Origin of the sequence: Mycobacterium sp. E796, from assembly GCF_001672815.1 — a bacterium.
Classification (GTDB): domain Bacteria; phylum Actinomycetota; class Actinomycetes; order Mycobacteriales; family Mycobacteriaceae; genus Mycobacterium.
Window position 1 is genome coordinate 1 of the sequence record NZ_LZKK01000298.1, and the last position, 56,783, is coordinate 56,783.

Consider the following 56,783-nt stretch of genomic DNA (forward strand, 5'->3'; position numbering starts at 1 on the left):
GCCGAGAGGTTGTGCGAAATCTGTTCCAGTGAGCGGCTTTGGCTTCGAAGTTGCACCAGCAGGGCATTGGTGTTGGCGACGAGGTTGACGATCTCGTCGCTGCGTTCGGCCAACACCTTTGTCGCTTTATCGGCGTTGGCCAACAAGTTTCGCAGCTCGGTGTCGCGTTCGTCGATCGTCTTGGAAAAGCGAGCCACTCCCTGCACCGCGGCCTTCAGGTCCGGTGGCGTGTCGGAGAATGTGTTGGCCAGCACGGCCAACGAGTTGGACAGCTGCTTGGTGTCCAACCCGCTGATGGTGGTGGTGAGATCGCCCAACGCGTCCGGTAGCTGATAGGGCGAAGTGGTTCTGCCCAGCGGGATTGGGCCGGCCAGTTGCCCGTCCCCGCGGGGGGTGACTTCCAGCACTTTGGTACCGAGCACCGTCCGCAATTTGATGGCCGCCTCGGTGCGGTCACCGAGGCGGACACCGTTGGCGACACTGAATTTGACGAGTACGCGCGGTCCGTCCAGATCCACACTGGACACCTGACCGACCCGCAAGCCCGACACTTGGACGTGGTCGCCGGGCAGCAAGCCGCCCGCTTCGGCGAAGTAGGCCGAATACGTCTTGCCGGCGTTGAAGAATGGCAGCTTCTGATAGTTCACCGACAGCAGCATGAGCACGAGGACCGCCGCGAGGCCGGCCGCGCCGATGAGCAGTGGGTTGCGTTCGGAGAAGGGCTTCATTTCGGCGTGCACCGCCCAGTAGCCTGGCCGGCCAGCTTGATGTAAACCGGTTGCCCCCCTTTGCCGTTCACCTTGAGCACGAGGTCGCACAGATAGAAGCTGAAGAAGTCTCCGTACATGCCTTGCCGATTGAGGATTTGGAACGCCTCGGGCCAGGTCTCGAGGTAATGATCGACGTAGTCGTGATCGGCCAGGACAAGCGAGGTTGTCCGATCCGCTTCGTGCACTACCTTCGTCAGCGGCGGGCGCGCCTGGGCCAGCAGATCGGCCACCGACGCCGCAGCCGCATTGCCGTATGCCACCCCGTTGCTGATGTCCTGCTTGCGGGCCTTGAGGCCGTCGACCAGTTCAGCCAGCGAGTCGACCGCTTTGCCGAATTGCTTGTTTTGGCCGCCGAGCGATCCGAGGACGGTATTGAGGTTGGTGATGACTTGCCCGATAAGTTGATCGCGGTCGGCCAGGGTGTTCGTCAAGGCGGCGGCCTGGGTCAGAAACGAGCCGATCGTGGCGCCCTGGCCATCGAAGGCGGCGATCAATTGACCGGTCAACCGGTTGACCTGGTCGGGGTCCAGCGCGCGGAACAAAGGCCGGAAGCCGCCGATGAGCGCGTCGAGGTCTAACGCCGGCTCGGTGCGACTCAGCGGGATCGTGTCGCCGGGATGCAGGAGCGTGACTCCCCCGGCCCCCTCCTCGAGGGCTACATATCGACCGCCGATGAGGTCAGCGAAGCGAATAGCCGCCCTGCTGCCCTGGGTGAGCACTACCGAGTCGGCCGCTGTGAACTCGACGAGGACCGTCGAGTCGGGCTGGATGGTGATGTTCTTTACCTTGCCGACGTCGACGCCGGCGATGCGAACGAAGTTCCCGTTCTCCAGTCCGGACACGCTGGCGAACTGAGCTTTGTAGGTCTTCTCCGGCTGGAAGCGCAACTGGGCGAAGACGGCGATCAGTGCGAATGCGCCGATCAGGCACACGACCAAGTAAATGGTCAGGCGCCACAGGGCGCCTACCAAGTTCTCTCGCATGTCTGGTTTCCTCGGATCACGTTGGAGCGGGGCGCCTTAGGGCGCTGGGGCATAGGGCGGTGGGGGCAGCGGCGCGCACTCTTGGGTGACGACTCCGCATGTCGGCAGCGACCCGCCCGGTACCGCCGGAACAAACGGCTCGGTCCCTGCCGGCGGCGGACCGGCCTCGCGCGGCCTGCCCGGCGGTGGCGCCGGCGGCAACCCTGGGTACAGCGGGGTACCGTTGGGCGCGTACTGCGGCGCCCCGTAGGGGGGCGCCCCCGGATAGGGGATGGGGCCGGGCGCCGCGCCACCGGGGTGCCGGATGCTCGGCGGTCGAGGTATCCCACGGGTGACGGGGAAGTAGTCGACGTATCCGGGGAACCCGATGCCAGGGTTGGGCCGCATATCGAGCCCGCCGCCCCATCCGGTGTTGGTGACCAGGTAGCGCTGCGGCCAGTTCTTATAGACGTCGGGTAGCGATCCACAGCCCGGCTGACCGCCGGGCCCACCTTTAGCGCCGTTGATCGGCAGGTTGTCAGGGAACCGGTAGGCATCGTCGCCGAGCAGCAACGCGACGTCGAGCACGACCGAATATCCGTTGTTGCCACCGGCAACGGGCAGGAAATCGTCGAGCACATTCTTCCCGCCGACGATCGTGCAGGTGAGTTCGGGGTTGTACTTCATCAACAGGCGCGTGGTGGATTCCAGCAGGTTGACACCGTGTACGAGGTTGTCCTTATTGGGGCCGATCATGTTGATGCCGGCCCGGGAAAGCCCGCTGACGTTGAGCAGCAGTGCGTCTAGTTGCTTGGCGTCATCGGTGATAGTGGTGCTTGAAGTGCTGGCCGAATCCAGAATGGCCACAATGTTTTGCGCTGCCGCGCTGTAGGTGTCGCTGAATCCCTTCAGGGCACCGAAGTCGGCTCGGATCGTCTCGCTGCGAGGATTGACCGCCGACAGCACCTGGTTGAGGTCGGTGGTGGCCTCCCCGATGACTTGCCCTTTGCCGCGAAATCCATCGGCCACGGCGGTGAGGACCGCGTTGAGCTTGGGCACGTCGACTTGGTTCAGCACCGCGACGAGGTTCTGGAATACCGTGTTGGTCTCGACGCTGACGCTGCTCGATGCCACAACGGCCCCCGCCGCCAACCGTTTGGGGCTCGGGCTGCCCGGTGTGAGCAGGTCGACGTACTTGGCACCGAACGCGGTGGTGGCGGTGATCTTTGCCCCGACGTTCGCCGGGATGTATTGCAGCTGTTCGGGATACAGCTCCAGCTGGAGCTTCACGGGATCGCCGGGCTGAATCGCCGAGACCCGGCCGACCTGCACGCCGCGCAACTTCACCTTCGCGCCAGGTTCCATGACCAAGCCCGCTCGATCGGACGTCACTGTCACACGGGCGTAGGGCCTGAGGTCTCTGTTGAACGCGGCCGTGGTTAGTAAAACCAATCCAATGATGAACGCGAACAGGATGAGGGTCCACAGCGCCGGCGGCAGCCCGGCCTCTCGTCGCTTTCGTCGCATGGTCGTCATCGCCGCTTACCCAGACAGGTGGAAGTTGCCGGACACTCCATAAGCGGCCAATGCAACCGCCAATGTCACCGCGACCGCGACGATCAGTGAGGTACGCACGGCGCGGCCGACCGCCTCACCGACGCCCGCCGGCCCGCCCGAGGCGTGGAAGCCGTAATACGTGTGCACCAACATGATTACGCTGCCCGCGGCAATCACTTGTAGCAGCGACCAGATCAAGTCGGTGGGCTGCAGGTAAGTATGGAAGTAGTGATCGAACACGCCCGGTGACTGCCCGTAGACGAAAATGATCAGGCTGCGGGTGGCCAGATATCCGGATAGCGTCGCCATGCACCAGAGCGGGATCACCACCAGCACACCGGCTACCACCCGGGTGGAGACCAAATAAGAGATCGAGTGGATGCCCATCACCTCGAGCGCGTCGACTTCCTCATTGATTCGCATGGCGCCCAGCTGCGCGGTGGCGCCGGCGCCGATGGTGGCTGCCAGGCCGACGTCGGCGATCAGCGGCGAGGCTAGCCGCGTGTTGATGTAGGCGGACGCGAATCCGCTCAACGCCTGCACACCAACGTCGGACAACGATCGGAAGAGTTGGATCCCTACGAGTCCGCCGGTGGACATCGTCAAGGTCGTGACGATCACCACGGTTCCGCCGATCATGGCGAGGGCGCCGACGCCCAGACTCATGTTGGCGATGAGCCGTAGCGTCTCTATCCTGTAGCGGCTCACGGCTTCCCACAGAAAACCGAGGGCTCGGACGTAGAACGCGGTCTGGCTTCCGAGGCGGTTCCAACCATCGATGACGCGGCGCAGTGTGCGCGTCAGATGCGGCAGCCGGGGCGCCGCTGGGACGGCGCTCACATCGTCGCCTGGTTCGTGATCGCGGTCAGCACCACATTGATGACGAACAACGCGAGAAATGTGTACACGACCGTCTCGTTGACGGCGTTGCCGACACCTTGGGGTCCCCCACCGACGGTGATCCCCTTGTAGCAGGCGATCAAACCTGCGATGAAGCCGAACAACATCGCCTTGGCGAACGCTATGACTAGGTCGGTCAGCCCGACGAGCAACGTCAGGCTCGCGGCATACGAGCCGGGGTTGACGTGTTGGAGGTAGACCGAGAACAAGTAGCCGGCGATCAAACCGACGACGGTGATGATGGAGTTGACGAGTAACCCGTTCAGTCCGATCGCCACGACTCGGGGCACCAGCAGCCGCTGGATCGGGTTGATGCCCATGACCCGCATGGCGTCGACTTCTTCGCGGATGGTCCGGGCGCCTAGGTCGGCGCACATTGCGGTCGCACTCGTGCCGGCAACTACCAGGACTGCCGCGATCGGGCCGATATACACGACAGCGGCCAGGGCGGAGCCAGCTCCGGAGGCGTCGGCAGCTCCGATCTCGACGAGCAGGATGTTGATGATGAAAATCGCGAGGGCGTTGAACGGGATCGACAGGAAGACGGCCGGCAGCATCGAGACCCGGGCGACGAACCACGCCTGCTGGATGAACTCTCGCCACGCAAAAGGCGGACGGAACATCTGGATCAGCGTGTCGAGCGAGAGTGCGAAGAAGCTGCCGACCTCGCGCAGCGGCTTGGCGGCGCTTGCGGCCCGTCCAGTGTCAAGAGACGCCAAGATACGCGCCGCACTGGACGCGGCGGGAATTGGCTCGGTATCTACCGCTATCACTACGGCGTTCCCCGATGTCTAGTCGCATCCGACATTAGACTGTATGGATCCTCCCCGCGGCGGAAAGGTAACCCGCCGTCGTAATGATGTGGCCTACAGCACAGCGGGACGCTACACCATCTTAGTAAGAGAGGGCAACACTGGCGCGTTCGTTTTCAGTAACTACCTTGAGGACGATTTACGCAGTAAGTAGATTTGCTAACGGTTTCGAAAATTATTGCACCGACTGTCGCGGTTCGGGCCAACCGAGCGGGGTCCACTAGCTTGCACACACCCGGCACTACACGCGGGTCCAATGCGTTCACCTGCGTGTCCTCGGTGACATCCCCGACTGACAGGGCGATCCTCTTGAGTCTCGCCCCGCGTCGGGTCCGCTGCCTTGCAACGAGTACCACGGACGCAGTCAGTTTGCTCCACGGACACAGTTTTCGTCCCACAATTCGGCTATAGAAATGCGGTTATTGCGGCTCTAAAGTCGTTTTAAATGCGGCTCTGACGGCTCCGTCTGACCATCAGCCAGCAATACGAACCGCGGAAGGAATCACCGCATTCGTGGGAGACCTTTTATCGCGCACGTCCTGCGGATGAAACGCAATTCAATTTCGCCGATATTCGTGCGGATGTGAGCCCGGGAGAGCGTCGCGGACAAGTTCGGCCACAGCGGTCTCGTTGTGCGCTAGGACCCTCGCCGGGCCACCCGCCCAGGGGTCACCAAGAACTGTCTGGCCAAGGCCGACCGCACAGACAGAGCCGTGACCAGTGCTTATGAGGGTCGACATCACCACAAACTTCTCATCAGCCGATGCTTTCCCATTGCCCTTGGCTCCAGACCGGACTCGCGGAGTGTGTGACAGCAATTTTTCAACATTGCCTCGAAGCAGGCGGGCAAGTAGTGCGACTCACGTCCGACCCGGCGGCCGACCGCCGGTTTAGTGCGCTGAGGCGCAACGCAGTCGGCTAAAGAGAGAAACCTGACAGGCAAGGTGCTTCAGCAAAATATATATCTATATATCGATTTAAACGTTTCCCCGGCTTTATTCGATGCGTTCGCGGTCGATTCCCAACAGATCTGCCAGGCGCTGAACCCGTGTCCTACCAGCGGCTCGACGGTTGCCAGCCGTTAGCTACACATCAGAAACATCGCTGGTACCAGTACCCGATGCCCATTGCCGCGTGCCAGGTGAGTGCCCGCGTGATGAAGTCCGGCTCGCAGCGGTGCGCTTTCGCCCTGAACCACGTGGTTCAACTAGTTGCCCCTGTGTCGCCAGGACTCCGACCATCACAAGCCGAGCGGTGCCCGGAGGCCGACCATGATCTGCATCAACGCTTTGCCGCGAGGCCTTTCGGGTGCAGTTGTGACCGATCAACCGAACTCGCCAGCGGGCAAGGATGCCCGTGAACTGCTGCTGAGGACAACGGGCCGATGCGCCCCGGGTGGGCGACGTCGCCCCTCGCGGGGTGCGAGCATCGATCGACGGTGTACTACTACTCCCCGAGCAAAGACGCGCTCTGGTAGCGTCCTTCCTGCGCGTGCTGACGTCCACACTAAATGCGGTTGAAAAGTGCTGGGAGAATGAAGCATCCAGCAGCCAGTCATAAATTGCCGGCGGGTGGGCCGTCGCCTGTTTGCCTAGGCTCCCGTACGACATAGGGCGACACATAAGAACCGAACTGAACGAGGTGAGCTGGTGCGAAGGCGTTCTGGCATCGTGGCCGCGGCCCTTCTGATCGCGGCGAGTGTCGGCGCATGCTCGCCGTCATACAACGGAACCGCACCCGGAACATTGCCCGGCGGAACAGCACAGCTGACGATCAACGATGGAGCTTCCCGCCAGAGCGGCACCGTGAACTGCCTGCCGATGGGTTGGTTAACCAGGATCAGCACCGGTGACACTGCGGAAGGCGTTACGGCGTTCGTTTCCAACGAGAATGCGCTTGGCGCCAAGTCAGTCAACATCAACGATGTCGACGGCTTCACCGGCAGCTACGTGGAAGGCCTTCAAGGTGACGCCTACGTGAGCATGAGTGGCCACACGTACACCATCCGTGGCACCGCCGAGGGTTTCGACCGAGACAAGCCAAGCGTCCGGGCAACCGGAAGATTCACGGTCAAAGTCGCGTGTTAGCGTCATCCGACCGATCTGCGGGCGGATACGAGCTGACCTACGTGTCGCCGTCGGCGGATTTCACGCCGAGGTTGCCGCCGACGTGCTGTGCAGCTGAGTTGGCATTCAGGGCGGCGGCGGGGTGTAGTTTGCCGCAGACCTGCGCAACTGCCAAATCAGGTTGGGGCATAGCTCTTGCGCGGCCTGGCTGATCAGATATGTCGCCTGGTATTCGTCAGATGTGTTGAAGTCCGCTTTGACGTCTCGGGCGATACTGGCATAAGTGTCGCCTCGGGCGATCTTGTCGCAGACCCCGCGACCGTAGGCGACTGCCTGCTCGGCGTTGGCGAAGTTGTACCCGGGTCGCACCATCAGATTGAACAAATACGCCACCGAGTCACCTCGCGCGGGGGCGACAGCCGCAACACCAGTCCAACACGTGGCGAGGACTGCTGTGATGACCGCTCCGGCCGAGCACTTCCGCCGATTCATCAGAGTAAAGCGTAATACATCTATCTATTTTTGTCGAAGCACGCTAAGTGCTCTGGCCCGCTTGGGGTTACCGGCCAAAATGCTTCGACGCACTCCATGGTTCGGCACCGACGATGAGGCTCGGTCGAGCTCTATTCGGGTGGCTGCCCTGGCGGCGGGTAAACACCCCTCAAAATCCACGGCAGCCATCTGATCCCGAACTCAAGTTCGTCGCTGGCGTCATAGTCGGGGCTGGGATCGAGTGGAATGTTCTGCCCTTCGGTGCTGGGCGGCGGTTTTCCCCCGCTCCCTTGAGGCTGGCCATACACCGCCACGACCACAGTGCGATCCGGGCTATTCAATGACCAGACCCCCATTTGGCTATTGGCGCAATTCGACATGATATTGAGGTCGGCGGGGTCGTGATACCACCGGTTGATCAAGTCGTTGCCGCTGATGGCGATGGACTGGTTGATCGCCACCGTCTCCGCCACCGGACCATTGAACCCGGCCCCATCAGCCCGGCCTTGCGGGGTGGAACCGTCTGAGCCAATGTCGCCGTCGAGGGCCCGGTTGTTCAGCACGTCCTCGGCGTGCCGCTGCGCGGCGAGCTGCAGTTGCGGGCTGATCTTGACGTCGTTTTTGCAACCGGCCTGATGCTGAACGGTGTAGACGTTGGCGACAACACCGTCATTGAGCCGCTTGTTGTTCGGTATCAGCGTGTTGTTGTCACCATCCGCATTGACGACGGGAGCTGCCACGAGCGCCGCGGTGGCTAAAACCATTGCGGTCGACAGGGATAGGGCTCGACGCTGCATGTCCAACTCCTCATGAACCAAGAGGTGGCAGGGGACGGTACGCGGCGGCGCAGTTGGTGTGAGAAGGGAGCGCCATCGTCGCAGTTGCGCCTTCAAATACAGTGGTGTCGACGAAGCGCTCGGATGCTCCCCCAACTCCTAAACAGGCTGCGGCAACCCTGATTTGAACTCGCCGACCGCCGTGGCCTACGTGTTTTGTGACCATCTGAGACCTAGCCAACGAACGACTCGACCCAGCCTGGCATGAAAGTAGGCTACCCAGAACGCTGCCGCGGCGTCTAGATGCTAATAAGCAAAATATATAGCTGTTATCCGTAAGCGTCACACCCGGCCTGCCCAGCGCAACCTCGTTCCGTCGTCGTCGGTCACCCCAGATGAGGCCATGGCCGGTTTCACCGCGGCGGTGCGCCCCGCGGACCGGTGCTCGGCCGCCAGGGCGGCGAGCAGCTCGCGCAGCCCCATCAGCGAGTGCGCCGGCAAGAACAGGTCGCAATAGGGCAGGGCCGCGGCCATCGATCCGGCCAGCGGCTGGAATCCGCCTTGCGCCGCACGGGGATTGAGCCACACCAGCGTCGCGGCCCGACGGCGCAGCCTGGCCATCGCGTGGGCGAGCACGTCGGGCGGATCGGCGTCCCAGCCGTCGGAGGCGATGATCACCACTGCGCCGCGCAGCGCGTTGCCGTGGGGCGGCGCCAGCATGGCGCCCAGGCTGCGGCCGATGAACGTGCCGCCGTAGCGGTCGGTGACCTTCGCGTTGGCCTTCTGCAGCGCCACCTCGGCCGAGCGGTGCGACAGCACCGACGTGAGCCGGGTCAGCGACGTCGAGAACGCGAACACCTCGGGGTGGATGCGCGCCTGGCGCAACGCGGCCGCCCGCATCAAATGAAGGTAGACCGCGGCGTACGGCTGCATCGAGCGGCTTACGTCGCAGACGAGGACGACCCGCCGGGGCCGCCGGCGGGGCCGCGTGCGCGCCAGGATCACGGATTCCCAGCCGGTCGCGCGCGACGCGTTCATGGTCGCCCGCAGGTCGATCCGCTTGCCGCCCGCGCTGGGCTCGAAGCGCATGCTGCGGCGCCGCGGCCAGCGCGCCACCGTCGCCTCCAGCCAGGAGCCGAGCAGGCGAAGGTCCTGGGCGTCGAAACGGTCGAACGGTTCGTCGGCGCGCGCGGCGATGCGGCTGGGCAGGAGATCCGGCAGGAGGACGCTCGCCGCTCCGCCGTCGTCGCCGGCCACCGTCCTTGCGGCCCAGGGCAATCCGTGGGGGCCGCCACCCGATCCGCTTGCCGCCGGATGCAGCGTGCCGGCCCCGGGTGCCTTCGGCCCCGGGAGGGGCAGGACCGATTCGGGGCCCGCCGCGGCTTCGGCGCGGGCGGCGCCGAACACCGCCCCGAACACGGCGTCGAAGCCGACCAGGTCTTCCATCCGGTTGACCAGCGTCAGCCTGGCCGCCCAATACAGCGCCGACGTGGTGTCCGGAACCAACCGACGCAGCGCCTGCACGAAGTCGGCCTGCCCGTTGGCCGACACCAGCACCCCCGCGCCGCGCAGGCGCGCCACCAGGGCGGCGGCGAACGCCGCCAGGTCGACGCCCCGCAACAGCAGTGGGGTGCTCACGGGCCTGCTAGCCCCGGCGACGCAGCACCCAGATCAGCACCAGCACGGCCAGCACGACGGCCGCCGCGGCGCCGTACTTCTTGAGCTGGTCGCCGCCGGCGAGGTCGAGCAAGTCGATGGGCTCTGGCTCGGCGGCCGCGTGGCGCGGCCCGGGAGCGGGTTCGGTCGCGGCGTGCCCGTTGACGCTCGCCGGGGCCGGCGCGTTCTTCGCGGCCAGTTCGGCCTCCAGCGATTCCACGAACTGGCCGAGCAGCTTCTCCGAAACCTGCTGCAGCATGCCGCTGCCGAACTGGGCCAGCTTGCCGACGATCTTGAGATCGGTGTCGACGGTGACGCTGGTGCGGTCCCCGTCCTCACGCAGCTGGGCGGTGACGGTCGCGGCGGCATTGCCGGTGCCGCGCGCTTCCTTGCCCTTGCCGTCGATGACCGCGCGGTGCGCGTCGCGGTCCAGCTCGACGAAGCGCACCTTGCCGCTGAACTCACTGGTGACCGGGCCGACCTTGACCTTGACCCTGCCCAGGTAGTCCTCGCCCTCGTGGCCGGTCAGCTGCGCGCCCGGCATCAGCGGAATCACCTGTTCCAGGTCGCACAACACGTCCCAGGCCTGCTCGATGGGCGCGCTGACGGTGAACTGGTTGGCGATCTTCATGCGGGGGTCCTCTCAGGTGCGGCTGTATTCGGCGAACGCGTCGCGAATCAGAGTACGGTCGTCCGGTGTCTTGGCCAGCGCCCCCAGGCTGACCGCGGCCGCCTCGTCGACCAAGTCGGCCACGCCCAGGGACACCAGGGCGGCGACCCAGTCGATCGTCTCGGCCACGCCGGGCGGCTTGTCCAGGTCGAGTTCGCGGGTGCGCCCGACGAATTGGGTGGCGTGCTCGATCAGCGGCGCGGTCGCCCCGGGCACCGTCCGCCGGACGATCGCGGCGGCCCGGGCCGGCTCCGGGTAGTCGATCCAGTGGTACAGGCAGCGCCGGCGCAGCGCGTCGTGCAGGTCGCGGCTGCGGTTGGAGGTCAGCACCGCGATCGGCGGACGCTCGGCAACGAAGGTTCCCAGCTCCGGGACGGTGACCGCGGATTCCCCCAGGAACTCCAGCAGCAACGCCTCGAATTCGTCGTCGGCGCGGTCGATTTCGTCGATCAGCAGCACCGGCGGCGCCGGGCCGCGGTGCCGCACGCACCGCAGGATGGGCCGATCGACGAGGTACGTCTCGGTATAGAGGTCGGCCTCGTCGATCGCGGCGCCACGGGCCTCGGCCAGCCGGATGGACAGCAGCTGACGTTGGTAGTTCCAGTCGTACAGCGCCTCGCTGGCGGTCAACCCCTCGTAGCACTGCAGCCGGACCAGCGGGGTATCAAGCACCGCCGCAAGGGTTTTCGCCGCGGTGGTCTTGCCGACGCCCGGTTCGCCCTCCAGCAGCAGCGGGCGGCCGAGCGTGGTAGCCAGGTAGATCGCCGAGGCCGTTCCCGTGTCGAGCAGGTAGTCGTGCGCGTCGAATCGGGCGACGACGTCGTCGACATCGGTGAACGTCATGACCGCACCAGCCGGCGGTAGTCGTCCCACGTGTCGACATCGAGCGGGATCGGACCATCGACCGCGAGTTCGCGCACCTGGTACCGGCCCGACTCGATGAGCTTCCACACTCCCTTGTCGCCGTGCAGTTCGCGGAGTTCGCCGAACAGCGCACGGCCGAGCCAGAACGGGTGCCCGATCCCGTTGTCGTAGCGGCACACGGTGATGTCGGCTGTCGCGCCTTCGGCGGTTAGCCGCCGCAGCGTTGCCGGATCTATTCCGGGCTGATCGCCGAGCATCAGCACGATGCCGGCCGCGCGGGGGTCCACCCGCTCAAGCGCGGCGCGCAGCGAGGCAGCGCACCCGGTCCCGAAGTCGTCGACCTCCACCACGTCGGCCCCCTCGAGGGAGACGGCGTCGCGCACCTGTTGGGCGGCGCCGCCGAGCGTGACGATGAGCTGGTCGAACCCGGCGCCGCGGGCCGTCTGCAGGGTGGCGCCGAGCAGGGTGGTATCCCGGTAGGGCAGAAGCTGTTTGGGCGAGCCCAGCCTGCGCGAACCGCCGGCCGCCAGCACGACGCCGGTGACGGACGGCGGGGTCATGCGCCGGCGGGCCGGTTGGCGAACGCGGCGCGGCATCCCGCGCCGCAGAACCAATAGTCCGCGCCGGCCACGTGCAGGTGCTCGGCGGCGGGACCGATCGTCACCGTCATGCCGCACACCGGATCGACAGCCTCGGCCGGGCGGTCCGGCACGGGTGCGCGGCGCAGGCCGCCGCGGATGCCGGCGATGAGTTCGGCCGCGATCGCGACCGCGATCTCGGCGGGGGTCTTGGCGCCGATGGCCAGCCCGACCGGGGTGTGCACCCGGGCCCGCTCCTCCGGGGAGAGGTCGAGCGAGTCCAGCACCGCGGCGCCGCGAACCTTGCTGGCCACCAGGCCGATGTATGCGACGCCGTGATCCAGTGCGGCCCGGATGGTTTCGGCTTCGGGCCCGCCGTGGCTGGCGATCACGACGGCCGTGGCGTCGGCGAGGTCGCCGTCGCGGCGGGCGTCGTAACCGAGCACGGCGCACAGCTGGGTCAGCGCGTCGGCGATCGGCGTCGCGCCGTAGACCCGGATCAGCGGGGCCGGCAGCTGCGGCGTCAGGAAGATCTCCAGCGACCCGCCGGACAGGCACGGGTTGACGACGACGCAGGCGCCGGGGGCCTCGGGGAAGTGCACGTCGCCGTCGGGAAGCACCCGCAACAGCACGCTTTCGCCGGCCTGCAGCGCGCCCAGCGCCGCCTTGCGGACGGAGTTCTGGGCGCACTGACCGCCGACGAAGCCCTCGATGGTGCCGTCCGCCAACAGGATTGCCTCGTCCCCCGGATATGAGGACGTGGGCGGCTGGGCGCGCACCACGGTCGCGTGCACGAACGGTGTCCGTGCCGCCAACAACTGCCGAGCCCGCTCGCTGATGGTCATCAAATCGGGGGCCTCGCTCTGCCCTGCATCGCCTCCCACACCCGCGACGGCGTCAGCGGCATGTCGGCGTGCCGAACCCCGAACGGCGCCAACGCATCCACCACCGCGTTCACCACGGCCGGGGGCGAACCCACGGTCGCCGACTCGCCGATGCCCTTGGCACCGATCGGGTGATGCGGCGACGGCGTCACCGTGAAGCCGGTCTCCAGGTGCGGCACCTCGACCGCGGTCGGGATCAGGTAGTCCATCAGCGACCCGCCCAGGCAGTTGCCCTCGTCGTCGAACGCGATCATCTCCATCAACGCCATGCCGATGCCGTCGACGATGCCGCCGTGCACCTGGCCCTCGATGATCATCGGGTTGATGCGGGTGCCGCAGTCGTCCACCGCGAGGAAGCGGCGCACCTTTACCACCGCGGTGCCCGGATCCACGTCCACCACACAGAAATACGCGCCGTAGGGGTAGGTGAGGTTCGACGGGTTGTAGCAGACCTCGGCGTCCAGGCCGCCCTCGATGCCGTCGGGCAGGTCACCGGCCCCATGCGCGCGCATCGCGATGTCCTGGATCGTCACCGCCGCCGACGGGTCGCCCTTGACGTGGAACGAGCCCTTCTCCCACTCCAAGTCGGCGACGGAAACCTCGAGCATGCCCGACGCGATGATCTTCGCCTTGTCGCGCACCTTGCGCGCCACCAGCGCCGCCGCCCCACCGGACACCGGCGTCGAACGGCTGCCGTAGGTGCCGAGCCCGAACGGCGTCTGGTCGGTGTCGCCGTGCACCACCTCGATATCGTCGGGCGGGATGCCGAGCTCCTCCGCGACGATCTGCGCGAACGTCGTCTCGTGCCCCTGCCCCTGGCTCTGAACCGACAGCCGCACAACGGCTTTGCCGGTCGGGTGCACGCGCAGCTCACACCCGTCGGCCATGCCGAGGCCGAGGATGTCCATGTCCTTGCGCGGGCCGGCGCCGACGGCCTCGGTGAAGAACGACATCCCGATGCCCATCAGCTCGCCGCGCGCCCGCCGCTCCTTCTGCTCGGCCCGCAGCGCGTCGTAGCCGATCATGTCCATGGCCTTGCGCATGGTGGCCTCGTAGTCGCCCGAGTCGTACGTCCAGCCGGTCTTGCTCTGGTACGGAAACTGGTCCGGCCGCAGCAAGTTTCGCAGCCGCAGCTCGGCCGGGTCCATCTTCAGCTCGAACGCCAGGCAGTCCACCAGCCGTTCGACGAAGTACACCGCCTCGGTGATGCGGAACGAGCAGGCGTAGGCCACCCCGCCGGGGGCCTTGTTGGTGTACACGGCGGTCATGTGGCAGTAGGCGGCCTCGAGGTCGTAGCTGCCGGTGAACACCCCGAAGAAGCCGGCCGGGTATTTCGTCGGCGCGGCCTGGCCGTTGAACGCGCCGTGATCGGCCAGCACGTTGGACCGGATCGCGAGGATCTTGCCGTCGTTCGTCGCGGCGATCTCGCCGACCATGATGTAGTCGCGGGCGAAGCTGGTGGACGTCAGATTCTCGCTGCGGTCCTCCATCCACTTCACCGGCTTGCCCAGCAGCAGCGAGCCGACGATCGCGCACACGTAGCCGGGGTAGATCGGCACCTTGTTGCCGAAGCCGCCGCCGATGTCGGGCGAGATCACCCGGATCTTGTGTTCGGGCAGGCCGGCGACCAACGCGTACAGCGTGCGGTGGGCGTGCGGCGCCTGCGAGGTGGTCCACAGCGTCAGCTTCCCGGTCACCGGGTCCAAATCGGCCACCGCGCCGCAGGTTTCCATCGGCGCGGGGTGCACCCGCGGGTACACGATCTCCTGCTTGACGACGACGTCGGCCTTGGCGAACGCCGCGTCGGTGGCGGCGGCGTCGCCGGTCTCCCAGTCGAAGATGTGGTTGTCGTTCTTGCCGTCGAGATCGGTGCGGATCACCGGGGCGGACGAGTCGAGCGCCTTGCGCACGTCGACGACCGGGTCAAGCGGGTCGTAGTCGACGTCGATCAGCTCCAGCGCGTCGCGGGCCGAATACCGGTCCTCGGCGACGACGAACGCCACCTCCTGGCCCTGGAAGCGGACCTTGTCGGTGGCCAGGACGGCCTGGGTGTCGTTGGACAGCGTCGGCATCCACGCCAGGCCCTTCTCGGCCAGGTCCGCGCCCGTCACCACCGCCTTGACCTTCGGATGTGCTTGCGCCGCAGTGGTATCGATGCCGACGATGCGGGCGTGCGCGTACGGCGAGCGCAGGATGGCCAGGTGCAGCATGCCCGGCAGCGCGACGTCGTCGACGTAGGTGCCGCGTCCGCGGATGAAGCGCGGGTCCTCCTTGCGCAGCATCCGGCCGTGGCCGCAAGGCTTTTGGTCGTTGTCTGCGGTGTCTTCGGGGGACGGTGGGCGGGATTCGATGGTGGTCATGACTGTGCCTCCGCCGCAGCATGGTTCGCGGCCCACTGGATGGAGCGCACGATCGTCGTGTATCCGGTGCAGCGGCAGATCTGCCCGGAGATGGCCTCCCGGATGGTCTCCTCGTCGGGGTTGGGGTCGCGGTCCAGCAGGGCGCGGGCGGTGATCATCATTCCCGGTGTGCAGAAGCCGCATTGCAGCCCGTGGCAGCGCATGAACCCTTCCTGGATGGGGTCGAGCCGGCCGTCCACCGCCAGCCCCTCCACGGTCCGCACGCTGTGGCCGGAGGCCATCACGGCCAGCATCGTGCAGGACTTCACCGGCACGCCGTCCACGTCGACCACGCACGTCCCGCAGTTGCTGGTGTCGCACCCCCAGTGCGTTCCGGTGAGCCGCAACTGATCCCGCAGGAAGTGCACCAGCAGCATCCGGGGCTCGACCTCGGCGGTCACCTGCTCGCCGTTGACGGTCATGTTGACTTGCATCGCTATTGGCTCCTTTGTTCGCCGACCCGCTGGGCCGCGCTGCGCAACGTTCGGATAGTGAGTTCCGAGGCCAGGTGGCGCTTGTAGTCGGCGGTGCCGCGGACGTCGGTCACCGGCTCGCAGGCCGCGGCGGCCAGGCGACCCGCCTCGGCGAAGGTCTCGTCGGTGGCCGGCCGACCGACCAGCGCCGCCGAGAGCTCGGCGAGCGCGGCCGGGTCGGGGTTGACGGCGGTCAGGCCCACCCGGGCGGCGGCGATCGAGCCGTCGTCGAGAGTGACGGCCGCGCCCGCTGCGGTGACGGCCCAGTCACCCACCCGCCGTTCCACCTTCGCGTAGGCGCTGGACGTGTTGAGCCGCACGGGGATTCGCACCTCGATCAGGATCTCGTTCGGGGCGACCGCCGTCTCGTACGGGCCGACGATGAAGTCGTCCATCGCGATCTCGCGTTCCCCCGACGGTCCACGCACCAGGCACACCGCGCCCAGCACTGTGCACACCGTCGAGAGATCCTCGGCCGGATCCGCCTGGCACAGCGAGCCGCCGAGGGTGCCGCGGTTGCGGACCACCGGGTCGGCGATCACCCGTTCGGCGTCGCGGAAGATCGGGCACACGGCGGCCAGGGTGTCGGACTCCAGGATCTCGCGGTGGCGGGTCATGGCACCGACGCGCACCAGGGTGGGATCGGTGATCACGTACCCCAGCTCGGGCGCCAGGTCGTTGATGTCGACGAGGTATTCGGGGTTGGCGATGCGCAGCTTCATCATCGGCAGCAGGCTGTGCCCGCCGGCGATCACGCGCGCCCCCTCCCCCAGCCGGTCCAGCAGGCCGACGGCGTGGTCGACGCTGGTCGCACGTTCGTATTCGAAGGGCCCAGGTACTTGCATGGGAGCAGTGTGGGCCGCGTCATACTGGGCGTCAATGGCGAGTTAAGTGATCGCTGAACTCGCCCGCTACCTGCGGCTCCGGCGCGTCGTGGTGGATGCGTCCGACGGTCTCGCTCAGCGGGCGGCCGCCGCCGCCCCAGCGCTTGGCGATGATGTCGGCGGCGATCGACACCGCCGTCTCCTCCGGCGTTCGCGCGCCGAGGTCCAGGCCGATCGGGCTGGAGAGCCGGCTTAGCTCGGCGTCGCTCAGCCCCGCCGCCCGCAGCCGGTTCATCCGGTCGTCGTGGGTGCGCCGCGACCCCATCGCGCCCACGTAGCCCACTTGGGGCAGCCGCAGCGCCACCTCGAGCACCGGGACGTCGAACTTCGGGTCGTGGGTGAGCACGCAGATCACCGTGCTCGCGTCGATGGCGCCCGCCTCCGCCTGGGCGGCGAGGTAGCGGTGCGGCCAATCGACGACGACATGGTCGGCGGTGGGAAAGCGCACCGGCGTGGCGAACAGCTCCCGGGCGTCGCACACGGTGACCCGGTAGCCGAGGAACGATCCCTGCTGCGCCAGGGCCGCGGCGAAGTCGATCGCGCCGAACACCAGCATCCGGGGGCGCGGCGCGAAGCAGGAGACGAACACCTCCATGCCCTCGCCGAGGCGCTGCCCGTCGGGGCCGTACTTGAGGACGTCGCTGCGGCCCACCGCCAGCAGGCCGCGGGCGTCGTCGGCGACGGCGGCGTCGGCGCGCGCCGAACCCAGCGACCCGGCCAGCGCGTCCGGCCGGACGACGACACGGCGCCCGACCCAGCCCGCGTCGGGGTGCGCGATGACGGTCGCGACGGCCACCGGGCGGTGCTCGCCGATGTCGTCGGCCACCGCGCCGAGTTCGGGGAACGTCGATCGCGACATCGACTCGACGAAGACGTCGATGACGCCGCCGCACGTCAGCCCGACCGCGAACGCGTCGTCGTCGCTGACCCCGTAGCGCTCCAGCCGCGGCGCGCCGGTCTTGGCGACCTCGCTGGCGAGCTCGTAGACCGCGCCCTCCACGCAGCCGCCGGACACCGACCCCGTCACCGAACCGTCCGGCGCCACCACCATCGAGGCCCCCGGCGGGCGCGGCGCGGACCGGAAGGTGCGCACCACCGTGCCCAGCCCCGCGGTTTCACCGGCGCGCCAGATCGCCATCAGCTCGGCAAGGACGTCACGCACGCTTTAAACGTAAGCTCATGGCGTGACTCCGGCTCAACTTCGGGCCTATTCGGCGGTGGTGCGGTTGGGTTCGGTGCGCGCGGCCGCGGCCGAGTTGGGCGTTTCCGACGCGGGCGTGTCGATGCTCGTGGCGGCGCTGCGCAAGGAGCTCGACGACCCGTTGTTCACCCGGACGGGCGCGGGCCTGGCGTTCACGCCCGGCGGGCTGCGGCTGGCCAGCCGCGCGGTCGAAATCCTGGGGCTGCAGCAACAAACCGCGATCGAGGTGACCGAGGCCGCCCACGGGCGCCGGCTGCTGCGGATCGCCGCCTCGACCGCGTTCGCCGAGCACGCGGCCCCCGGGCTGATCGAGCTGTTCTCGTCGCGGGCCGACGACCTGTCGGTGGAGCTGAGCGTGCACCCGACGGGCCGGTTCCGCGACTTGATCTGCTCGCGCGCCGTCGACATCGCGATCGGGCCCTCCGGCGAGGGTTCGCTTGGTCCGGACGACGGGATCTTCGTGCGGCCGTTCCTGAAATACCAGATCATCACCGTCGTGCCGCCGAACAGCCCACTGGCCGTTGGTGTTCCGACGCCGGCGCTGCTGCGCCAGCAGCAATGGATGCTCGGCCCGGCCGCCGGCGGCGTGGACGGCGAGATCGCAAAGATGTTGCGGGACTTGGCGATTCCGGAGTCGAACCAGCGGATCTTTCAGAGCGATGCCGCCGCGCTCGAGGAGGTGCAGCGGGTCGGCGGTGTCTCGCTGACGATCGGTTTCGCCGTCGCCAAGGACCTCGCGGCCGGGCGGTTGACCCGCCTGAGCGGGCCCGGCCTGGAAAGGTCGGGCGAGTGGTGCGCGGCCACGCTGGGGCCGTCGGTGCGGCAACCGGCCGTGTCCGAGCTCGTCCGCTTCATCACCACGCCGCGGTGTACCCAGGCGATGATCCGCGGCAGCGGCGTCGGCGTGACCCGCTTCCGCCCGAAAGTGCATGTGACGCTGTGGAGTTAGCCGTGTGAATCCTGGGCGACGACACGCCGATGAGCTTCGCCGCCGGTTCACACTGAAAGGCCAGGGATTCACACTGAAGGCGCCTACCAGGCGCGCGACAAATCCGCGTGCTGCCGAACCCACGCGTGCATCGCGATCCCGGCGGCGACGCCGGCGTTGATGCTGCGCGTCGAGCCGAACTGGGCGATCGACACGGTGAGCGCCGCGCCGGCCCGGATGTCGTCGGTGATGCCCGGACCTTCCTCGCCGAACACCATCAGGCACGCCCGCGGCAGCGCCGTCTCCTCCAGGCGCGCCGCGCCCGGCACGTTGTCGACGGCCACCACCGTCAGCCCGGCGCCCGCCGCGAACTCGAGCAGCGCGGCGGTGCTGTCGTGGTGGCACAGCCGCTGATAGCGGTCGGTCACCATGGCGCCGCGGCGATTCCAGCGCCGCCGCCCGACGATGTGCACGGTGTCGACCGCGAAAGCGTTGGCGGTGCGCACCACCGAGCCGATGTTGGCGTCGTAGCCGAAGTTCTCGATCGCCACGTGCAGCGGGTGACGTCGCAGGTCGATGTCGGCGATGATCGCCTCGCGTGTCCAGTACCGGTAGGCGTCGACGACGTTGCGAGTATCGCCGTCGCGCAACAGGTTTGGGTCGTATCGCGGGTCGTCGGGCGGGTCGCCCGGCCACGGCCCGACGCCGCCGCCCGTCGTTCCCCATTCGGTGGGCCCGGGATCGCTCATCGCTGCGTCCACACCCCGGCGTGGGTGCCGTCGACCGCCACCGTCGCGTACAGCAGCGCCTCGTTGATCTCGCCCTGGGTGCACAGCGACGCGTTGACCCGCACGGAGTCCAGCGACGCGTCGGGCAGGATCAGCACCGACGATCCGTACGCCGCGCACGCCGGGTTCAGGCCCCGGCCGGGCAGGGTCGGCGACGCCAGCAGCATCAGCGGCCCGCCGCGCTGGGCGGAGTCGTCGCGGTACCGCTCCGCGAGGGCGGTGGCTTCCAGACCCAGCAGCATGTAGCCGTTGCCGACGAACGCGGCCGGATCGCCGAGCTGGGCCTTGGTCATCGGGGCGCCGTCGGCGCGCCAGGCCGACAGGCTGACGGTCTTGACGCTCAAGCCGGTGTCGTTGGCGTTGGTCGGCGGCAGCCCCACCGGAAACGCCGCCGGGTAGGCGGCCGAGGTGTTCGGGATCCGGTCGCGCGGCGAGTAGGCGTACACCCCGCGCACCTGGCTCCGATCCTTAAGCGGCCCAAGGCAAATGCTGCCGGTGAGCCGGCCGGGGGGCGCCGACAGCGGGTGTTGGATGTCGTGCACGGTCGTCGCCGCGTCATCGCAGCTGCCCAGCGCGGCCGACTCCATCGGGTGGGCCAGGGCGCCGTACAGCCCGAAGCGAAGCTCCTCGGGTTTGGCGTGCGGGGCCTTCGGGTCGGTGGGCGATGCGTCGAGGTCGACCAGCACGTAGTCGCCGTCCCAGCGCAGGTTCGACACCGACATGTTCCAGCCCAGCAGCGCAAGCGATTCGCCGAGCCGGGCGCCCTGCGCGCCATACGGCCGCACGGGGCCGCTGGAGCCCGAACAGCCAAGGGCACACGCCGCCGTGAAGACGACAATGCACGCGACGCGGACAAGGCGCTCGAATCTAGTTGACATCATTCACATTTGCCACAGGAGCCGCTCGGGGAACGGATCGACGACTTGCCCGCCTCAGAGCGACAACTGGGCGGCGGCTGGGCGACCTGTTCTGTCGCTGTGAGGCGGGCACAACGAGAGTCGCCCGGACGAGAGGCTGCTGCGGCACATGTGACAGCGCATGCATGAAACGCGGCCTAGCCCAGCCCCAGATCGGCCAGGCCCAGCACGCTGCGGTAGGGAATTCCTTCTGCTTCGATGGCCTCGGCGGCGCCGGTGGCGCGGTCCACCACGGTCGCCACCCCGATCACCTGGCCGCCCGCGTCCTGCACGGCATGCACCGCCGTGAGCGCCGAGTTGCCGGTGGTGCTGGTGTCCTCCACCACCAAGGCCCGCCGGCCGGAGACCTCGGAACCCTCGATAAGGCGTTGCAGCCCATGGGTTTTCGCCGACTTGCGCACCACGAACGCGTCGATGGGCCGCCCGGGCGCGTGCATGATGGCGGTCGCGACGGGGTCGGCGCCCAGCGTCAGGCCACCGACGACGGCGTAGTCCCAGTCGGCGGTGAGCTCGCGCATCAGCGTGCCGATCAGCGCGGAGGCGCGGTGGTGCAGGGTGGCCCGGCGCAGGTCGACGTAGTAGTCGGCCTCCTTGCCCGACGACAGCGTCACCCGCCCGTGCACCACCGACAGCCGGCGCACCAAATCGGAAAGCTCCTCGCGGGCGTCAGCTGCGGTCACGACCGCCCACTCGTTTCGCGGCGCTGCGCACCAGGCCGCGGGGCAGCAGCCGCCCGGCGGTGACGATCGCCTTGTACTGCAGGCCCGGCACGCTGACCACCTTGCCGGCGGCGACGTCGGCCAGGCTCGCGGCGACCACGTCGTCGACCTCGAGCCACAGGAACCGCGGCAGCTTGGCCATGTCCATCCCGGCCCGAGCGTGAAATTCGGTGTGCACGAAGCCCGGGCACACGGCGTGCACGCCGACCCCCGTCCCTTCCAGCGCGCCGGCCAGGCCCTCGCTGAACGAGATCACCCAGGCCTTGGACGCCGAATAGGTCGACGACCGGCCGTTCACCATTCCGGCGACGCTGGCGACGTTGATGACGGTCCCGGCACCGGCCGCGATCATCGCGGGCACCGCGGCCCGGGTGAGCTGCAGCACCGCGGTCACGTTGACGTCGAGCTGCGCCTGCAGCAGCGCGGGATCCGTCGTCCAGAATTCGCCGGACGTGCCGAAGCCGGCGTTGTTGACCAGGACCCGCACCCCGGCGGCAAGCCGCTCGGCCACCCTGTCGCGGCCGGCCGCATCGGCCAGATCCGCGGGCAGGATCTCGACGTTGCCGCCCTGGCCCTCGAGCTCGGCCGCCAGCTTGGTCAGCCGGTCGACGTCGCGGGCGACCAGAACCAGGTCGTAGCCGTCGCGCGCGTAGCGCCGTGCGTAGCCCCCGCCGATGCCGGACGTCGGCCCGGTGATCAGGGCTACGGGGCGAGGCATGAGCGACAGTGTAATGACGCGGGCCTGGCCGGCCTCAGCGCTGGTAGTTAGTGGCCCCGTGGCCGTTGCGCCCGGTCGGCGGCTGGCGGCCCTGGTCCCGGCGCAGCGGCTCGGTGGCGCGTCGACCCGCCTGAACGTCCGAACCCAGCAACCCCGACACGTCCTGTTGCGGCCGCCGCGACGGCAACTCGAGGCGACCGGCGGGCGCCAGGGGGCGGCTCGGTGCGGCGTTGCGCGGCAACGCGGGCGCCCCGGCCTCCTGCGGGGTCTCCTGCGGCACCGGCGGCAACACGCGCAGCAGGTCGTTGAACTGGCGCACGGTGCGCAGGCCCTCGTCCCATTGCGCGCGCGTGCTGGAGATCGGCATGGCGACCAACGTCCAGTTCTGCTCGTTCCACATGATCTCGGCGCAGTCGGGGGCGGTGTGCGCGAAGGTGACCATGCGCCGGTCGCAGGCCCGCCGGGCCGCGTCCAGATTGGTCGAGTAGACCATCCGCGGCCCGATCGCGCCCAGCAGCCAAATGTCGCTCTCCCGAGGCTCTTTCAGACCCTTGAGGCGCAGGTCGACGACGACGTTGGTGCCCACCTTGCGGTGCAGCGCGATCACCGTGGCGACTTCCTCGACGTCGAAGATGTAGACGGCCTCACCGCGGATCTGACCGAGCACGACGTTGTGGGCGGGGACGTCGCCCACCGTCGAGATCACCCCGCGCTTCCAGCGCTTGAGGATGTCGGTCGATTCGCGCTCGTAGTCGAAGCCGTGCGACCGCGCCCACGATTTGCGGCGCCTGCTACGCCCCCGCTGTCGATCGATGTCGACGTACACCAGCACGCCCGCGCCGACAAAGCACAGCGCGGACAGCGTGAACCAAAGGGGGACCATCCCACACAGGGTATCCGCTGTCGGCCCGGAATAGACAATGCGACCTGGTCACAAGCAAATTAAGGTTTGCCGGGGAGCGCTGAGCGGGTCGGCATCGCGGCGTTGGGTGTGCGCTGACGGCTTTGGGTGTGAGCTGGCGGCGGGAGTCCGGCAATTTTCCCGCCGCCCATGCCCACGCAAAGCCAACGATTCACACTCGAGCCGACTAGCCCAGGACCAGCGAGTCGCCGTCCGGGCTGACGTTGACGGGCACTACGTCGCCGTCGTGCACCTCGCCGGCCAGCAGCATCTTCGCCAGCTGGTCGCCGATCGCCTGCTGCACCAACCTGCGCAACGGCCGGGCCCCGTAGACCGGGTCGAACCCGCGCTGAGCCAGCCACTTCTTGGCCGGCAGCGACACCTCCAGCTGCAGCCGCCGTTGCGCCAACCGCTTGCCCAGCTGCTGAAGCTGGATGTCGACGATCTGCACCAGTTCTTCGGGGTTGAGCCCGTCGAAGATCAGCACGTCGTCGAGGCGGTTGATGAACTCCGGCTTGAACGCCGAGCGCACCGCCGCCATCACCTGCTCCTCGCTGCCGCCCGACCCGAGGTTGGACGTCAGGATGAGGATGGTGTTGCGGAAGTCGACCGTGCGGCCCTGCCCGTCGGTGAGCCGGCCCTCGTCGAGCACCTGCAGCAGCACGTCGAACACGTCCGGGTGCGCCTTCTCGATCTCGTCGAACAGCACCACGGTGTAGGGGCGCCGGCGCACCGCCTCGGTCAGCTGACCGCCCTGGTCGTAGCCGATGTAGCCGGGGGGCGCACCGACCAGCCGGGCGACGGAATGCTTCTCGCCGTACTCGCTCATGTCGATGCGGACCATGGCCCGGTCGTCGTCGAACAGGAAGTCGGCCAGCGCCTTGGCCAGCTCGGTCTTGCCGACACCGGTGGGGCCCAGGAACATGAACGAACCCGTCGGCCGGTTGGGGTCGGCGACCCCGGCGCGGCTGCGCCGCACCGCGTCGGACACGGCCTGCACGGCCTTGCGCTGCCCAACGACCCGCTTGCCCAGCTCGTCTTCCATCCGCAGCAGCTTGGCGGTCTCGCCCTCGAGCATCCGCCCGGCGGGAATGCCGGTCCACGCCGACACCACGTCGGCGATGTCGTCGGGCCCGACCTCCTCCTTGAGCATCACGTTCTCGCGGGCCTCGGCCTGCGGCAGCGCGGCGTCGAGCTTCTTCTCCACCTCGGGGATGCGCCCGTAGCGCAGCTCGGCGGCCTTGGCCAGGTCGCCGTCGCGCTCGGCGCGCTCGGACTCCCCGCGCAGCGCCTCCAGCTGTTCCTTGAGCTCGCGGACGACGTCGATCGCGTTCTTCTCGTTCTGCCACCGGGTGGTCAGCTCGGCCAGCTTCTCCTTCTGGTCGGCCAGCTCGGCGCGCAGCTTCTCCAGCCGCTCCTTGGAGGCCTCGTCTTCCTCTTTCTCCAGCGCCATCTCCTCGATCTCGAGGCGGCGCACCAGGCGCTCGACCTCGTCGATCTCGACGGGCCGCGAGTCGATCTCCATCTTCAGCCGGCTGGCAGCCTCGTCGACAAGGTCGATGGCCTTGTCCGGCAGGAACCGCGCGGTGATGTAGCGGTCGCTCAAAGTGGCCGCGGCCACCAGCGCCGAATCGGTGATGCGCACCCCGTGGTGCACCTCGTAGCGGTCCTTCAGGCCGCGCAGGATGCCGACGGTGTCCTCGACCGACGGCTCGCCGACGAACACCTGCTGGAAGCGGCGCTCCAGGGCGGCGTCCTTCTCGATGTACTTGCGGTACTCGTCGAGCGTCGTGGCGCCGACCAGCCGCAGCTCGCCACGGGCCAGCATCGGCTTGATCATGTTGCCGGCGTCCATCGCGCCCTCGCCGGTCGCGCCGGCGCCCACGATGGTGTGCAGCTCGTCGATGAACGTGATGATCTGCCCGGCGGAGTTCTTGATGTCGTCGAGCACGGCCTTGAGCCGCTCCTCGAACTCGCCGCGGTACTTGGCGCCGGCCACCATCGACCCGAGGTCCAGGGCGATGACGGTCTTGTCGCGCAGGCTCTCCGGCACGTCGCCCGCGACGATGCGCTGGGCCAGGCCCTCGACGATCGCGGTCTTGCCGACGCCGGGCTCGCCGATGAGCACCGGGTTGTTCTTGGTGCGACGGCTCAAAACCTGCACGACGCGGCGGATCTCGTTGTCGCGCCCGATGACGGGGTCGAGCTTGCCCTCACGGGCCCGGGCGGTCAGGTCGGTGGAGTACTTCTCCAGCGCCTGGTAGGTGGCCTCGGGGTCGGCGCTGGTGACCCGCGCGCTGCCGCGGACCTTGACGAACGCGTCCCGCAACGCCTGCGGGGACGCGCCGTGGCCGGTCAGCAGCTTGGCGACGTCCGAGTCGCCGGTGGCCAGCCCGACCATCAGGTGCTCGGTCGAGACGAACTCGTCGTCCATCTCGGTGGCGAGGTGCTGGGCGGTGGTGATGGCGGCCAGCGATTCGCGGGATAGCTGCGGCTGCGAGCTGGCGCCGCTGGCTTGCGGCAGCTGGTCCAGGATCCGCTGCGCCTCGGCGCGGATGGTGGCCGGCTCGACGCCGACGGCCTCCAGCAGCGGCGCGGCGATCCCGTCGTTCTGGGTCAGCAGCGCCAACAGCAGATGGGCGGGCCGGATCTCCGGGTTGCCGGCGGCCGAGGCCGCCTGCAGGGCCGAGGTCAGGGCCGCCTGCGTCTTGGTGGTCGGGTTAAAAGAATCCACGACTATCTCCGTTAGGGGTCAGAAAGGGCTGCATGAAAATGCTTGTCGTAATGTTCAACGCCGTCAAGGTTGAGTGTGTTCCGCTCAAGTCTACAAGATTTCCGTGACGCCTAGAATCGAGGCCCGTGAGCCTGGAGGACCGCGACGCGTTGCAGGTGCTGCGCGACGCCTTCGCGCCGGCCGATCCGCGCTCCGACGAACTCGTCCGCAGGTTCTATACCCGCTGGTTCGGCCTCGACGTCTCGGTGCGCGACCTCTTCCCGCCCGAGATGGACGTCCAGCGGGCCGCGTTCGCGCGCGCCCTGCACTGGGTGTACGGGGAGCTGGTGGAGCAGCGCGCGGCCGAGCCGGTGGCCTTCCTCGCCCAGCTCGGACGGGATCACCGCAAATTCGGCGTGCTGCCGGCGCATTACGGCACGCTGCGTCGCGCGCTGCATGCGACGCTTCGCGACCACCTCGGCGACGCGTGGACCGATTCCGTCGCGGCGACCGCCGATCAGTCGCTCAACCTGATCACCGGCGTGATGAGCGGTGCCGCCGACGCCGACGACGCACCAGCCTGGATGGACGGCACGGTCATCGAGCACATCCGGGTCTCGCGCGATCTGGCCGTCGTGCGGCTGCAACTCGACCACCCGCTGGACTACTTCCCGGGGCAATACGTCGACGTCCAGGTCCCGCAGTGCCCGCGCCGGTGGCGCTACCTGAGCCCCGCGATCCCATCCGACCCGGGTGGCGGCATCGAGTTCCACGTCCGACAGGTCCCCGGCGGCCTGGTCAGCACCGCGGTGGTCAACGAAACGCGGCCCGGCGACCGGTGGCGGCTGTCCAGTCCGCACGGCGGCTTGCGGGTCGACCGGGACGGCGAAGACGTCCTGATGGTGGCCGGCAGCACCGGGCTGGCCCCGCTGCGCGCGCTGATCATGGACCTGTCCCGCTACGCGGTGAACCCGCGGGTGCACCTCTTCTTCGGCGCCCGCTACCGCTGCGAGCTCTACGACCTGCCCACGCTGTGGCAGGTCGCCCAGCACAATCCGTGGCTGTCCGTCTCGCCGGTCTCGGAGTACAGTCGCGACCCGTCGTGGGCGGCCGACTACCCCGACGTCACGCCGCCGCGCGGGCTGCACGTGCACCAGACCGGCCGCCTGCCCGACGTGGTGACCAAATACGGCGGCTGGGGCGACCGGCAGATCCTGATCTGCGGCGGACCGGATATGGTTCGTGCGACCAAGGCCGCCCTGATCGCCAAAGGCGCGCCACCCGAACGCATTCAGCACGACCCACTGTCCAGGTGAACCGAGGTAAGCCATGCGCATCGTCACCCTGACCGACCCGTCATCGCCGGTGGCGGCGCAGTTCGTGCCGGAGGCCGGCATGATCGGCACGTCGCTGACCGACGCGGGCACCGAGCTGCTCGGCCAACGGCGCGGCCTGCAGGCGTACCTCGACGCCGGCAAGACGATGGGCATCCCGATCCTGTACCCGTGGGCAAATCGCTTGGGCGCCAACACCTACACGGCCGAGGGTGTGACGGTGGCGCTGACGCCAGGGGAGAACGGGGTTCGCGCCGATCCCAACGGGTTGCCCATCCACGGCACGCTGGCCGCCTTCCCGGGCTGGCGGGTGACGGCGGAGTCGGACAACGAGCTGGCCGCCGAGGTCGATTTCGGCGCCGACCCGCGGTTGCTGGCCAGCTTCCCGTATCCGCACGTGCTCTCGGTGGCGGTGCGGCTGGCCGACCGGGCGCTGACGGTGCGCACCACCGTCACCCCGAGCGGCGACACGGCGGTTCCGCTGTGCTTCGGCTTCCATCCCTACCTGCGCCTGCCGGACGTTCCGCGCGGCGAGTGGATGATCGAGACGCCGCCCCTGCGGCACCTGGGGCTCGACGAGCGGGGGCTGCCCACCGGCGAGTCCGAACCCGAGCCGGCCCGCGAAGAACCCCTGGGCGACAGGGCTTTTGACGACGCCTACGACCAGGTCGGCCAGGGCGCGGTGTTCGCGGTGTCCGGCGGCGGCCGCCGCCTGGAGGTGCACTTCGAGCGGGGATATCCGGCGACGCAGATCTTCGCCCCCGTCGCCGAAGAGGTCGTGTGCTTCGAGCCGATGACCGCGCCAACGGACGCGCTGCGCCACGGCGGCTACTCGAGCGCGCGCCCGGGCGCCCCGGCCGTTACGCAGTTCTCGATTCGCGTGTGAGCGGGCGTCTTTCACCACCGCAGCATGGGGAAGGGCCGAAGCGGGTGCCCGGCGGCGTAGCGGATCAGACCCTTCGCGAGGAACGCGTGGAAGCCGCAGTAAGGCAACTCGGCGACGACGGATCGAACCTCGGAGCGCCCGACCCCGTCACGCAGCAGACCGCGGCTCACGTCGATACGGTCGGCTATCCGAAAGGTCTCGGCCATGCGATCGTGCGACGGTCGCAGCCGGTGGTGTTCGACGATCAGCGCGCGCACCTCGTCGACGTTGTCGACGCCGAATTCTTCGGCGTGCGCGGAGGCCAGGTCGGCCGAGGGCCCGAGGTAGTCGAACGTGCCCGCGGTCCAGATGCCGAGATCGTGTGCGGCCCAGGCCAGAACGGCGAAGTCCGGGACCGGACCGGCGAGCAGCTGTTGGTGATAATTCATCCCGCGGTAGACGTGATTGCGGTAGGTCGGCAGCTGCGCGCCCAGCTCGCGTTGGTATCGCTGTAGCAGGGTTTCGACGATCGGGTGAACGGTGATCACTTCCATGCCGCGACCAGTCATGTGAACGCTAGCGCGGCTTTCGCGGCTGCCACACCACCAGCGCGGTGCTCTTCGGCACCACCGCAATGTCGCGGCGCTGGCCGGCCCGCACCTGTGCCAGCTCCTCGGTCAGCTCCTTCACGCGTGACTGCAGCGCCTCCACCTGGTTGGTCAGCTCGATGATGCGCTTGATGCCGGCCAGGTTGACGCCCTCGTCCTGCGACAGCCGCTGCACCTCGCGCAGCAGGTGCACGTCGTGCTCCGAATAACGGCGTCCCCCACCTGAAGTGCGCCTCGGGCTGACCAGCCCGAGGCGGTCGTAGGTGCGCAGGGTCTGGGCGTGCATGCCGGCCAGTTCGGCGGCCACCGAGATCAGGAAGGTCCTGGCCTCCTCCTTGGGATTCCGTGAGCCTCTGGCCATCAGCGGTTACCTGCCCATCCCGCGCGCGGGTTGAAACCGCTGGACTGCTCGGCGGCCGCGTAGGCCTCCAGCGCCTCCTGGGCGGCGCCCTCCAAGTTCGGCGGCACGGACACCTTCACGGTGACCAGCAGGTCGCCGTTGCCGCCGCCCCGCTTGGGCACACCGCGGCCGCGCACCCGCAGGATCCGGCCGTCGGCGGTGCCCTTGGGCACCCGCACACCGACCTTGCCGTCCAGCGTGGGAACCGAAAGCGTTGAGCCCAAAGCCAACTCGCTGAAGCTGACCGGCACGGTCACGGTGAGGTCGTCGCCGTCACGGCCGAACACCTTGTCGGGCCGCACATGCACGGTCACGTACAGGTCGCCCGACGGTGCACCGCGCAGCCCCGCCTCGCCCTGCCCGGGCAGCCGGATCCGTTGTCCGTCCTCGACACCGGGCGGGATCCGCACGTTGATCGTGCGCGTGCGGGTCGTCACGCCGGTGCCTTTGCACTCGTCGCACGGGTGCTCGATGATCGAGCCGCTGCCCCGGCAATCGGTGCACGGTTCGGAGAAGCCGAACGCGCCCTGATTCCGGTTGATCACGCCCGAGCCGTTGCAGCTGGGGCACACCTTCGGGCTGGTGCCCGGGCGCGCTCCGCTGCCATGGCAATTCGTGCACGGCGCCGGGCTGGTCAGCCGCAGCGGCATCGCGACGCCCTTGGCCGCCTCGACGAAATCGAGCTCGGTCTCGGTCTCCAGGTCGTTGCCGCGCCGCGGCCGGCTGGGCCGGGGACTGGCGCCGCCGCGTCCGAACAGGCCGCCGAACAGGTCGCCGATGTTGGCGCCGCCGCTTCGGCCGGCGGCGTCGAACAGGTCGCTGAGATTGAACTCCGCGCCGTCGCCGCCGACGTTGAAGCTGAAGCCGCTGCCACCGTCGAACCTGCGGCCGCCGAAACCGCCGCCCGCGAACAGGCGGCGGGTCTCGTCGTACTCCTTGCGCTTGGCCGGATCCGACAACACGTTGTGCGCCTCCGACACCGCCTTGAACCGTTCGCCGGCGGCCGGGTTGTCGGGGTTCGCATCCGGGTGCAGGTCGCGCGCCAGCTTGCGGTAGGCGCGCTTGATCTCCTCCGGGCTGGCGTCAGAGGAGACGCCCAGCTCCTTGTAGAAGTCCTTTTCGACCCATTCACGCTGGGCCATGCCGCGTCACCCCCTCACCTTTCTCTATCTATTTGTCGTTTGTAATTCTCGTGCTTAGTCACCGGAGCCGTCGGCGTTATCGACCGTGTCGGACGGTTGCGTTTCGGCCGGGACCGTTTCTTCGCCCACGACGGTGTCGACCACGCCGACGAGGGCGTGCCGCAGCACCTGGTCGCCCAGCTTGTAGCCCTGCCGCATGACCGTGCCGATCACCGGCTTGGAGCCCTCGGCGCCGTCGCCCTCGTGCTGCACGGCCTCGTGCAGCACCGGGTCGAAGTCCTCGCCCTCCTCGCCGAACGCGGTGAGGCCGAGGCCGGTCAGCGCGCTGTCCAGCTTGTCGGCGACCGACTTCAACGGGCCGGTTTCCAGGTCGCCGTGCTTGCGGGCCCGATCGAGATCGTCCAGCACGGGCAGCAATTGGCTGACGACGGCGGCCTTGGCCCGGTCCGCGGCGGCCTGCTGATCGCGCAACGCCCGCTTGCGGTAGTTGGCGAAGTCGGCCTGTACCCGCTGCAGATCGCCGAGCAATTCGGCCGCCTTACCGGCCTCCTCCGGACTTTCGCCGGCGAACGCCTCCGGCGCCGGCCCGCTGGGGGCCGGGCCGGAAGCGCCGTGCCGTACTTGGCCGGTCTCGGGATCGATCCGCCGCTTGTCGGTGACCGTCACCTGTTCCTGGGGGTTGCCGTCGGTCACTTGGCCTCCCGGTCGTCGTCGACCACCTCCGCGTCCACGACGTCATCGGCCGAGCCGGACGTGCCGCCGGCCTCGCCACCCGGGGTGCCGGCCTGGCCGGCCTCCGCCTGCGTGGCCTCGTAGATGGCCTGACCGAGCGCCTGGGACTCCTGGCCCAGCTTCTCCATCGCCGACTTGATCGCGGAGATGTCGGTGCCGGCCAGCGCCGACTTGGCCTCGGCCACCGCGGCGTCCACCTTGTTCAGCGTGTCCTCGGGGACCTTCGAGCCGCCCTCGGCCTCGCGTTGTTCCTTGACGAACTTCTCCGTCTGGTAGACGAGCGTCTCGGCCTGGTTGCGGATGTCGGCCTCCTCGCGGCGCTGACGGTCCTCCTCGGCGTGCGCCTCGGCGTCCTTGATCATCCGGTCGATCTCCTCCTTGGACAGGCCGGAGCCCTCCTGGATCTTGATCGTGTTCTCCTTGCCGGTGCCCTTGTCCTTGGCCGTGACGTGCACGATGCCGTTGGCGTCGATGTCGAAGGTGACCTCGATCTGCGGGACGCCGCGCGGGGCCGGCGGGATGCCGGTCAGCTCGAAGGAGCCGAGCAGCTTGTTGTGCGAGGCGATTTCGCGCTCACCCTGATAGACCTGGATCTGCACGGACGGCTGGTTGTCGTCGGCCGTGGTGAAGGTCTCCGAGCGCTTCGTCGGGATCGTGGTGTTGCGCTCGATGAGCTTGGTCATCACGCCACCCTTGGTCTCGATACCCAGGCTCAGCGGCGTAACATCAAGCAGCAGAACGTCTTTCACCTCACCCTTGAGCACACCGGCCTGCAGCGCGGCGCCCACGGCAACCACCTCGTCGGGGTTGACGCCCTTGTTGGGCTCCTTGCCACCGGTAAGCTCCTTGACCAACTCGGTCACCGCGGGCATACGGGTGGAACCGCCAACCAGCACGACGTGGTCGATGTCGGACACCGAGATGCCGGCGTCGGAGATCACCGACTTGAACGGCTGACGGGTGCGGTCCAGCAGGTCCTGCGTGATGCGCTGGAACTCGGCGCGGGTCAGCTGCTCGTCGAGGAACAGCGGGTTCTTGTCCGCGTCGACGGTGATGTAGGGCAGGTTGATCGAGGTGCTCTGCGAGCTCGAGAGCTCGATCTTGGCCTTCTCGGCCGCCTCACGCAGCCGCTGCATCGCCATCTTGTCCTTGGTCAGGTCGATGCCGCTGGTGCCCTTGAACTTGTCGACGAGCCATTCGACGACGCGGTCGTCCCAGTCGTCGCCACCGAGGTGGTTGTCACCGCTGGTGGCCCGAACCTCGACCACGCCCTCGCCGATCTCGAGCAGCGAGACGTCGAAGGTGCCACCACCGAGGTCGAAGACCAGGATGGTCTGCTCCTTCTCGCCCTTGTCCAGCCCGTAGGCCAGCGCCGCGGCGGTGGGCTCGTTGACGATGCGCAGCACGTTCAGGCCGGCGATCTGGCCGGCCTCCTTGGTCGCCTGACGCTGGGCGTCGTTGAAGTAGGCGGGCACGGTGATGACCGCGTCGGTGATGTCCTCACCGAGGTAGGCCTCCGCGTCGCGCTTCAGCTTCATCAGCACACGGGCGCTGATCTCCTGCGCCGTGTACTTCTTGCCGTCGATCTCGACGGACCAGTCGGTGCCCATGTGCCGCTTGACCGACCTGATGGTGCGGTCGACGTTGGTCACCGCCTGGTTCTTGGCGGGCTGGCCGACCAGCACTTCGCCGTTGCGCGCGAACGCGACGATCGACGGTGTGGTCCGCGAACCCTCGGAGTTCGCGACGACGACGGGGTCGCCGCCCTCGAGGACCGAGACGACTGAGTTGGTGGTCCCGAGGTCGATACCGACCGCACGAGCCATAGTGATTCCTCCTGATTACGTAGAGCTTTTTTGGTGCCACTATGCTGAGTGAACCCCGCTCAAGCCTGCCCTCGCGGGCGTCGTGGTGTCAACCCAGCCTTGAGTCTGCTTCGCTCAACTTGTTGACCATGCTAACGGCGGGCGCACGCGTCTTGTTCCCGGGGTGGCCATTGCGTGTGAATTGAGGGCTTTGCGTGGTGCGCCAGGGCGGAAAATCGCCCGGAATCCCGCCCTCACCTCACACCCAACCGCCGTCAGCTCACACTCAATGCGCCGGGCTCCGGTCGACAGGTCGCTTGTTCCGGGGTGCCGATTGCGTGTGAATTGAGGGCTTCGAGTGGTGCGCCAGGGTTGAAAATCGGCCGGAGTCGCGCCCTCAGCTCACACTGAAGGCCATCAGCTCACACTCGACGCGCGGGCCGGGCTCCGATGTCCAGGACAACCCCGGGGATTTCACGGGTTCGCCCGGGTTCATGCGCGGGGAAACTCGCTTCCAGCGATGGGAGGCGGGGAATGACACAGGTACCGACGGTGATCGGCTACGTGCTGGCGCGGCTGCACCAGATCGGCGTCTCCGACATCTTCGGGGTGCCCGGCGATTACGCGTTCCCCGTCCACGACGCCATCGTCGCGCACCCCGATATCAGTTGGATCGGCTGCTGCAACGAGCTCAACGCCGGCTACGCAGCCGACGGATACGCGCGCCTGCGCGGGATCGGCGCACTGACCACCACCTACGGGGTCGGCGAGCTCAGCGCGATCACCGCAGTGGCCGGTTCTTACGCCGAGCGCCTGCCGGTGTTCCACCTGACCGGCATGCCCAACCGCAGCGCCCAGGCCGACCGGGCGCTCGTGCACCACACGCTCGGGAACGGCGAGTTCGGCCTGTTCAAGAGCATGGCCGACACAGTCACCGCGGCAAGCGCGATCATCACGCCCGCCAACGCAGTAGCCGAGACCGAGCGATTGATCGCGACGGCGCTCTACGATCGCCGCCCGGTCTATCTGGCGTTCCCCTCCGACGTCGTCGATCAACCGGTCACGGCGTCGTCTGCCCCGCTGCCCCGGCCGGCAAGCGATCAGCGGGCGCTGGCGGCGGCGGCGGACGCGGTGTCGGATGCTCTGAACACGGCATCGACGGCGTGCGCGCTGCCCGGTCTGTTGATCGACCGCTTTGGCATCACCGAGGCGGCGATTCAACTGATCGAGGCGGCGGCGCTGCCGTTCGCGACCATGTTCGCCGACAAATCGGTCATCGACGAGGACCACCCCAACTACATCGGCATGTACGACGGCCGGCTCATGGACGAGCACGTGCGGGCATTCGTCGAATCGGCCGATGTGGTCATGCTGATCGGCACGTTGCAGACCGACTTCAACACCGGCGCCTTCACCGCCAGGCTCGACCCTGTGCGCACCATCGACATCGGACTGCACTCCACCCGCGTCGGTCCGACCGTTTTCCCGGACGTCGAAATGGCCGACCTGCTAATGGAGGTCGCGGAGCGTCATCTGCGAAAGCATGCGCCCACGAGCATCCCACCGGGAACACCGGCAAGCCTTGACGACTCGACCGACCAGGCGATCACCGCCGATCAGCTCTACCCGCGATGGATCGAATTCATTGCGCCCGACGACATAGTGATCGCGGAAACCGGCACGTGTTCAATGGGGTTGGCGTTCGGACGGCTTCCCCGCGGCGCACGGTTCTACAACCAAACCCTATGGGGCGCCATCGGCTGGGCCACCCCGGCCGCCCTCGGCGCCGCCGTCGCCGAACCTGACCGACGGCTGCTCCTGATCACCGGAGACGGTTCCCACCAACTGACGGCCCAGGAGATCTGCCAGTTCCACCGGCTGGGCCTGAAACCAATCATCTTCGTACTCAACAACTCCGGATATCTCATCGAGCGTCTGCTGTGCAAGGACCCGGAGATCGCCTACAACGACATCGCCTCCTGGAACTACGCCGAACTGCCGCACGCGTTGGGTTGCGAGGATTGGTTCACAGCGCGCGTCACCACCCTGGGTGAGCTGGACGCCGCTCTGCACACCGCCGCACGCGGTGACACCGCCGCGTACATCGAAATCGTCACCGGCGAGTACGAATCGCCACCGCTGGCCCGCAAGCTGCACGACAGCGTCAAGACGCTTTACCACCTGCCCTGAAGGATCGGAGCCACATGACGACGCGTTCTAGAGGGCAGGGCTGGTCGCTCGACATAGCGCTGGCGCAAGGCGGATTCGACGCCCTACACCCCGGCGGCAAGGGCACCCTGGAGCTGCTGGGCCACGACCACACGGACTTCGACAAGGTGTTCGCACTCGTCCAAAGCGGTGCCATGCTGCCCAAGGCGTGGGCGCAGATCGCCGGCCAAGCCGAAACTCGGGCTCGCCACCATGACGAGCATGGCTACCGAAGGACCGCGTCGGATCTGTATCTGCGGGCGGCGGTGATGTACGGGCGTGCCCAGTACTCCATCTTCGACAGCGCGGATGCCCGCAAAGCCCGGTTGCGGGAACGGTGCGACCACTGCGTCGACCGCCTGGCCGAGTTGCGCGAAAATCGCGTGCGCCGAGTCGAACTCGAGTTCGACGGCAAGACCCTGTTCGGGCTGCTGCATCTGCCTGCCGGGGACGTCAGCGACGCACCCGCGGTCATCCTCGGACCCGGGATGGACATGATCAAGGAGGACTACATCCTGGCCGCCGAGCGGTTCTACACCAGCCGCGGGGTGATTGCGCTGTCGATCGAAGGCCCGGGCCAGGGCCAAACGCGCTCGCTGGGACTGACCGTCGGACTCGACAACTACGAGCGGGCCATCGAAACCTACGCGGCCTACCTGGCCGGACTACCACAGGTCGACCCCACGCGGATCGGGATGTTCGGCATCAGCATGAGCGGCTACTGGGCACTGCGGGCGATCGCGTCACCCGACACTCGGTTACGGGCCGCGGCGACGTTCGAGGCGGTGTCCGGCGACTTCGAGACAATCTTCGAGGCCGCCCAGCCCAGCTTCAAGAGCAACTACATGTACATGGCGGGCTACACCGACGAAGACGCGTTCGATCACGACCTCAAAGCGCGAATGCCGTTGGGCGACCTCGTCACCCATATCACCAGACCGGTGCTGCTCGGCATTGGCGAGTTCGACGAACTGACGCCGGTGGAAAACGCGCTGGCCACCTACGAACGCATCACCGCCCCCAAAGAGATGCGAGTCTATGAAGGACAGTTTCACCCGTTGGGCGGCGTGGCCGCCGAAGTGTTCGCGTTCGGTGCCGACTGGGTGCTGCGGGCCCTCGACGGCGAGTTCGACCAGCCCGGTCGCGACGAACGCCATTTCATGCGCGCCGATGGCGCGGCAACCGAGGGCTGCGCCGATCCACCGTGGTGGCTCGGTGCAGTGCCGCCAGTACTAGAGCACGCCAGGCCAGCAGTCCCCTAAAACTTCCGGAGGAACGCCATGACGACAACAGAGCACGACAACGCCGCCCCGACAATCCGGGGCGATGTGGGCGCCACCGTCCTCGGTCCCGACAACGTGCCGATCGGGGCGCAGAATCCCGGCTCTCCGGACACCGACGCCGGCAGCCTGCCCAACCTGAAGTGGTCCTTCGCCGCATCCCACAACCGGCTCTTGAACGGAGGCTGGGCGCGCGAGACGACGGTGCGCGAACTGCCGGTCGCCACCACGCTGGCCGGAGTCAACATGCGACTGAAGGCGGGTGCCTATCGCGAATTGCATTGGCACCGCGAGGCCGAGTGGGCCTTCATGCTCGCCGGTAGCGCTCGGATCGCCGCCATCGACCCGCAGGGTCGCAACTTTATCGACGACATCGGCCGCGGCGATCTGTGGAATTTCCGCGCCGGCTTCCCCCACTCGATCCAGGCGCTGGAAGACTGCGAATTCCTCTTGGTGTTCGACGACGGGAACTTCTCCGAAAACGAAACCTTCCTCGTCACAGACTGGTTCGCGCACACGCCCAAGCACATCCTGGCCAAGAACTTCGGGGTTCCGCAGTCCGCGTTCGACGCGATCCCGAAGGCCGGAGACATCGACCACACCCGCTACATCTTTCCCGGCGACGTGCCCGGCGCACTGGTCGACGACATCGCGGCCGTGCAGTCCCCACACGGCACCGCCGAGCCGATGAGCTACCGCCTGCTGGCCCAGGACCCCATCGAAGTGCCCGGCGGCAGCGTCCGTATCGCCGACAGCAAGAACTTTCCGGCGGCCTCGACGATCGCAGCCGCCTGGGTCGAGCTGGCTCCGGGCGCTGTGCGCGAAATGCATTGGCACCCAGACAACGACGAGTGGCAGTACTGGGTGTCCGGACACGCCCGCATGACGGTCTTCGGCTCGAGCGGAAAGGCCAGGACGTTCGACTACTACGCGGGCGACGTCGGTTACGTCCCCAGCGCGATGGGCCATTACTTCGAGAACGTCGGCGACGAGCCGGTACAGATGCTCGAACTGTTCCGCAGCGACCACTTCGCCGACGTATCGGCCAACCAATGGCTCGCGCTGACCCCACCCGAAGTCGTCGGCGCCACCCTCAATCTCGACCGATCGACCATCGGGGCCCTGCGCCGGGACAAGCCGCTCATCATGCCCGGCGGCGGCGACGGCGGTAACTTCTAGGGCGTGTCGAGCGGGCCGCTGATCGGTAGGCGCAGGGAGCAAGCCGCGCTAGCGCAACTGGTGGTGGACGCGCGGGCAGGACGTGGTGGCGCCCTTGTCTTGAGCGGTGAGGCCGGTATCGGCAAGACTGCCCTGCTGGACGACCTCATGGCCTCGTCCGGTGATATTCGCGTCATCCGGATCAGTGGTGCCGAGTCCGAACTCGAACTCGCCTTCGGGAGCCTTCAACAGCTGTGCGCTCCGCTGCATCAATTCATCGAGCGATTACCCGAACCACAGCAGAATGCCTTGCAAGTGGCGCTGGGACTTCGGGCAGGTGATGCGCCCGACGCACTGCTGGTCGGGCTTGCACTGTTGGCGCTGCTCGGTGAGGCCGCCGGGGACCAGACGACCCTGTGCATCGTCGATGACGCACATTGGCTGGATTCCGGCTCGCTCCACATGCTCACCATCGCCGCCCGCCGAATCGTGGCCGACCCGGTGGCCATGATCTTCGGCACCCGGGACACCAGTACCGTCCGCGAGCTCGCGGGGCTGCCCGAGCTGACGTTGCGCGGACTTAGTACCGCCGATGCGCGCGCACTGTTGGCGGCCACGCTGCCCGGCCGGCTTGACGAGCGGGTGCTTGCGAACATCATTTCCGAGGCCGGCGGAAATCCACTGGCGCTACTAGAGATTCCGAAAGCGTTGAGTCCAAATGAATTGGCCGGAGGCTACGGCATCGCTCAGGCCGCGCCCCCTGCCAGCACGGTCGAGCGGAGCTTCTTGCGTCAGATTCGCGGGATCCCTGCGCCGACCAGAACACTGCTACTGCTGGCCGCGTGTGAGCCGATCGGCAGATCCGACTGGCTGTGGGCGGCAGCGGCCAAACTTGGCGTTCAACCCGATGCCCTAACTCCGGCCCAGGCAGCGGAACTGGTGAATGACCATAACGGCATACGCTTTCGGCACCCGCTGATCCGGACGGCCATCTATCGCAGCGCATCGTTGTCCGAACGACGGCGGGCACACAGTGCGCTCGCAGAGGTCATCACCGAAGAGTCCTCTGCCGACCATCGGGCCTGGCATCACGCTCATGCCGCGGCCGGGCCCGACGCGGACGTCGCCAACGCGCTGGAGCTTTCAGCCGAACGGGCACGTGCTCGTGGGGGCATTGCGGCCTCGGCAGCGTTCATCGAACACGCCGCGAATCTCTCGGTCGACGTCGACCTTCGGGCCAGGCGGGCATTATCTGCCGCACAGGCGAAACTCGAGGCGGGGTCGATAGAATCCGCGGACCATCTGCTGGCCGTGGCGACCGACTCCAGCGACGACGAAACCATCGGCGCCACGGCTGAATTGCTGCGCGCACGCCTAGCCTTCGCGACGAGGCGTGGCAACGATGCTCCGCCGTTGTTATTGGCCGCGGCGCAGCGGCTGGCCAAGACGAACGCCCGGCTATCCCGCGAGACGTTTCTCGAGGCGTTGACCGCCGCCGCCCTAGTCGGGCGGTTCGCCTCCGACCCGCACAACAGCGCGTCGCGCATCGCCGAAGTCGTGCGCCGTTACGCCCCGCCCGAACCGGATCCGCCCCACGCGATCGACGATCTGCTTGGCGGATTGATCACCCGACTGCGCGACGGGCATGTTGCGGCCGCACCGCAATTGCGCAGCGCCGTAACGAAGTTCCTGCAGGAGGACGCGGCGGGTACGGCGGAGCCGCGCTGGCATGAGATCGCTTACATGGTCTGCCTGGATCTCTTCGATCAGGACAGCTACAACCACTTGGTGGGCCGGCAATTGCGCGCACTGCGGGCAACCGGTGCGCTTTCCGTGATGCCGCCGGCTCTGGTCACTGAGGCCGGACTGTCCGTCACCGCTGGAAAGTTCGTACACGCTGAAAGGCTGCTAGAAGAGGCCGCCACCATCGTCACTGCGACCACCGGCCAGGCGATGCCGGACACCCCCATCCACTGTTACCTCGCTGCCTACCGTGGACAGGAGGACCGATGCCGCGAGCACGTCGAACACAAAACGCGCGAGGCGCAAGACGTCGGCCAAGGTTTTGAATCAGCCACCGCCCTATATGCCTTGGCCATCTTGCACATCGGCCTGGGTCAGTTTCAGGATGCCCTGACCGCCGCGTCCAAGGGCGTGACTTACGACGATCTGGGGATCTGCGGCTACCTCCTGGCGGAGTTGGTCGAGGCTGCGACCCGTTGCGGGGATTCGGCCGCAGCCGGCGAGGGGCTGGCACGGCTGACGATTCGCACCGACGTGTGCCCGACCGAAACCGCGGCGGGGATCGCAGCGCGCTCCGCCGCCTTGGTGTGCACCGATGACGGCGCAGACGCGCTCTACCGTCGAGCCCTCACTCACCTCCAACGCAGCCCCGCCGTCGTCTACCTCGCGCGGACCCACCTCGTCTACGGCGAGTGGCTGCGGCGGGTGAAGCGCCGCGCCGAGGCCCGTGCGCAGTTGCGCACCGCCTACGACATGTTCACGCAAATGGGTGCCGACGGGTTCGCTCGCCGGGCCCGGCGAGAACTCACCGCAACCGGCGAAAAGTTGATCACCCGCACGCCTGGTTCGGTTACCGGATTGACGACCCAAGAGACCCAGATCGCCGCCCTGGTACGCGATGGCTACACGAACGCCGAGATCGCCGGCCAACTGTTCCTCAGTCCGCGCACCGTCGAATGGCACCTGGGCCACATCTTCACCAAACTCGGCGTCTCCTCCCGTAGAAGCCTCCGCGGTTTCACATTCGATTGACTCCGTTGGCGGACCCCGGTGGTTTCCCGGGTTCGCATCACGCCCCCGAGCAGTTGACTGGTAGACGTGAGCGCCCGATTAGTCCTGGACTGCAGCGGGCCGCCCCGCGTAGCGGTTCCGGAACGGCTTGCTGGCCGCGGGGCCCGCGGTGAACACGAAGTCTGGGCCGTCGACCCGACGCCCCGAAACGCGATCGACCAGAACCGGTTCGGCCTCGACTCCGGTCTCCGCGTCGACGAGCACCATGCTGCGTTCGTCCGGTTGCAGGCGCGCATTGCCCCACGCGGCCAACGCGACGATGACGGGGCGCAGCGTGCGACCAAGCTCGGTCAAAACGTATTCGTGCCGAACGGGTTTCGTCTGATACGGACGACGTTCGAAGATGCCGGCTTCGACCAGTCGTTTCAACCGGCTCGCCAGGAGACTCGACGACACCCCCAGGTTCTCCTGGAACTCGTCGAAGCGCGTGTAGCCGTCGAAGGCGTCGTGCAGGATCAGCAGCGTCCACCACTCCCCGACCAGCCCAAGCGTCGCCGACAGCGGGCACTCGCGGTCCTCGAGTCGAATCTTTTCAGCCATTCCGCCACCTTGACTTCTAAATTAGAAGTTAGTAACTTCTGTTTCGGAAGCTAGTCTACCCGCAGGAGAAGCCCATGAGTCAAGAGTCTCTGCCCCAAGTCATTTCGGACTATCTGGCCGCGTCTGAGCGGCGCGACGTCGACGCGGTGGTCGCTTGCTTCAGCGACGACGCCAGCGTCTTAGACGAGGGCAAACACCGGACCGGTCGGGCCGAGATATGGCGATGGCGCGAAGACGTCGACACCGCATTCGAATACACGTCCACGGTCACCGGCGCGGCGGCACTCGGCGAAGCCGATGGGGCGCAGCGTTACGACGTGTACCTGCATCTGGAGGGCAACTTCCCCGGCGGACAGGTCGACCTCGTCAACAGCTTCGCCATTCGCGACGAGCACATCGTGGACCTGCGCATCGTGCCGGCGGGATCGTGACTGCGCCGTTGCGCACCCGCCTCGGCGCATTCGGCGCCTGGTTACATCCCGGATACGGCGATGCCGCTCGCACCGAATTTGCCGTTGAGGCAGAGCAATTGGGCTATCCGGTGGTTTGGCTCGGCCTGGGTACCGCATCGATCGAAGACCTCGGCCCTGTCGAACACATCCTGAGAGCGACCACCTCCATCGTCGTGGCGAGCGCAATCGTGAACATGTGGACCAACGACGCCGCGGCCATCGCGAAGGCCTATCGCAGGCTCAACTCCGCCTATGGTGACCGGTTCCTGCTCGGCGTGGGCATCGGCCATCCGGAAGCCGTCGCCACCTACCGCAGGCCGTACGCCACGATGGTCGAGTATCTCGACCGTCTGGACGCCGGCGGAGTCCCCGTCGACGGCAGGATCCTGGCCGCGCTCGGGCCACGCGCCCTGCGGTTGGCCGCGAACCGCTCACTCGGCACGCACCCCTATCTGGTGGTGCCCGAACACACCCGGGAAGCCCGCGCGATGCTCGGGCCCGACATCGTGATCGCGCCCGAACAGACCGTCGTGTTGGATCGTGACCCACTCGCCGCCCGAAAGATTGCCCGCGCCTTCGTATCCGACCCCTATTTGGGGCTGAGCAACTACACCAACAACCTGCGCCGCTATGGCTACACCGACGCGGACTTTGACGGCGAGGGCAGCGACCGCCTTATCGATGCGCTGGTGCCGCACGGAAGCACCGAAGCTGTGGCATCGAGCCTGCGTGACCACCTCGCCGCCGGCGCCGACCACATCGGAATCCAGATCCTGACCGCTGACGGAGCCAGCCCGATGTCCGGTTACCGGGCGCTCGCGGCCACCCTGTTCGGTCCCTGAACCGGCTGAGCCGCTGAGTCAGGAGTTGATGAATTCGAGTACGTCGGAAAACCCTTGTGTCGACGTGTCGGAAGAGGGAGGCACAACCTCGTCTGCCTATACAGCAGCGTGTGCGGTGAAGGCTTTGCGTGGTGCGCCAGGGTGGAAAATCGCCCGGGATCCCGCCCCCACCTCACACTGAACGCCCTCAATTCACACTCGACGCGCCGGGCTCCGGGATCATCTCCTCGATCAGGGAGAACACCGCGCGGGTGGCGGCGCTGGGCGGGCGCAGGGCCGACATCGCGACGTACAGGCGCCAGCACAGGTCGTAGTCGGAGATCCGCAGCGTCGCCAGGCCGTCGTCGCCGATCTCGTCGAGGATGAACCGGCTCAAGAACCCGATGCCCAAGCCGTTTCGGACGTGGGTCGCGGTGGTGGCGATGTCGGCGACCTCGAGGGCGACCGTGCGCTGCACCCCGGCCGTGGCGAAGGCCCGGTCGACCACCGCCCGGTTGCCGTACCCCGGCGGGCCGTCGACGAACGACATCCCGGCCAGCTCGGCCAGTGACACCGACTCCCGGCCGGCGAGTGGGTGATCCGCCGGAACGACCAACAGCAGCGGGAAGGCCGCGACCAGCCGAGTGTGCAGGTCGGTGGGCGGCCCGTCGGGTAAGACGAGCAGCGCGACGTCGAGGCTGTCGTCGCGCAGCTGCTGCGCCAGGCCCGCCGAGCCGGCCCGGGCGAAACGAATTTGGACCAGCACGCCGGGGTGCCGGGCACGCAGCTCGGCCAGCAGCCTCGGCATGTCGATGTTGTTGACCGACATCAGTGTTCCCAGCCTGACGGTGCCCCCGACGGAGCCGCCGGTGGCGGCGACGGCGTCTTTGGCGGCGCGGGCGGCGTCGATGGTCGCGCGGGCGTGGGGCGCCAGCTCGCGTCCCGCCGGCGTGAGCGTCACGCCCCCAGGTCCCCGGACGAACAGCTCCGCGCCGAGTTCACGCTCGAGGGCCTTGATGGTCGCGGACACCCCGGATTGGACAACGTGCAATCTCTTGGCGGCCCGGGTGAAGCTGAGGTTATCCGCGACAGCGAGGAAGTACTCCAACTGGCGAAGCTCCACGGAGCCATTATCACCGCCGGTGATGGCTCCCATCAGGAATTTTCGTTGGCGTCTGACGGATCGGCCGATTTACCGTTCGCAATTGGATCGCGTCGATCCCAACCCCCCCTCAATTTGGACGGTGCGCGTTATGAGTTTGCAGGGCCCCACCCTGACCAGAACCCGAACCCGGTGGTCCTCGGCGTCCACCGACGACCAGTTCGTCGTGCAGAACCCGGCGACGGGCCAGACGGTCACGGTCGTCCAGGGCGCCGGGCCGGACGAGGTGGACCAGGCCGTCCGCCGGGCGCACGCCGCCCACCTGCGCTGGAAGCAACGCCCCGCGCGAGAGCGCGGCCGATACCTGCGCCAGGTCGCCGAGGTGATCCGCGCCCACGCCGACGAGATCGCCGCGCTCGAGACGCTGGAGATGGGCAAGCCGATCACGCAGGCGCGCAACTTCGACGTGGAAGCCGCGATCGCCATCTTTGAGTACTTCGGCGCCATGGTGGAGGCGCTGCCCAGCCAGGCCCGCGACTACGGCCCCGTCCTGGACGTCACCACGCTGGAGCCGTACGGCGTGATCGCGGGCATCGTCCCGTTCAACTGGCCACCGATCCACACCGCGGGGAAGGTCGCGCCGGCGCTGGCGGTCGGCAACGCCGTCGTGCTCAAACCGCCGGAGCAGACGCCGTCGGTGGTGTTGCGGATGGTCGAGCTGATCCAGTCGGTGCTGCCGGACGGTGTGGTGCAGGCCGTGCCCGGCAGGGGCGAGGTGGGCGCCGCGCTGGCCGGGCATCGGCTGGTCGGCAAGGTGTCCTTCACCGGATCGCCGCGGACGGGCGCGGCGGTGCTGCGCACCGCGGCCGGCAACCTCACCCCGACGCTGATGGAGCTCGGCGGAAAGAACCCGCTGGTCGTTTTCGACGACGCCGACATGCACGACGCGCTGCTGGCCGCGGTCGACGGGGGCTTCTTCAACCAGGGCGAGGCCTGCACCGCCGCGTCGCGAATCCTGGTGCAGGACAGCGTCTATGCGGAGTTCGAGGCGAAGTTGTGCGCCGCGGTGGGCCGGCTGCGGGTGGGCGACGGCGCCGACCCGGCGACCGACGTCGGACCGTTGGTCACCCGCAAGCAGCAGAATCAGGTCCTCGATTACCTGCGGATCGGCGTGGCCGAAGGCGCCCACATCGCCGCCCAGGCCCCGCTGCCCGACGATCCCCGCTTGGCCGACGGCTTCTACGTCGCGCCGACGGTCCTGACCGGTGTGACCCCCGCGATGCGGGTGGCTCGCGACGAGATCTTCGGTCCCGTCGTCACCCTCATGCCGTTCAGCGACGAGGACGAGGCGGTGCGCATCGCCAACGCCACGCCGTTCGGACTGGTCGCGGCGGTGTTCACCCAGGACAGCGATCGGGCGCTGCGGGTTAGCCGGCGAATCCGGGCCGGGACCGTGTTCGTCAACAACTATCAGCGGATTTCCATCGGCACCGGATTCGGCGGCGTCGGCCACAGCGGGTTCGGCCGCGAGCACGCGCAGGAGACGCTGGCGGAGTACGGCTACACCAAGACGATCCGGCTGGCCTCCGATCGCGACCAGCTGACGTACTGGAGCGCCGCCGCCCGGGTGTTGGCCGGCTGATGCGGACGATTGCACTCGAAGAGCATTACGCCACAACGGAATTCCTCAACGGCCCGGGACGCTGGCTGGCGTCGCGCACCGGCATCGTCGAACCGATCGGCGATCTGGGTGACGGCCGGATCGCAGCGATGGACGACGCCGGCGTCGACGTGGCGGTGCTGTCGCTGGCCGCGCCGGGCGTCGAACAGCTGGACGGGCCGGAAGCCGTTCGGCTGGCCCGCGAATGCAACGACGAGCTCGCGAAGGCGGTCGGGCGATACCCGGGGCGGCTGGCGGGCTTCGCCGCCCTGCCGATCAGCGCACCCGCAGAGGCCGCCGGCGAACTCGAGCGCACGGTGCGCGATCACGGCTTCGTCGGCGCGGTGATCAACGGGCACAGCCAGGGTCGCTACCTCGACGATCCCTTCTTCGACCCCGTCCTGTCGCAGGCGGCCGCGCTGCGGGTGCCGATCTACCTGCACCCGACCATCCCGCCGGCGGGCGTCATCAAGTCCAGCTACGCGGGATTCTCCGACCAGGTCACGTTCACGCTGGCCACCGTCGGATGGGGCTGGCACATCAACACGGCCACCCACGTGCTGCGCCTGATCCTCGGCGGCGTGTTCGACCGGTACCCCGAGCTGCAGGTCGTCATCGGGCACATGGGCGAGGCGATCCCGTTCATGCTGCCGCGGTTCGACGCGACGCTGAAGCCCGAACTCACCGGCCTGACGCACCCCGTCAGCACCTATCTGCGGCGAAACCTGAACTACACCTTCGCCAACTTCAACGACGAGGCCACCTACGCCAACCTGGTCGCGCAGGTCGGCATCGAGCGCGTGTGCTTTTCGGCGGACTACCCGTTCGGGTCGATGCGCGCCGCCCGGGACTTCCTCGACGGGCTGCCCCTGTGCGACGACGACCGCGCGCTCATCAGCCACCGCAACGCCGAGCGGTTGCTGGGCCTGACCAGGTGACCGGCTTCGCCCCGCTGCCGCCGCCGTTCGTCGACGACAGTAGGTTCCTCATCGCCAAAGAGCCGAGGGACTATTGGCGCGAGCTGCGCGCGGGTGGAGTGTTCCTCGATCTCAGCGGCTTCTACTACGTGACCCGTGGCGAGGACGTGCGTGCGGCACTGCGCAACCACGTGGTATTCGCCTCACGAAGGAAACCGCTCGCGCCATCCCGCGCGGGAGTCCGATCGCTGCCGATACCCGTCCCGATTGCCTATGACCCGCCCGAGCACACGCGCTTGCGTCGGATATTGCGGCCCCACTTCAGCCCTCAGGCGGTGAGCAAGCTTCGACCCGCGCTGTGCGCCCAGGCGGCAGCGCTCGTCGCCGCCGTCGCGCCCGTCGGTGCCTGTGAGGCGATCAGTGCCATCGCCCACCCGTTTCCCTTCGGTGTGTTGGTGACGCTGTGCGGGCTCCCGTGGGACGACCGAGAAAAGCTGGCCGCCTGGGCGGAGGCGGTCGACTGGGACACGCCCGGATCGCCCCCCGCTTTTAAGCTGCTCACCTATCTTGTCGAGGCCATCGGCGGCGTCGGGCGGCCTTCCCTCGCGTCGCGGCTGCTGACCGGTGACGACCCCCTCACCGAAGACGAAGTGATCGGGTTCTATGCCCTTCTTTGCTTCGCCCAGGACGGCATGCAGGCGGCCATCGGATCGGCGCTGCTTCTCTTGGCCCGCGATCCCGAGCTACGAGACCGACTTCGCGAAAATCCCGACCAAATCCGGGCGTTCGCCGAAGAGGTGGTGCGACTGGAGACTCCACTGCCGTTCATCGGACGCTTCACCACACAAGAAGTCACGATCGCAGGCGTCACGATTCCGGCGGGGAGTGTGGTCCGCCTGTGCCTGGCGACGGCCAACCTCAAGGACGGCGAAGGGCCACACCGGAGTTTCGGGGGCGGCGTTCATCGCTGCCTGGGAAGGGCCCTGGCCCGCGCGGAACTGAGTGTGATCGTGGCCCAATGGTTACGCGCCGTGCCGCGTTTCCATTTGGAACAAGGCTTCGTGCCGAGCTTCACCTTCACGCCAGGCGGCGCCATCATGCCAAGCCGCCTGCCGCTGCGCTGGGACAGCTCCGGTCCAAAGGCCCGTGGCTGCGACAAGCCAAGCAGCCGGCCCCGGTGCGCACGGGCTTCCGCCGAGCGGTTGCTGGGCCGGTAAAAACTTCGCCAAATGTTGGTGGGCGCGCGGCGCGCCCATGGGTTAGCCTGAGCGTTCCCCGGAGCCACCACGGCAGGAGCTCGATGTCACCGTCAGACAGTGCCGCCGAGCGGTTCGCCCGCGAGGACGAGGGCTATCACAAGAGCCTCAAAAACCGCCAGATTCAGATGATCGCCCTCGGTGGCGCCATCGGCACCGGGCTTTTCCTCGGCGCCGGCGGACGGCTCGCCTCGGCGGGGCCCGGGCTGTTCCTGGTCTACGGGGTCTGCGGCATCTTCGTCTTCCTGATCTTGCGCGCGCTCGGTGAGCTCGTGCTGCACCGCCCGTCGTCGGGATCGTTCGTCTCGTACTCCCGCGAATTCTTCGGGGAAAAGCTGGCTTACGTCGCCGGCTGGATGTACGTCCTCAACTGGTCGATGACGGGCATCGTGGACACCACCGCGATCGCGCACTACTGCCACTACTGGGGAATTTTCCACGCCATCCCGCAGTGGACAATCGCGCTGTTCGCGCTGCTGGTGGTGCTGTCGATGAACCTGATCTCGGTCAAGGCCTTCGGCGAGCTGGAGTTCTGGGCGTCGTTGATCAAGGTGCTGGCGCTGGTCACGTTCCTCGTCGTCGGCACCATATTCCTGGTGGGGCGCTTCAAGATCGACGGCCACGACACCGGCCCCGGCCTGTGGGACACCCACGGCGGGCTGGTACCCAAGGGCCTGCTGCCCCTGGTGCTCGTCACCTCGGGCGTGGTGTTCGCCTATGCCGCAATCGAACTCGTCGGCATCGCGGCCGGGGAAACGGCCGACCCGGAGAAGGTCATGCCGCGCGCGATCAACTCGGTGGTGTTCCGGATCGCGGTCTTCTACATCGGCTCGACCGTGCTGCTGGGCCTGCTGCTGCCGTACACCGCCTACAAGGCCAACGTCAGCCCGTTCGTGACGTTCTTCTCCAAGGCCGGTGTCCACGGCGCCGGCAGCGTGATGAACGTGGTGGTGTTGACCGCCGCGCTGTCGAGCTTGAACGCAGGGCTGTATTCCACCGGCCGCATCCTGCGGTCGATGGCGATCAACGGCAGCGGCCCGAAGTTCACCGCGCCGATGTCGAAACGGGGTGTGCCGTACCGCGGCATCCTGCTCACGGCCGCCGTGGGTCTGTTGGGCATCGTGCTCAACGCCGTCAAGCCCAGCCAGGCGTTCGAGATCGTGCTGCACATCGCGGCCATCGGCATCGTGTTCGCCTGGGGGACGATCGTGGCGAGCCAGCTGCGGTTCCACCATCTGGCCAAGGCAGGGCTGGTGCAGCGGCCCAAGTTCCGGATGCCGCTGTCGCCGTACAGCGGCTACCTCACGCTGGCGTTCCTGGTCGGCGTGGTGGTCCTGATGTTCTTCGACAAGGTGCAGGGCCCTTACCTGATCGGCGCGACCGTCGTCGGCGTCCCCGCGCTCATCGGCGGCTGGTTCGTGGTCCGCCATCGGGTGGCCGCCGCTCAAGCCACCGCCACGCCGGCCTCCCCCGCTCAGGGTTCGTCGATGTCCTGACCCCCGGCGAGGTCGCCGCAGTCGACGGCTTCCACGTCGGGCCGGTCGCGCAGGTACTCCCCCGCGCCCCGATCCCCCGTTAGCCGCTTGAGTACGTCGGGCCAGTGCCGGCGCGCGATGACCACCGGATGGCCCGGCCGCTCGCCGAAGTACGCGCGGGCCAGGCCACTGTCCGCAGCCCATGCGCGGTCGAGGACCCGCGCCACCACGGCGGGACCGACGTCGGGGGTGTCGATGACGTGCAGCACCGCGTACTCCGCGCCCATGCGACCGGCCTCGGCAAGGCCGGCGCGCACCGAGGCGCTCAGCCCGTCGCGCCAGTCCGCCGCGAAGACCGGGGTGACGCCCGGCGGGGCCGACACCTCCGCGGCGCCCAGCACCAGCACGACGTCGTCGCAGCCACCGTCGCGCAGCGCCCCGATCGCGGCGTCCAGCCAGCCCGCTACCAGCACCTTCGGCCGACCGTAGCGGCGTCCCTCGCCGGCGGCGAGCAGGACGCCGACGGGCCTCGACTGTGATAACGGCACTCTCCTATGATGGCATCGAGGTTCTCGTAAGGCGACAACCGGATGGAGCGCAATGACTCAAGACGCGCACGGGGCCACGGCCACGACCCCGCGATACGCGGGCACCCGCGTGCAGCGGGTGGAGGACCTCCGGCTGCTGACCGGCCGCGGCGGGTTCGTCGACGACATCTCGCGGCCCGGCATGCTGCACGCCTGCTTCGTGCGCAGCCCGTTCGCCCGCGCCAGGATCAACGGCATCGACGCGTCGGCGGCGCTGGCGCTGCCGGGCGTGCGCGCGGTGTTCACCGCCGCCGACCTCAACCCCGACGTCAAGGAGGCGTGGCACGCCGTGGCCGGCAAGGACGTGCCGGACACGCCCCGCCCGCCGCTGGCCGAGGGCGAGGTGAAGTTCGTCGGCGACCCGGTCGCGCTGATCGTCGCCGAGAGCCGCTACATCGCCGAGGACGCGCTGGAACTGGTCGACGTCGACTACGAGCCGCTGCCCGCGATCACCGACCTCACCCGGGCGCAGTCCTCGGACGTGCTGGTGCACGACGCCTACCCGAACAACGTCGCGGGCGGGATGGGCGGCGCGCCGCCGGACGAAGAGGTGTTCGCGTCCGCGGCATGCGTGGTGAAAGAGAACATCTACCAACAGATTTACGCGCCCGTGCCGATCGAGACCCGCGGGCTGGTGGTCGAGTGGGAGGCCGCGTCGGGGGAGCTCACCCTGTGGGCGTCCACGCAGACCCCGCACGAGCTGCGCGCGTTCTGCGCGCGCCTGTTAGGGATTGCGGCGCAACGGGTTCGGGTCATCATGCGCGACACCGGCGGCGGTTTCGGCCAGAAGGTGGTCCCGATGCGCGAGGACATGTGCATCATGCTGGCCGCCCGCAAGGTGCCGGCGGCGCTGAAGTGGATCGAGGACCGGCGCGAGAACCTGATGTCGGCTGGCCAGGCCCGCCACGTCGATGGCACGGGGCGGATGGCGTTCGACGAAGACGGCAGCATCCAGGCCGCCGACATCGACTTCGTCCAGGACGTCGGCGCGTATCCGACGCCCTACCCGGTGCTGACCACGGCCGCCATCGGCATGTTCTTCCCCGGGCCCTACCGCGTGCCCAAGGCCAGCTTCAACTACAAGACGGTGTTCACGAACACCAGCGGGCTGGCCGCCTACCGCGGCCCGTGGCAGTACGAGACGCTGGCGCGCGAGATCCTGCTGGACATCGCCGCCCGCAAGATGGGCATGGACCCGGTCGAGCTCCGCCGGCGCAACCTGCTGCGCCGTGACGAGATGCCGTACTTCAACCCCAACGGCATGCCGTACGACCACGTCGCCCCCAGCGAGACGTTCGAGCAGGCCGTGAAACTCCTTGACCACGAAGGCTTTCGCAAGGAACAGCGCGAGGCGCTGGCCCAGGGCCGCTACCTGGGGCTGGGGTTCTCGGCGTACATCGAGCCGACCGGAGCGGCGACGGGCCACCTGGCCACCGAGGGTTGCACAATCCGGATGGAGCCGACGGGCAAGGTCAACGTCTACGTGAACGGCGGCTCCAGCGGAAACAGCTTGGAGACCACCGTCATTCAGCTGACCGCCGACGCGCTGGGGGCCGACATCGACGACGTCGCCACCATCCAGGGCGACACCGCGATCACGCCCTACGGAGCCGGGACGCAGGGCAGCCGCAGCGGCCCGATGACCGCCGGGGCCGTCGCGGAGGCGGGCGCCATCCTGCGCGAGAAGATCGTGGCGCTGGCGGCGCACCAGTTGAAGGTGCCCGAATCCGAAGTGGAACTGGCGAATTCGACCGCAGGGGTGCGCGGTGATCCGTCGAAGCAGGTGTCATTCGGCGAGCTGGCCTACCTGTCGTACTACTCGCCGCAGGCGCTGCCCCCGGGCATGTCGCCCGAGCTGGAGGCCACCGCCCGCTACGTCGCCAAGGCCCCCATCCTGTGGTCGAACGCGACCCATGCCTGCACCTGCGAGGTGGACGTGGCCACGGGCAAGGTCACGCTGCTGCGCTACATCGTCAGCGAGGACGTCGGGCCGATGATCAACCCGACCATCGTGGAGGGCCAGATCGCCGGCGGGACGGTGCAGGGCATCGGCGGCGCGCTGATGGAAGACCTCGCCTACGACGAGGACGGCAACCCGCTGGCGACGACGTTCGTCGACTACCTGCTGCCGACGGCCACCGAGGTCCCCCCCATCGAGTTCGGCCACGTGGAGATCCCCGGCCCGGGGCCCGGCGGTTACAAGGGCGCCGGCGAGGGCGGGGCGATCGGCTCGGTGCCGGCCGTGATCAATGCGATCAACGACGCGCTGGCCCCCCTGGGCGCGGCGGTCACCCGGCTGCCGGCCAGCCCCGCGTCGATCGCATCGCTGCTGAGCGAGGCGAACCGGTGAAGCCCGCCTCGTTCGACTACCACCGCCCCGACACCGTCGAGGACGCCGTCGCGCTGCTCGCCGAACTGGGCGATGACGCCAAGATCATCGCGGGTGGCCAGAGCCTGGTGCCGATGCTGGCGATGCGGCTGGCCTACTTCGACCATCTCATCGACATTTCCCGGCTTTCCGAGCTGCGGGGCATCGAGCGCCGGGGCGACGAACTGTGGATCGGCGCCGGGACCACGGAGTCCACCGTCGGCGCGGATGATCAAGTGCGCCAAGCGGTTCCGTTGCTGACCCGGGCGACCCCGTTCGTCGGGCATTTCCAGATCCGCAACCGCGGCACCCTCGGCGGGTCGATCGCGCACGCCGACGCGGCCGGCGAATACCCGGCGGCCGCGCTGGCGCTGGACGCGGTGATGGAGGTCCTCTCCCCGCGCGGGCGGCGCGAGATCGCCGCCGCGGACTTCTTCGCCGGCCTGTGGGAGACCACGATGAAACCCGACGAGGTGCTGACCGGGGTCCGGTTCCCGGTGTGGGACGGCAGGTCAGGGTTTTCCGTGCAGGAATTCGCCCGCCGCCATGGTGATTTCGCGATCGCCGGCGCGCTGGTCGCCGTCCAGCTCGATGAAGGCGACCGGGTGTGCCGCTGCGGGATCGGGTTGCTGGGCCTGGGCCCCACGGTCGGGCGCGCCACGGCGGCCGAGGCCGCGGTCGTCGGCAAGCCGGTCGGTGAGCTGGTCCCCGAGGAGGTCGGCCGGGCCGCGATGGCCGGCCTCGACGACGTGCCGACCGACCTGCAGGGGTCGGCGGCCTACCGCACCCAGGTGGGCGCCGCCATGGTCGCGCGCACTTGGACACAGGCCTTGAATGAGGCCACAGCGGAAGCACTCGGGGAGACAAGCCATGCATGAACAGCCGGTTCAGTTGTCGGTCAACGAGACTCCGATCGCGGCCAGCGTCGAACCGCGCATGACGCTGGCCGACTTCCTGCGGGAGCGGTGCGGGCTCACCGGAACCCATCTCGGCTGCGAACACGGCGCGTGCGGCGCGTGCACGGTGCTCGTGGACGGCGACGCCGTGCGGTCCTGCCTGATGTTCGCCGTCCAGGCGGACGGCACGGAGGTGACGACGGTCGAGGGCATCGCGTCGCCCGACGGCACCCTGTCGCCGGTGCAGGCCGCGCTGCGGGAGTGCCACGGGTTGCAATGTGGCTTCTGCACCCCGGGTTTCGTGACCACGCTGACCGCGTTGCTGCGCGACAACCCCAACCCCACCGACGACGAGATACGCGAGGGACTGTCGGGGAACTTCTGCCGCTGCACGGGTTACCAGGGCATCGTCGCCGCGGCCCATCGGGCGGCCGAGCTGAGGTCGGTCACGCAGCGGTAAACCTGCGCCATCGGCTCTGCATCGATAACGGCGTAGTTACAGTGACTTTCGCTGCTTCTTGCGTACTCTAAGCGCTGAAATCGAAGACTTTCGGGGAGCGGCGCGTGCAGTTATCGCAAAAGGCGCGGCGAAGGCTGGCCGGCGGCTCGCTGCTGCTCTCGGCCGTGCTCGCCGGTCCCGCATTGGTTTCGGGCTGCAGCTCGCTGATCGACGGCAAGCCGGTCGCCACCCCGGGAACCGGGCCGACTGAGCCCACCTTCCCCACGCCGCGGCCGACCACGACGACGCCGGCGCCGACCAGCACCAGCCCGGCCCCGTCGACGAGCCCGACCGGCCCGGCCAGCCCGACCACACCGCCGGCCGGCGTGATCCCGCTGCCACCGGACCACAACGGCTACGTCTTCATCGAGACCAAGTCCGGCGTGACGCGCTGCCAGATCAACAAGGAGACCGTCGGCTGCGAGGCGCCGTTCACCAATTCCCCACTGCAGGACGGTGAGCACGCCAACGGCGTCAGCATCAGTTCCGCCGGCAACGTGCAGTGGGTGCTGGGCAATTTGGGCGCCATCCCGACGGTCACCATCGACTACAAGACCTACGCCGCGCAGGGCTGGACGATCGTCGCCACCGAACAAGGCACCCGCTTCACCAACGACCGCACTCACCACGGCATGTTCGTCAGCGTCGAGAAGGTCACGACTTTCTGAGTCCGGCGGGCTCGATCAATGTTGAGGGGAAATGACCGTCCAGCGGCTTGATATCCCGGCAAGTCAGTGGCGCCAGGCAGACATCACTGCGGTACGGAATGTTCTGACCAATGTCGGCGATGATCCGGCACGGGTCCTGGCCTGGCGCGGATCAGTCGTCCTGAGCTTCATCGACGTACCGGACGGTTATCCCTACCTGAATCCGGAGATCGCTGCCTTCCTGCAAAAGCTCTATTCAGAGGTCCCACACGTTTTGTACTTCCTGAATCCGGAGCGGGCGAGCGGTGCGCTTGACAGCTTCTACGCGTCAATCGGCGCCCTGTGCGAAACCGAACACGGAGTATGGGTCATGTGGTCGGATGACGTCGCCGCGGCGTTCTACCAAGCGCTGGCCGCGGCTGCTGAGTTCGCGATCCACCGAGGCGATGATTGGGTCGCGGTTGTCGAGGGCTACGAATACGACGAAATCCAAACGAGGAATTCGGAAATACGCGCAATTCTCATTGCTCGCGGAGTTATACCGGCGTAACGGCGGGAGCCGCCGTCATGGCATCGCCTCGGCCCAGGCGATATGGCCCTGGAAGCCAAGCGTTTTCGCCATGTCACGGTAGCGGTCCCGGCGGTCGCGATAGGCGGCCTCGTCGCCGCGAGTTCGCGCCGACAGCGCTCGCAGACGCAGCAGCCAGATGTCGCGCATCACCAGGCGGTCGTCGGCCTGCGCGGCCGCCAACCGCTCGATCGCGGCCTCGGCTTCTGCCACGTCACCGTCGTCCCCGCGGTCGAGCAGCGTTTCCACCAGAACACCGGTCACGGGAATGCCCCACAGCAGCAGTCGTCCGTCGCGGAACACATGGTCGCCGGTGGCGCGCAAGAGCGGGATGGCCTCATCGCGGTCTGCGCGCGTCGCCTGTTCACGCGCCAAGTAGGCCTCGATGACCGGCAGGTCGCACACGTTGTGCCCCTGGCTGAGGAACACCTCGCGGACCCCGACGGCGAGCTGCTGCCCGCGGTCACGCTCGGCGGCCTCTTGGCGATGCATCAGCGCAAGACTCAACGCCGCCCGGATGAAACCCACCACGACGTCGTCGCTGGAGCGCTCGGCAATCCGCAGGGCACCCTCGATCTCGTCCAGCGCACGATCATCCGGCCTCAGGACGCCGAACGGGATCCCGAGCAAGTAGGCGTAGCCGACGACCCCCGCGTAGGACGCGGGGTCAATGGGTCGGGCCATCGGCATGCCGCGCCGCAGGTCTTCGGGCCATCCGGGAAGGCCAAGGAAATAACGGGCCATGCCCCGCGACGCGAACGCGAGGGCCAGCGGAGACCCGACCAGGAAGTTGCCTTTCGTTGGATCGCCGTCGGCCAGGTCGATCACGGTCTGTGAGCATCGCAGCACGTCAGACCACCGGCCGCATTCGATCTGACCGTAGATCACCGGGAAGGAAAGCCCCACCGTCAGGTTCGCGTCTTCGAGCGCCTCGGCGAGGGCCCAGGCTTCCGACGCCAGCTGCGACGCCTCGCGCAGCCGGTCCTGATGGGCATGGCCGACCACCGAACCCGCCGTCGCGATGCCCAATGACGCCTTGTCGCCCGCGGCGTTGCACAAGTCCCGCAATTCGTCGAAGCGGTCGCCGGCGATGTCGGCGTGGACGCGCCAGCCCGTCCCGCACAACATGGTGCGCGGGGCGATGCGCATGGCCGCCCGGTCCGGGGGGTCGGCTTGTAGCGCATCGGCGATGTCTGCCGCCCGCTGCCAGCTCAGCCGCGCCGCCTTGATGTCCCGGTTGGTCGCCCAGGTCGCGGCGCGCATGTGCCAGCCGTATGCGGCTTGCAAATCGCCGGCGGCCTCAAGATGTTCGGCGATCAGTGCGGCGTTTTCGTCCGAGTCTTTGTCGCCGGCCTCAATCGCGGCGGCCAGCCGGCGGTGCAGATCCGAGCGATCCGATTTGAGCTGTGCTTCGTAGGCGACCGCACGAATGAGCGGATGGTGAAACACGAATTCCGGTTCAGGACTGACCCGGACCTGATCGATGAGCTCTGCTGCCACCAATGGGGGAAGCACCGGCTCGACGCCGAGCACCGTGAGCAGGTCCAGGCCGAATCGCGAGCCGATGACGGCCGCGGCGCTCAGCGTGCGCTTGGACTTCCGATCGAGCCGGTCGATGCGCGCGGCAATCGTCGCCTGCAACGTGGCAGGCACGGTCACCTCGCTAACCTCCGCCGCCGTGATGTAGGCACCGGGCTCCCCGTCCAGCACGCCGCGATCGGCCAGTTCGCGGACCAATTCCTCGGCGAAGAACGGATTACCGGCGGCCCTCTCGGCGACTCGTTGGCTCAGCGCACCAACCGAGGGGTGTGGGCCGAGGAGCTGTTCGACGAGGGTTGCGGTTTCTGAATCACTCAGTGGCGCAAGGGCTACGGTGTGTGCATTGGCCACTCGAGTCAACGCGCCGCGATACTCGGGTCGATACGTGATCAGAACCAATGAAGCGGTCCGCGGGATCACCGTCAGGAAATCCGTCAGCATCGACTCGCTGACCTCATCAATCCAGTGGGCGTCCTCGATGACGTAAACCGCAGGGCGTGGGCGGGACAATCTGGCGGCGTTCACCAGCGCGGCCAACCGCCGCCGGCGCGCGTCGGGATCGATCGCCGGAACCGCTATGCCCGGGTCGGCGATGCCGAGCAGGTCATCGAGCAGCAGCGCGTCCTCGCGATCCGTGTCTGGCATCTGCTCTCGCACTCGGGCGCGGGCGGCTTGGGCGTCAAGGCCTTCGACGCCGGTGGCCGCCCGCAGCAGACGCGCCACGGCATGAAATGGGACCTGGCTCGTGTGCGACTCACAGAAAGTGTTGAACACCTCAACATCCCGGGCCGACGCCATTGCTGCGATCTCGCGCACCAACCGGCTCTTGCCGATCCCGGGTTCACCCACTACGTGGGCAACAGCTCCATGTCCGGCGAGTGCGCGGTCCAACAAGCCCTCGACGGTGGAGATTTCCCACCGGCGACCGACCAGGTTCGACTCAGAGCGCTCCGTGGGGCGACGCCGGTCTCGCGTGTCCAGCAGGCGGTACGCGGTGACCGGTTCGGTGGCGCCCTTGATCCGGACCAGCTCCGGTTGACCGAGCGACGCCGCGCCGTCTACCAGTCGCGCGGTGGAGACACTGAGCATCACCCCACCGGGCGGGGCGACCGATTCCATTCGTTGGGCCAGCCCGACCTGTTTACCCATCGCGGTGTAACCGAAAGAGCCCGAACCGATTTCACCGGCGATCACCTGACCGGAATTCAGCCCCACCCGCAGGAGCAGCGCCGTGCCGTCTCGCCGCCGGACCTCGGCTGCCAGCGCCTTCGCTTCGGCCTGAATGCTCAACGCCGAAAGGCATGCACGAAATGCGTGGTCCTCCATTGCCACCGGTGCACCGAAGACCGCCATGATCCCGTCGCCGGTGAACTTGTCCACCGTGCCGCCGTACCGCTGGACGACGGCCGCGCAGCGGTTGGCCAGGTCGACCATGATCTCGCGCAGCCGCTCCGTCCCGAGAGTCGCCGCGATCGCCATCGA

50 protein-coding genes are annotated in these 56,783 nt (G+C 67.9%); 19 read left to right on the forward strand and 31 right to left on the reverse strand.

The features are described 5' to 3' along the window. From A5706_RS22850 to A5706_RS22870, 5 genes are all read right to left on the reverse strand, one after another. On the reverse strand, positions 1-728 hold a 728-nt coding region (locus A5706_RS22850), incomplete at its 3' end, for an MCE family protein (RefSeq protein WP_156767286.1). Further along, the gene (locus A5706_RS22855) at positions 725-1,753 is read right to left on the reverse strand and encodes an MCE family protein (RefSeq protein ID WP_068135706.1); all 1,029 of its coding nucleotides are present in this window, start codon (positions 1,751-1,753) and stop codon (positions 725-727) included. The genes A5706_RS22850 and A5706_RS22855, both read right to left, overlap by 4 nt. Before the next feature lie 36 nt (positions 1,754-1,789). Further along, a complete protein-coding gene (locus A5706_RS22860) occupies positions 1,790-3,259 on the reverse strand; it encodes an MCE family protein (protein WP_068135817.1) in 1,470 nt (489 codons plus the stop codon). Positions 3,260-3,274: 15 nt separating this feature from the next. Then, a complete protein-coding gene (locus A5706_RS22865) occupies positions 3,275-4,129 on the reverse strand; it encodes an ABC transporter permease (protein ID WP_068135709.1) in 855 nt (284 codons plus the stop codon). Next, positions 4,126-4,908, reverse strand: coding sequence for an MlaE family ABC transporter permease (locus A5706_RS22870; protein WP_369831946.1), 783 nt, complete (start codon positions 4,906-4,908; stop codon positions 4,126-4,128). The genes A5706_RS22865 and A5706_RS22870 overlap by 4 nt, the downstream gene beginning before the upstream one ends. Before the next feature lie 1,763 nt (positions 4,909-6,671). On the opposite strand from A5706_RS22870, the gene A5706_RS22875 reads away from it, so the two are divergent. Further along, positions 6,672-7,088, forward strand: a complete 417-nt coding sequence (locus tag A5706_RS22875) for a lipoprotein LpqH (RefSeq protein WP_231985384.1) — start codon at positions 6,672-6,674, stop codon at positions 7,086-7,088. A gap of 105 nt (positions 7,089-7,193) precedes the next feature. Here the strand turns inward: A5706_RS22875 and A5706_RS22880 are convergent, their stop codons facing one another. The 11 genes from A5706_RS22880 to A5706_RS22930 form a co-directional block, all read right to left on the reverse strand. Continuing rightward, positions 7,194-7,559 carry a DUF732 domain-containing protein gene (locus A5706_RS22880; protein WP_068135715.1) on the reverse strand — a complete coding sequence of 122 codons (366 nt, stop codon included), beginning with the start codon at positions 7,557-7,559 and terminating at the stop codon, positions 7,194-7,196. A 131-nt stretch (positions 7,560-7,690) separates the two neighbouring features. Further along, entirely contained in the window at positions 7,691-8,356 is a 666-nt protein-coding gene (locus A5706_RS22885) for a CAP domain-containing protein (RefSeq protein ID WP_068135718.1), read from the reverse strand. 321 nt (positions 8,357-8,677) lie between these two features. Beyond that, positions 8,678-9,973, reverse strand: coding sequence for a VWA domain-containing protein (locus tag A5706_RS22890; RefSeq protein WP_082964560.1), 1,296 nt, complete (start codon positions 9,971-9,973; stop codon positions 8,678-8,680). A 7-nt stretch (positions 9,974-9,980) separates the two neighbouring features. Then, entirely contained in the window at positions 9,981-10,622 is a 642-nt protein-coding gene (locus tag A5706_RS22895) for an SRPBCC family protein (RefSeq protein ID WP_068135721.1), read from the reverse strand. 12 nt (positions 10,623-10,634) lie between these two features. Next, positions 10,635-11,504, reverse strand: coding sequence for a MoxR family ATPase (locus A5706_RS22900; RefSeq protein WP_068135724.1), 870 nt, complete (start codon positions 11,502-11,504; stop codon positions 10,635-10,637). Further along, a complete protein-coding gene (locus A5706_RS22905) occupies positions 11,501-12,085 on the reverse strand; it encodes an NTP transferase domain-containing protein (RefSeq protein ID WP_068135824.1) in 585 nt (194 codons plus the stop codon). The genes A5706_RS22900 and A5706_RS22905 overlap by 4 nt, the downstream gene beginning before the upstream one ends. Next, complete coding sequence (locus A5706_RS22910; protein WP_068135727.1) at positions 12,082-12,948, reverse strand: XdhC family protein; 867 nt, start codon at positions 12,946-12,948, stop codon at positions 12,082-12,084. The genes A5706_RS22905 and A5706_RS22910 overlap by 4 nt, the downstream gene beginning before the upstream one ends. Then, complete coding sequence (locus tag A5706_RS22915; protein ID WP_068135730.1) at positions 12,948-15,347, reverse strand: aerobic carbon-monoxide dehydrogenase large subunit; 2,400 nt, start codon at positions 15,345-15,347, stop codon at positions 12,948-12,950. Before A5706_RS22915 ends, A5706_RS22910 begins: the two co-directional genes overlap by 1 nt. Continuing rightward, positions 15,344-15,820 carry a (2Fe-2S)-binding protein gene (locus tag A5706_RS22920; RefSeq protein ID WP_068135732.1) on the reverse strand — a complete coding sequence of 159 codons (477 nt, stop codon included), beginning with the start codon at positions 15,818-15,820 and terminating at the stop codon, positions 15,344-15,346. The genes A5706_RS22915 and A5706_RS22920 overlap by 4 nt, the downstream gene beginning before the upstream one ends. A 2-nt stretch (positions 15,821-15,822) precedes the next feature. After that, on the reverse strand, positions 15,823-16,704 hold the full coding sequence (locus tag A5706_RS22925) for a xanthine dehydrogenase family protein subunit M (RefSeq protein ID WP_068135734.1): 882 nt from the start codon (positions 16,702-16,704) through the stop codon (positions 15,823-15,825). A gap of 31 nt (positions 16,705-16,735) precedes the next feature. Next, complete coding sequence (locus A5706_RS22930; protein ID WP_068135737.1) at positions 16,736-17,905, reverse strand: XdhC family protein; 1,170 nt, start codon at positions 17,903-17,905, stop codon at positions 16,736-16,738. A gap of 22 nt (positions 17,906-17,927) precedes the next feature. On the opposite strand from A5706_RS22930, the gene A5706_RS22935 reads away from it, so the two are divergent. Next, on the forward strand, positions 17,928-18,893 hold the full coding sequence (locus A5706_RS22935; protein ID WP_068135741.1) for a LysR family transcriptional regulator: 966 nt from the start codon (positions 17,928-17,930) through the stop codon (positions 18,891-18,893). Between the two features lie 83 nt (positions 18,894-18,976). On the opposite strand, the gene A5706_RS22940 is transcribed toward A5706_RS22935, so the two are convergent. The 6 genes from A5706_RS22940 to clpB all read right to left on the reverse strand — a co-directional run bounded on the left by A5706_RS22940 (position 18,977) and on the right by clpB (position 25,649). Continuing rightward, on the reverse strand, positions 18,977-19,621 hold the full coding sequence (locus tag A5706_RS22940) for an RNA methyltransferase (protein WP_068135744.1): 645 nt from the start codon (positions 19,619-19,621) through the stop codon (positions 18,977-18,979). Further along, entirely contained in the window at positions 19,618-20,538 is a 921-nt protein-coding gene (locus A5706_RS22945) for a hypothetical protein (protein ID WP_068135827.1), read from the reverse strand. Before A5706_RS22945 ends, A5706_RS22940 begins: the two co-directional genes overlap by 4 nt. A 176-nt stretch (positions 20,539-20,714) precedes the next feature. Further along, positions 20,715-21,257 (reverse strand): orotate phosphoribosyltransferase, encoded by a 543-nt coding sequence (gene pyrE, locus A5706_RS22950; protein WP_068135746.1) that lies wholly within the window; start codon positions 21,255-21,257, stop codon positions 20,715-20,717. Continuing rightward, a complete protein-coding gene (locus tag A5706_RS22955) occupies positions 21,244-22,014 on the reverse strand; it encodes an SDR family oxidoreductase (protein ID WP_068135749.1) in 771 nt (256 codons plus the stop codon). The genes pyrE and A5706_RS22955 overlap by 14 nt, the downstream gene beginning before the upstream one ends. Positions 22,015-22,048: 34 nt before the next feature. Then, positions 22,049-22,897 carry a trehalose monomycolate transport factor TtfA gene (gene ttfA / locus A5706_RS22960; RefSeq protein ID WP_068135750.1) on the reverse strand — a complete coding sequence of 283 codons (849 nt, stop codon included), beginning with the start codon at positions 22,895-22,897 and terminating at the stop codon, positions 22,049-22,051. A 205-nt stretch (positions 22,898-23,102) separates the two neighbouring features. After that, the gene (clpB, locus tag A5706_RS22965) at positions 23,103-25,649 is read right to left on the reverse strand and encodes an ATP-dependent chaperone ClpB (RefSeq protein WP_068135753.1); all 2,547 of its coding nucleotides are present in this window, start codon (positions 25,647-25,649) and stop codon (positions 23,103-23,105) included. A 125-nt stretch (positions 25,650-25,774) separates the two neighbouring features. On the opposite strand from clpB, the gene A5706_RS22970 reads away from it, so the two are divergent. After that, on the forward strand, positions 25,775-26,944 hold the full coding sequence (locus A5706_RS22970; protein WP_068135756.1) for an FAD-binding oxidoreductase: 1,170 nt from the start codon (positions 25,775-25,777) through the stop codon (positions 26,942-26,944). 13 nt (positions 26,945-26,957) lie between these two features. Further along, the gene (locus A5706_RS22975) at positions 26,958-27,848 is read left to right on the forward strand and encodes an aldose 1-epimerase (RefSeq protein WP_068135758.1); all 891 of its coding nucleotides are present in this window, start codon (positions 26,958-26,960) and stop codon (positions 27,846-27,848) included. An 11-nt stretch (positions 27,849-27,859) separates the two neighbouring features. On the opposite strand, the gene A5706_RS22980 is transcribed toward A5706_RS22975, so the two are convergent. The 5 genes from A5706_RS22980 to dnaK are packed head-to-tail and all read right to left on the reverse strand — an operon-like array spanning position 27,860 to position 32,535. Then, a complete protein-coding gene (locus A5706_RS22980; RefSeq protein WP_068135761.1) occupies positions 27,860-28,381 on the reverse strand; it encodes a hypothetical protein in 522 nt (173 codons plus the stop codon). Positions 28,382-28,403: 22 nt separating this feature from the next. Next, positions 28,404-28,796 carry a heat shock protein transcriptional repressor HspR gene (locus A5706_RS22985; protein WP_068135763.1) on the reverse strand — a complete coding sequence of 131 codons (393 nt, stop codon included), beginning with the start codon at positions 28,794-28,796 and terminating at the stop codon, positions 28,404-28,406. Then, positions 28,796-29,977, reverse strand: a complete 1,182-nt coding sequence (gene dnaJ, locus A5706_RS22990) for a molecular chaperone DnaJ (RefSeq protein WP_068135766.1) — start codon at positions 29,975-29,977, stop codon at positions 28,796-28,798. Before dnaJ ends, A5706_RS22985 begins: the two co-directional genes overlap by 1 nt. Before the next feature lie 54 nt (positions 29,978-30,031). Continuing rightward, the gene (gene grpE, locus A5706_RS22995) at positions 30,032-30,670 is read right to left on the reverse strand and encodes a nucleotide exchange factor GrpE (protein WP_082964561.1); all 639 of its coding nucleotides are present in this window, start codon (positions 30,668-30,670) and stop codon (positions 30,032-30,034) included. Next, a complete protein-coding gene (dnaK, locus tag A5706_RS23000; RefSeq protein ID WP_068135769.1) occupies positions 30,667-32,535 on the reverse strand; it encodes a molecular chaperone DnaK in 1,869 nt (622 codons plus the stop codon). Before dnaK ends, grpE begins: the two co-directional genes overlap by 4 nt. A gap of 513 nt (positions 32,536-33,048) precedes the next feature. On the opposite strand from dnaK, the gene A5706_RS23005 reads away from it, so the two are divergent. The 4 genes from A5706_RS23005 to A5706_RS23020 are packed head-to-tail and all read left to right on the forward strand — an operon-like array spanning position 33,049 to position 39,935. Beyond that, entirely contained in the window at positions 33,049-34,704 is a 1,656-nt protein-coding gene (locus tag A5706_RS23005; RefSeq protein WP_068135771.1) for an alpha-keto acid decarboxylase family protein, read from the forward strand. A 14-nt stretch (positions 34,705-34,718) separates the two neighbouring features. After that, positions 34,719-35,984, forward strand: coding sequence for an alpha/beta hydrolase (locus A5706_RS23010; RefSeq protein ID WP_068135774.1), 1,266 nt, complete (start codon positions 34,719-34,721; stop codon positions 35,982-35,984). An 18-nt stretch (positions 35,985-36,002) separates the two neighbouring features. Continuing rightward, positions 36,003-37,181: a cupin domain-containing protein gene (locus A5706_RS23015; protein ID WP_068135777.1), complete on the forward strand. Its 1,179-nt coding sequence runs from the start codon at positions 36,003-36,005 to the stop codon at positions 37,179-37,181. Between the two features lie 3 nt (positions 37,182-37,184). Next, on the forward strand, positions 37,185-39,935 hold the full coding sequence (locus tag A5706_RS23020) for a LuxR family transcriptional regulator (RefSeq protein WP_082964562.1): 2,751 nt from the start codon (positions 37,185-37,187) through the stop codon (positions 39,933-39,935). A 78-nt stretch (positions 39,936-40,013) separates the two neighbouring features. Here the strand turns inward: A5706_RS23020 and A5706_RS23025 are convergent, their stop codons facing one another. Continuing rightward, entirely contained in the window at positions 40,014-40,514 is a 501-nt protein-coding gene (locus tag A5706_RS23025) for a helix-turn-helix domain-containing protein (protein WP_068135782.1), read from the reverse strand. Between the two features lie 74 nt (positions 40,515-40,588). Here A5706_RS23025 and A5706_RS23030 point away from each other — a divergent pair, with 74 nt between their 5' ends. Both A5706_RS23030 and A5706_RS23035 read left to right on the forward strand, forming a co-directional pair. Further along, positions 40,589-40,945: a nuclear transport factor 2 family protein gene (locus tag A5706_RS23030; protein ID WP_068135784.1), complete on the forward strand. Its 357-nt coding sequence runs from the start codon at positions 40,589-40,591 to the stop codon at positions 40,943-40,945. After that, on the forward strand, positions 40,942-41,808 hold the full coding sequence (locus A5706_RS23035; protein WP_068135788.1) for an LLM class F420-dependent oxidoreductase: 867 nt from the start codon (positions 40,942-40,944) through the stop codon (positions 41,806-41,808). Before A5706_RS23030 ends, A5706_RS23035 begins: the two co-directional genes overlap by 4 nt. Positions 41,809-41,995: 187 nt before the next feature. On the opposite strand, the gene A5706_RS23040 is transcribed toward A5706_RS23035, so the two are convergent. Then, positions 41,996-42,910 carry a LysR family transcriptional regulator gene (locus A5706_RS23040; RefSeq protein ID WP_068135834.1) on the reverse strand — a complete coding sequence of 305 codons (915 nt, stop codon included), beginning with the start codon at positions 42,908-42,910 and terminating at the stop codon, positions 41,996-41,998. A gap of 130 nt (positions 42,911-43,040) precedes the next feature. Between A5706_RS23040 and A5706_RS23045 the strand changes: the two genes are divergently transcribed. The 4 genes from A5706_RS23045 (at position 43,041) to A5706_RS23060 (ending at position 48,218) form a co-directional block, all read left to right on the forward strand. After that, positions 43,041-44,531, forward strand: coding sequence for an aldehyde dehydrogenase (locus A5706_RS23045; protein WP_068135793.1), 1,491 nt, complete (start codon positions 43,041-43,043; stop codon positions 44,529-44,531). After that, positions 44,531-45,487: an amidohydrolase family protein gene (locus A5706_RS23050; RefSeq protein WP_068135795.1), complete on the forward strand. Its 957-nt coding sequence runs from the start codon at positions 44,531-44,533 to the stop codon at positions 45,485-45,487. The genes A5706_RS23045 and A5706_RS23050 overlap by 1 nt, the downstream gene beginning before the upstream one ends. Beyond that, the gene (locus A5706_RS23055; RefSeq protein WP_068135799.1) at positions 45,484-46,683 is read left to right on the forward strand and encodes a cytochrome P450; all 1,200 of its coding nucleotides are present in this window, start codon (positions 45,484-45,486) and stop codon (positions 46,681-46,683) included. Before A5706_RS23050 ends, A5706_RS23055 begins: the two co-directional genes overlap by 4 nt. Positions 46,684-46,766: 83 nt before the next feature. Beyond that, the gene (locus A5706_RS23060) at positions 46,767-48,218 is read left to right on the forward strand and encodes an amino acid permease (RefSeq protein ID WP_068135801.1); all 1,452 of its coding nucleotides are present in this window, start codon (positions 46,767-46,769) and stop codon (positions 48,216-48,218) included. On the opposite strand, the gene A5706_RS23065 is transcribed toward A5706_RS23060, so the two are convergent. Then, complete coding sequence (locus A5706_RS23065) at positions 48,197-48,745, reverse strand: NTP transferase domain-containing protein (RefSeq protein WP_068135804.1); 549 nt, start codon at positions 48,743-48,745, stop codon at positions 48,197-48,199. The genes A5706_RS23060 and A5706_RS23065 overlap by 22 nt on opposite strands. Positions 48,746-48,797: 52 nt before the next feature. Between A5706_RS23065 and A5706_RS23070 the strand changes: the two genes are divergently transcribed. The 5 genes from A5706_RS23070 to A5706_RS23090 all read left to right on the forward strand — a co-directional run bounded on the left by A5706_RS23070 (position 48,798) and on the right by A5706_RS23090 (position 53,744). Beyond that, the gene (locus tag A5706_RS23070; RefSeq protein ID WP_068135807.1) at positions 48,798-51,134 is read left to right on the forward strand and encodes a xanthine dehydrogenase family protein molybdopterin-binding subunit; all 2,337 of its coding nucleotides are present in this window, start codon (positions 48,798-48,800) and stop codon (positions 51,132-51,134) included. Continuing rightward, positions 51,131-52,030, forward strand: a complete 900-nt coding sequence (locus tag A5706_RS23075; RefSeq protein WP_068135809.1) for a xanthine dehydrogenase family protein subunit M — start codon at positions 51,131-51,133, stop codon at positions 52,028-52,030. The genes A5706_RS23070 and A5706_RS23075 overlap by 4 nt, the downstream gene beginning before the upstream one ends. Beyond that, positions 52,023-52,508, forward strand: coding sequence for a (2Fe-2S)-binding protein (locus A5706_RS23080; protein WP_068135812.1), 486 nt, complete (start codon positions 52,023-52,025; stop codon positions 52,506-52,508). Before A5706_RS23075 ends, A5706_RS23080 begins: the two co-directional genes overlap by 8 nt. 104 nt (positions 52,509-52,612) lie before the next feature. Next, positions 52,613-53,215, forward strand: a complete 603-nt coding sequence (locus A5706_RS23085) for a hypothetical protein (protein WP_068102659.1) — start codon at positions 52,613-52,615, stop codon at positions 53,213-53,215. A 31-nt stretch (positions 53,216-53,246) separates the two neighbouring features. Then, positions 53,247-53,744 carry a hypothetical protein gene (locus tag A5706_RS23090; RefSeq protein ID WP_068135814.1) on the forward strand — a complete coding sequence of 166 codons (498 nt, stop codon included), beginning with the start codon at positions 53,247-53,249 and terminating at the stop codon, positions 53,742-53,744. Between the two features lie 15 nt (positions 53,745-53,759). On the opposite strand, the gene A5706_RS23095 is transcribed toward A5706_RS23090, so the two are convergent. Beyond that, the coding region (locus A5706_RS23095; protein ID WP_068135837.1) for an AAA family ATPase at positions 53,760-56,783 on the reverse strand (3,024 nt) is incomplete at its 5' end.

Coding starts and splice junctions, on each gene's coding strand:
- A5706_RS22940 (WP_068135744.1), bottom strand. CDS start 19,621: ATGAGCGATCCCGGGCCCACCGAATGGGGAACGACGGGCGGCGGCGTC.
- ttfA (WP_068135750.1), bottom strand. CDS start 22,897: ATGGTCCCCCTTTGGTTCACGCTGTCCGCGCTGTGCTTTGTCGGCGCG.
- A5706_RS23005 (WP_068135771.1), top strand. CDS start 33,049: ATGACACAGGTACCGACGGTGATCGGCTACGTGCTGGCGCGGCTGCAC.
- A5706_RS23025 (WP_068135782.1), bottom strand. CDS start 40,514: ATGGCTGAAAAGATTCGACTCGAGGACCGCGAGTGCCCGCTGTCGGCG.
- dnaJ (WP_068135766.1), bottom strand. CDS start 29,977: ATGGCCCAGCGTGAATGGGTCGAAAAGGACTTCTACAAGGAGCTGGGC.
- A5706_RS23070 (WP_068135807.1), top strand. CDS start 48,798: ATGACTCAAGACGCGCACGGGGCCACGGCCACGACCCCGCGATACGCG.
- A5706_RS22910 (WP_068135727.1), bottom strand. CDS start 12,948: ATGACCATCAGCGAGCGGGCTCGGCAGTTGTTGGCGGCACGGACACCG.
- A5706_RS23090 (WP_068135814.1), top strand. CDS start 53,247: ATGACCGTCCAGCGGCTTGATATCCCGGCAAGTCAGTGGCGCCAGGCA.
- A5706_RS22955 (WP_068135749.1), bottom strand. CDS start 22,014: ATGCCTCGCCCCGTAGCCCTGATCACCGGGCCGACGTCCGGCATCGGC.
- A5706_RS22925 (WP_068135734.1), bottom strand. CDS start 16,704: ATGCAAGTACCTGGGCCCTTCGAATACGAACGTGCGACCAGCGTCGAC.
- A5706_RS23030 (WP_068135784.1), top strand. CDS start 40,589: ATGAGTCAAGAGTCTCTGCCCCAAGTCATTTCGGACTATCTGGCCGCG.
- A5706_RS22945 (WP_068135827.1), bottom strand. CDS start 20,538: ATGTCAACTAGATTCGAGCGCCTTGTCCGCGTCGCGTGCATTGTCGTC.
- A5706_RS23045 (WP_068135793.1), top strand. CDS start 43,041: ATGAGTTTGCAGGGCCCCACCCTGACCAGAACCCGAACCCGGTGGTCC.
- A5706_RS22880 (WP_068135715.1), bottom strand. CDS start 7,559: ATGAATCGGCGGAAGTGCTCGGCCGGAGCGGTCATCACAGCAGTCCTC.
- A5706_RS22855 (WP_068135706.1), bottom strand. CDS start 1,753: ATGCGAGAGAACTTGGTAGGCGCCCTGTGGCGCCTGACCATTTACTTG.
- A5706_RS22905 (WP_068135824.1), bottom strand. CDS start 12,085: ATGACCCCGCCGTCCGTCACCGGCGTCGTGCTGGCGGCCGGCGGTTCG.
- A5706_RS23050 (WP_068135795.1), top strand. CDS start 44,531: ATGCGGACGATTGCACTCGAAGAGCATTACGCCACAACGGAATTCCTC.
- A5706_RS23060 (WP_068135801.1), top strand. CDS start 46,767: ATGTCACCGTCAGACAGTGCCGCCGAGCGGTTCGCCCGCGAGGACGAG.
- A5706_RS22980 (WP_068135761.1), bottom strand. CDS start 28,381: ATGGAAGTGATCACCGTTCACCCGATCGTCGAAACCCTGCTACAGCGA.
- A5706_RS22900 (WP_068135724.1), bottom strand. CDS start 11,504: ATGACGTTCACCGATGTCGACGACGTCGTCGCCCGATTCGACGCGCAC.
- A5706_RS22915 (WP_068135730.1), bottom strand. CDS start 15,347: ATGACCACCATCGAATCCCGCCCACCGTCCCCCGAAGACACCGCAGAC.
- dnaK (WP_068135769.1), bottom strand. CDS start 32,535: ATGGCTCGTGCGGTCGGTATCGACCTCGGGACCACCAACTCAGTCGTC.
- A5706_RS22860 (WP_068135817.1), bottom strand. CDS start 3,259: ATGCGACGAAAGCGACGAGAGGCCGGGCTGCCGCCGGCGCTGTGGACC.
- A5706_RS23015 (WP_068135777.1), top strand. CDS start 36,003: ATGACGACAACAGAGCACGACAACGCCGCCCCGACAATCCGGGGCGAT.
- A5706_RS22895 (WP_068135721.1), bottom strand. CDS start 10,622: ATGAAGATCGCCAACCAGTTCACCGTCAGCGCGCCCATCGAGCAGGCC.
- A5706_RS23010 (WP_068135774.1), top strand. CDS start 34,719: ATGACGACGCGTTCTAGAGGGCAGGGCTGGTCGCTCGACATAGCGCTG.
- A5706_RS22985 (WP_068135763.1), bottom strand. CDS start 28,796: ATGGCCAGAGGCTCACGGAATCCCAAGGAGGAGGCCAGGACCTTCCTG.
- A5706_RS22920 (WP_068135732.1), bottom strand. CDS start 15,820: ATGCAAGTCAACATGACCGTCAACGGCGAGCAGGTGACCGCCGAGGTC.
- A5706_RS22885 (WP_068135718.1), bottom strand. CDS start 8,356: ATGCAGCGTCGAGCCCTATCCCTGTCGACCGCAATGGTTTTAGCCACC.
- A5706_RS23080 (WP_068135812.1), top strand. CDS start 52,023: ATGCATGAACAGCCGGTTCAGTTGTCGGTCAACGAGACTCCGATCGCG.
- A5706_RS22975 (WP_068135758.1), top strand. CDS start 26,958: ATGCGCATCGTCACCCTGACCGACCCGTCATCGCCGGTGGCGGCGCAG.